A 57,671-nucleotide genomic window follows, 5' to 3' on the forward strand; every position below is an offset into this window, starting at 1 on the left:
GACAGCTCGGAAGGATCCTTCAACCGATCACTTTGGCTTTAACTGATCGGCATTAACATTAAGTGCTCTTTTTTAATTTTTTTGTTTTTCTAGGCTAGCTTCAAAATCGAGGTGTAGCTTTAAATCGAGGTGTAGAGCCAACTCGACAAGAGAGAAAGTGTGTTAGAAAACTTGTTCGTCGTCTGCATCAATCGAGAGATGGATTCTGTCTCTCAATTCATCAACCTGCATGTCCAGATGAATTGCATTGCAACATGCAGGGCAATCGTCGTAAAAATCTTGGCTCCCATTAGATGCATCCAGCGTTATGCTAATTGCATGACCACAATGGGGGCAAGAAACATGTTTCTCTGTGTATTTATGCATGACGAATTATCCTCACTGTACTTGCACTAATCGTAGTAGCTTGTATGGGTCGTAACAAATAGCGATATCCAACGTTGCAACTTATATAAATCGTAGTAGCTAGCTGTGATTGGTATTAAACGGCCTGTATCTTCTGAATACACGCCTCAGTTTGTGCTAAATACTCGCCGCCAAATTGATTGCAGTGGTTGAGAAGATGGTACAAATTATAAATGTCTTTCCGATCAGTATAGCCAACGTCGAGTGGATTGACGCTCTGGTAACCTTCATAAAACTCTTTTGAAAACCCTTCAAACAGTTCAGTTAGCGCTAAATCACATTCATGATCGCCCCAATAACAAGCGGGATCGTAACAGATTGGCCCAAAGGCTGAGTTAGCAACATTACCGTTCCAAAGGTCGCCATGAAGCAAAGAAGGGCGAGGGTTGTGGCCTGCAAGACGCATATTCACGACATCAACAATATCATCGATATCGCCGAATTCGATGCCTTTTTCTTTTAACAATTGCAGTTGGAAGCCAATGCGTTGCTCAGAGAAAAAACGTCCCCATTTCTTATGCCAAGGGTTGGGTTGAAGGGTGCTACCAATATAATTGTCTTGGTCACAACCAAACTCTTTCTGTTCACCCCATTGATGCAATTGGGCAAGTTGAACGCCAAAGTCATAGCTATTATTGCTTGTTTCAAGCGGCTTGGTCGGCAAGTAATTAAGGATAATGAACGAGCATTCTTTGGTTTTACCAATCAGTACCAACTCAGGAACATAAACGGTAGAAGTCTCTCTTAACAAGCGTAAGTTCTCAGCTTCAATTTCAAACTTAGGTAAAAATTCTCGCTGGTTCACTTTTACAAAGTAACGTTCGTTACCATCGCTAATCATATAGCAATCGTTAATGTCGCCACCAGAAACCTTGGTACGTTCAGTTATCTGGAAGTTAAATAGAAGAGTATCTGAAAGTTGTTGAGAAATGGCCTGCCACATAGGAAATCCTCAAAGACTGAAGGTTAGAAATACTGTTTGTTTAATAGCAATAGTTTAGGATAAATCTGAGCAATTTATAGACGCACTCGTCAATGTTCTTGGCTCTTCTTCAACTAATGTAGAATCAATTGGCTGATTTGTGAACTCGAACTGATTCAAGCCCTTTGAAATCAAAACAGAAATTGAGAATGATATAAGGAAATAGTTTGGAACTAATCTCACGGCATGATGATTTTCATACAATAGAATCGCAGAAATAGGTTGAGATTATTTTTCACTATATTTTAGGTGTGTTTGGTGAAGTTAGGGTGTTTTGATTGAAATTTAAGCTTAAATGCTAACTCGGATCACTTTAATACAGTTTTTAGTAATAAAGAGATGACAAACAGACTCATATACATAGTATTAGGTAGGTACATATTAATCTGCTCTTGAGCTTAAACGGAGATTTATTGTGGTTGTAGAAACCGATGGCTATTTGGCTTTGATCGAACACTTATCATTTAACCTAGATGTCTTTACTAATAGTAATGGCGATACAGGTAATGAAAGTGTCGAAGACATCATCACTGACATGATATCAACAAACATCATGGCTATTTTCGAGCAAAACCCTGAGTTACATTCAAGCGTTCGTTTTCAACTATTGAAAGAAGCGGATTCAGTGGTGGCTGATTTAGGTGAAGTGTTAGCTGGTGTATGGTCAAAAAAAGCGACTAACGAACAAATTGTATTCTTAGATGAATACATCGCATTAGTGAAGAATCTGTTTGATACTGCGGTCGCTCAATACGACTAATTAGCTTCTAGTACATTTACTAGGCTAAACAGCGATAGGCGTTTAAATAGTACCTTCAAAGCAACTGTGTTATCAGTTAATCTTTTAATCACTATAAACGCCTAAAATGCCAAAACTTAGAGGCCCAATAAGGGTTATCCAATCTCGATATAATGACACCTTTCGATGTCGAAGCATGTAGGAATTGATTGTTTCCTAAATATACACCGACGTGTCGTACCGTCATCGATGTTTTGAAAAACACCAAGTCACCACTTATTGCCTGTCCATACGCTATTTCCTTTCCCTTTTTAACTTGATCTTTTGTGGTTCTCGGTAAGGCTTGCTGGGTCGCAGTTTGCACTGCGATTTGAACGAAAGCAGAGCAATCTACGCCTCTAAATGAAGTCCCACCGAAATGATATGGCACACCTTTCCACTGTTCATACACACTCATATACGCATTGGTCGTTGATTGCTCTAACTTTGACAGAGGCTTGTGTGCGGTTTGACTAAGCTGAGAAGGGGATGGCGTCGAGCTACAAGCAGCCAATGTTGCTAAAGTTATTGTAACTACAGCCATTTTTCTGAATTTCATATGTAACTCTTCTGACAAAAAACTGAAATATAAACGTCATCAAGGACTTCTAGTATACGAACTAACTTAAGGATATCTTTTTTCGTAGTCAAACTGGATTTCACATGCCCGACACAAATTTATCAATAAAACCTTCACGTTATACATTCTCGCTCATTCAAACCGTCACCGCTGTATTTATTTCCATTCTTTTGCTCGTCATCTTTTTATCTTTGGTCAGTCTCCGAGGCGTCGATCGGGTCGGGGGACATTTTGAAGCACTTTCGGAACAAGCATTACCTCTTGCATTAAACAACGCCGAATTAACACAAAGCGTGTTGGAGCAGGTAAAACTTCTTACTTATAGCACCCAATCAACCGATCTAAATACGCTTAGCACAACAGGCAACTCGATCGACGTGTTAGTTGCCGAAAGTAACCAAACGCTAGAAGAACTCCTCTTCATATCCCAATCTTTTCCTGACGCGATTTCCGTTGAACAAAAACAAAACTTAATCGAGAACATGGCGACCTTACAATTGATGACTAGCCAAGTGTTGTCGTCACAAATCGAAATTCAGAATAAGCAAAACCTCATCGATGGCCAAGTCACTGAGTTTCGCTATGGTGTGAGTTCCATCGGACCTGAAATGAACCGTATCAGTTCTTTCCTTGTTCAGAACAACCCAGAGGCTTCCGATGCGGCTAACCGATTCACAGCGAGTGCTTCTGCAATGGCGAACACCTTCCTAATGTTAATGATGCAATCAGACTTAGAAAAAGCGCAAGACGAATACAGAGAGCTTCGAAATCGAATTGCAGGCATTAACCTCGCGTATGATGACTTTTCTGAATGGCATCCAGACATCGTAGAGTTCGCAAGCTTAACAGCGCCTTATGAGATGGTTAAATCTGGCTTTGCAGATAACGGTGTATTAAGACAAATCCTGCAAAAGCTAGAACTTGTTGAGCAACAAGAAGCCGACCTAGCAAAAGTCATCCATCTGGCCAACACCGTGATAGGGACCTTAAATCAACTATCGAACACCGCTTCCATTTTAATTGATGAAAGCGAGTTTGTGGTCAATCAGACAATTGCGACGATAGACAAAGTACTATTTATTAGTGGATTAGTGATAACGGCCATCATTTCTATTTCATGGTTGGTATTACGTCGCTGGGTGAACAAAGGACTCAGAAACATTACTCAACAAATGAGCTTACTCGCGGAACACGATTTTTCAAAACAGAGTCAATTAGTTGGCCCATTGGAATTGCAAGTTATCGCATCAAAACTTAATTCTGTTGTCGACTCAACCGCTGATTCGGTGCGCTTGGTAACACGAAACTGTGAAACGCTTTATCAAACCGCGGAAGTCAGTCACGATGCCGCAGAGCAAACTAACTCAAGCTTACACGAGCAAAATGAATCACTTCAAAACATGATTACCACCATTACAGAGCTTGAAGCATCTATTGGTGAAATTGCACGTATTTCTAACGCCTCGAATGATGACGCCCAGCTTGCTGAAAGTGAGTCAGTAACAGGGAGTCAAGTTGTTGGACTTAACCAGCAGCGACTGCATGCACTAGAACACTCTCTAAGCATGAATGAATAATCGATGGCCGACTTAGACGGGCGTGTTAAACAGATTCGCGAAATGGTCGACATGATCAGCGGCATTGCTGACAACACTAACTTACTCGCATTGAATGCAGCAATAGAAGCAGCTCGAGCAGGAGATCAAGGCCGAGGCTTTGCAGTGGTCGCCGATGAAGTAAGAAAACTAGCCAGCGATACTTCCCAGCAAACCACTAATATTCGAAATATGATGAATGAATTGGTAGCAGCAGCTGATCGCTCACGGGCGTCTGTAACAGAGTCGAGAAACGAAATGGCGAATGCACTGGAAACCAGTGGAGATGTGAAACAAGCGTTTGAAAAAATCGAGGTAGCGGTTAGCCAGATTAAAGGACGTGTTGAACAAATCATGGTGGCGACTGAGCAACAGGCACGTGCAACGGTGGATGTGACACATTCGATCACTCGTGTTTCTGAACAAGGCGAGAATACTAAGTTACAGCTTGAATCCATGATCGAGAGTTCAGAGCAAGTCGGAGAGATAGCAGGGCACCAACAAGCTATGCTTCATAAATACGTGTTGAAATAAACGAGCGTGCTGAGTTAAGCTTGACAGCATAATAGTTGAAGCACCAAGTACGCTTAAATTCCTATTGATACAGAAACGCCCTTAAGTTTTCACAAGAATCTAAGGGCGTTTTGCTTTGGTATTAAGCTTGGTTTGTTATGGAGACGGGTTTGTTATTAAGATAGGTTTGTTATTAAGATAGGTTTGACCTCAGTTTAAACTTGAGACTCAACTGAATTCGAACCTAGTCTTTCGTTGTCGGGAATCGTGCAAATGGCTGACGTAGCATTAAGTCTAACCGTTGCTCTTTACCATCTTGAATCTCTGGAACGCCAATCTGAACGTTATCATGGCCAAGCTTAGGTTGAGCGCGATAGGTTTTGAACCAAATGTCCCACACCGATAAGAAAAAACCAAAGTTTGAGTGCGTTTCCTTAACAATGACCGAGTGATGAACTCGGTGCATGTCTGGTGTCACAATCACTTTTCTCAATCGCTTATCAATCCACAGTGGCAGACGCGCATTGCTGTGGTTAAACATCGCGCTGGCGTTAAGAACAATTTCAAAGATGACAACAGCGATGACAGGTATACCAAGCGCGATCACTAAACTCACTTTAATCAGCATTGAAATAATCATCTCGATTGGATGAAAACGAGTTCCGGTTGTGACATCAATATCTAGATCTGCATGATGAACTCGGTGTAACTTCCATAGCCATGAAACACGGTGAAACACCAAATGCTGCAGGTAAATAGCGCAATCTAACAGTAAAACACAGATGAGAATGCTGAGTTCTTTAGGAAGTGACAGGGTATTGAATAGACCCCATTGGCTTTCTTGTGCGATAACCGCCGCTTGAAATGCTGCGATTGGAATTAGAGTGGCTAATAGAAAACTGTTTAAAGCAACCAACGCAAAGTTGTTTCCCCAACGAAACCATTTACTCTGAGTCAGCGTTTTACGTGGAAAGCGGTACTCCCAAAGCGCACATGATCCAAAAACGACAATAAAACAAACAAGGCGAAGCAAGGATGGGTCTTGCATGGGAATTCCTTCTATCATTCTAGGGTCACTGTAAGTACAATCGTGCCACTTTTCTAGATCTATCGTTATTGTCCATGAGAATCCACGCTTTTCACCGTTTATATCAACACCGTTTATCCATTGCTACTAAGCCGTTTAATGCGCGCGGGTGTAAAGTAGTGCGATGTGAGTTCTGTAAAATAAAACAAGACAGCTGTATCTGCGAGCATCAACCTAACATTGATACGAACGTCGCGACTATGTTGATCTTGTCAGACAACGAAATCTTAAAACCAAGTAACACCGGTCGTTTAATTGTTGATACGGTAAAAGACAGTTACGCCTACCTTTGGCATCGTACTGAGCCAAATCAAGAGATGTTGGATGTTCTAAAAGACGACAAATACCAACCTGTGATCGTGTTCCCTGAAGACTATACCGACGACAAAACACGCGTGGTTCAAGATCTGCCACAAATGCGTGACCCAAACAAAACACTATTGCTGATCTTTATTGATGGTAGCTGGCGCGAGGCACGTCGAATTTTTCGTCGCTCAGAATATCTGCAAGATTTACCTGTGTTATCGATTGAGCCTGAGTCAGTTTCTCAATACATGATGCGAAAGTCAGACAACGAACAACATCTTTCGACAGCAGAAGTGGCGAGCTTGGTTTTGAAACAGGCTGGTGAAGAGCAGGGTGCCAAGACTTTACAGCTATGGTTTGAGACATTTCGGGAAAGTTACATGTTAAGTAAGACACGTTATAAGTCAGATCCAACCAAACCGAGCCTGAATGCTTTCATAGATCATACTAAAAGTGAGAAGTCACTCTAACCTTTAACCGCTTTGTGCTGACTTGTTGTTCAAACAAACTCAAACACGGGATAAGTTTGTCATCTATCACGGTTTGTAGGGGGAGTGTTATGGATAATGCTCTTTAGTTGTTTATTTACAAAAATTTATTTGCCCGAATTTAGGGAAAAATTGGAGAGATTTCATGTATTACGGCTTCGATGTTGGCGGCACAAAGATTGAGTTTGGTGCATTCAATGAAAAACTTGAGCGAGTAGCGACAGAACGCGTACCAACGCCCACTGAAGATTATCAACTGCTACTTGATACAATTGCTGGTTTGGTAAAGAAGTACGACAACGAATTTTCTTGCGAAGGCAAAATTGGTCTTGGTCTTCCTGGAATGGAAGATGCTGACGACGGCACAATGCTGGTTGTTAACGTACCAGCTTCAACGGGGAAACCACTACGCAAAGACCTAGAAGCGCTTATTGGTCGTAGTGTCAAAATTGAAAATGATGCAAACTGTTTTGCGCTTTCAGAAGCGTGGGATGATGAACTTAAAGACGAACCATCAGTAGCAGGCCTAATTCTAGGTACAGGCTTCGGTGGCGGTTTAGTTTATGAAGGTAAAGTGTTCTCTGGTCGTAACCACGTTGCTGGTGAATTAGGTCATATGCGCCTTCCTCTAGATGCTTGGTTCCACCTTGGCGACAACGCACCGCTACTGGGTTGTGGTTGTGGTAAGAAAGGTTGTTTAGACAGTTACTTATCGGGTCGCGGCTTCGAACTGATTTACGAGCACTACTTCGGTGAGAAGAAGAAAGCGATCGAGATCATTCAAGCATACAACGAAGGCGAATCAAAAGCCGCTGAGCACGTAGATCGCTTTATGGAGCTATTGGCTATCTGTTTTGCAAACCTGTTTACGGGTCTTGACCCACACGTTGTTGCACTGGGTGGCGGACTTTCAAACTTCGAACTTATCTACGAAGAGATGCCAAAGCGTATCCCTAAATACCTACTGTCTGTAGCGAAGTGTCCGAAAATCATCAAAGCGAAACACGGTGATTCAGGCGGTGTTCGTGGCGCTGCATTCCTTAACATTAAGTAATCGTTACTTACCGTTAAGCTAGCTAAGGTTAGATAGTTAAAAAGAACAACTAAAAATGCCGCAATCTCGAAAGAGGTTGCGGCATTTTTTATTGTTCAGTGTTTTCGTTTCTTCAGCTCTTAGCTCTAATTACAAACGAAAAGCTAGAAGCTACATATCAAGAAAAAGAGCCAGAGGGCTTACTTCTTCTTTTTACCAACACCAAGGTTGTCTTTTTGCTTCAATGTAAGCTTAGTAAAACCAAGCTTACGGAAATAGTTGTCTTGGTAGTTACGAACCGCTTTAGTATCAGAAATGAACTCAAGCTGCTGCTCAGTTTTTAGATACTCAGTGATGTCGATACCTTCAGCGGCTGCAACAGCTTCTTGGATCGTGCGGTGTTCTTGTTTCGAAAACAATAACTCTTTGTCTTCATCTTTATAAGTGTACAGAATGGTACGAGCCATAGTGCTCTCCAATATAATTATTACTTTGCGCGCACTCTACATAAAAACAGTACGCCACTCAAGATAATGATAGGAAATTACCACTTATTAGCCTCATGAATGGAATGTGTAATAAGCATTTTGTGGTATACTATTCGTTATTTTTTAATCTGGCTGACTTAAACGGAACTTATGAGCAATACGCTTTACCCAAAGATCATGGGAATTATAACGCGAATCCAGAACTACCCTGGAATCAAAGGATTAAAAGAAGTCGAAGACAGAATAACGAGTCTATGCGAAGCTAATAATCAACCGATCCCGGATTCAATCGCGCTTTTCCTTAAAGGTTTCACAAGCTATCGCCACGATAACCTTTCTGACGCTGCTGAGCATTATAAAGCCTGCCTAAACGTCATTGCTCCTGAAGAAATTCAACTATATGTATTTGTCATCGGGTTACTTGCGTCTACCCACAACATTCGTGGTGATTATCAATCAGCGTATGCTTGTTACTCAGAAACACTAGAAAACTTACACCTAGTTGATGACAATTTTAAGTCACTTATATTCTGTAATCTAAGTGACTTGCACTTAAGCTTAGAAAAATACGAACAAGCGAAGCAATATGCTCGTAAAGCCATTATTTCATCTCAAAATGCGAATCGCCTGTTAGATTGTGCTGTCAGCCATTTAAACCTAGCCTATAGCTGTGCACATACAAATGAGTTTGAGCAAGCGGTTAGCGCCATTATGGAAGCGAAAAGAATAGGCACCTCGCTTTCTAGTCACAGGACGATAGCTCTTTGTCATAGTTACCTAGGGCAAACCATGCTCTTGTGGGGAGGCTTCGATGATAGTGATGTATTAGATGCATTTTATCAGGCAGAAGAGCACTTCAAAAAATCGAGAGATGAGCATAATCGAAAAGAAAATTTGGTTTACTGGTTTCAATTCTTAGAAGGCATTGGAGAGCGAGAACAAGCAAAAGTAGGGTGCGCTTTTCTCGAACAGAATTTTGATCTAAAGAGTAGTTACCGTTCTTATGCTATCTATGCCCAAACTAAGGCGAAGCTCTTTCGAGATGAAGAGGATTGGTCTGGTTTAGCGGCACTTCAAACTCAGCATGTGGATCTTTTAGAAAAACACATGAGAAGTTATGAGCGCGAACAGAGCGAACGTATTCTAGAAGGGGTAGGTACCATTCAGAGTAAGAAGAAAAATGACGTTCTGACTCAAATGCAAAAATATATGGGTGCGCTCACTGATATTGGTCAATTCATAGCAACCGCTGCAGATTTAGAAAGCGTACTGCCTGAGATACTCCATAAGATAAATATGATTCTACCAACATCTGAGTTTGGGATTGCTATGTATGACGATAAATCAGACATACTCGACTACCGCTATTTTGTTGATACTCAAGGATTAATACCGAACCTAAAAGTAGTTTGCCAAGAGAACCAAACCATTGGTACGTATGTGATTCGCAAGCGAGCTACCGTTCATTTTAATAGCGCGACAGATGCGGCTCTAGAACCCTATATCGGTAAAACCACACAAGACGATAATTTCGTTACGTTTCGTGGCGAGCTTGATACTAACTCAATGATTCTAACGCCAATCATTCTTAATGAAAAATTAATCGGCTTTCTGTCAGTTCAGCATCATCTACCAAACCAATATCAGGAACACCACTGTCAGCTTATAGAACATTTAGCTAGCTTTATTGCCGTGTCGCTAGAAAATCAAAAGCAACGACAGCGTTTAGAAAGTGCGAATCAAACACTCGAAATCTTGAGTACTACTGACCCACTAACAGGTCTAGCTAATAGATATCAATTAGATAACATCACGCCAGTCTTAATACATAACGCTTACTACCAAAAACAATCTCTAGCGGTCCTTATGATCGATGTTGACGAGTATAAAGCTTATAACGATTTTCATGGGCATTTAGAGGGCGACGAAGCGCTTCGTATTATCAGTCGCTTACTTAAAAAAACATTCACAACCAAGAATGACTACCTTTTCAGATATGGCGGTGATGAGTTCATGGCGATTTGCTTCGGACAGAGTAGTAGTGATATTGAAAATAAGGTTGTCACTCTGCGAAAGATGTTAAATGAAGTCAAATTAGCAAACCCTAAAGCTCTCTATGCGGAACAATTAACACTCTCTATTGGTGGGGTTAACGTCGACTTAGCCAGTGACAATGTGGATCGAAACTTTAAAATGATTTGTGATATTGCAGACAAACAGCTCTATCAAATCAAAGAAAATGGCCGTAACAACTATAATTTGGTCGATTGCAGATTACTTAAAGTCGAGCTTGTTTAGTTCAACTCTGTATACAACCCCCCATAAAAAGAAAGCCCCTGATATCCAATATCAGGGGCTTCATCTATTTAGAGTATGTATTACTCTGAATTCGCTAGCTTAAAGCTAACAATCTTGTTTATTTACACACGACCTTGCAAAGGAATGATCGTCACCGTTTCACCGGCTTTTACAGTGTCTACCGCTGGTGAAATCTCGATTAGACAGTTTGCTTCGCTCATTGAACGTAGAATACCTGAACCTTGCTTACCGGTTGTTTTTACTTCAAGCACGCCTGATTCGTTCATTGAGAACACGCCACGGCTGAACTCAGTACGACCTTGACGAGAACGTAATTGCTCAGTCGCTATCGCGTTCGCTTTCACTGGTGTCCAGTTAGTTTGACCTTGTAGCTTGCGGATTGCAGGTTCTACAAAGTTAATGAACGACACCATCACGGCTACTGGGTTGCCAGGTAAACCGAAGAAAGGTTTGTCTTCAATTTTGCCGTAAGCAAGAGGGCGACCTGGACGCATGTTGATACGCCAGAAGTTAATCTCACCCAACTTATCTAACGCGAGTTTGATGTAGTCAGCATCACCAACAGACACGCCACCAGAAGTCAGAACTATATCGGTCTCTAACGACGCAGCATGAAGTACATCCATCATCTTTTGTTCGTCATCTTCGATAATGCCGTAATCAACGATGTCGCAACCTAGCTTTTGAAGCATGCCGATGATAGTGAAACGGTTCGAGTCGTAGATAGAGTTTGGCTTTTGCTCAACGCCCGGTGCCTGAACTTCATCACCCGTTGAGAACACACCCACCTTCACTTTACGCAGAACAGGGCAGGTACCGAAACCTAACGACGCCATCATACCCATTTCTGGTGCTTCGATGCGTGTGCCACGTGTAAAGACAGGTTGGCCAATTTCTAAATCTTCACCGGCCATACGGACATTTTGTCCAACGGAGATTTTCGCATCTGGGAAGCTAACTTTATCGCCATCTTGCACGGCTTGCTCACGCATCACAACAACATCAACGCCATCTGGCATTGGTGCACCCGTCATGATCTTAACAGCTTCACCTTGTTGAACGGTTTTGTCGTAGCTGTGACCAGCCATAACTTCAGCAACAATGTTGTAGCTATCCAATTCAAGATCTTCACTACGAATCGCGTAGCCATCCATTGCAGAATTAGTATTCTGTGGGACGTTGATTGGCGAGATCACATCTTCAGCCAACACACGACCGTAGCCTTGCAGTAATTCAACACTCTCTGTGAGATCAAGCGCGTCAATGCTATCAACAATCTTTTGTTGGCCCTGAGTTACGGTTAAACCTGCTGGAGAGAACGAATCACAACACACCGCGGGCGCTGCGTCTTTTGAAGATGAGCATGACGCTGCTTTGCCTTTTGTAGAGGAAAGGTCAAAGGACTGCGCGTAATCGATGATGAAATCACGAATCGCTTCTAAGTCGTTGATCGACATTTGAGGTAAGTCAGATTCAACGTGGCTATCAGCAGCAATAGCAATGATGTTGTCATCGTTTTGGTACAACCAAGGTTTACCCACTTCATCACGGTGAAGCTCGATTTTAGGGAAAGCAATGTTCTTACAGCCTTCAACCAAAATCAGATCAAGTGTGTTGGTATCAAAACGAGTCAACAGGTAATCAAAATCGGCTTCTGCTTCTGGAGTCTCAGTCATCATCACATGACGGTTACGCGAAGCTATCAGCATTTGATTTGCGCCCGCTTTGCGTAAACGGTAGCTGTCTTTGCCCGGCTTATCGACATCAAAATCGTGGTGAGCATGTTTTAGCACACCAACTTTTAAACCCGACTCTGTCAATAAAGGAAGCAGAGCTTCTAATACGGTTGTTTTGCCTGTGCCACTGTAAGCAGCAAACCCCAATAGAGGAAGGTTAGGGCGTTGTTTAGAATCTTTCATTATTGAAGCGTTCCGAATTGGGTGAGTTCTTCTGGCGTGTTGAGATTAACAAAGCAGTTAGGAGAATCGCTAAAATCAACGTATTCCGTGACACACTCTTTGTACAGCAAGATAATTTTACGATCACCACGTTCCAAAAACGCTTCTAACTTTGGTAGAACACGTTTGTGGAATAGGGTGAATACTGGTTGCTTAAATTCGCCATCATGCGCGACAAGAATGTCGCTGTCTTCTTTTACTGCTGCACAAAAACGTTCAACAAGGTCATCACTAATCTGTGGGCTGTCGCAAGGGACAAAGCCGACCCAATCTGTGCTCGCGTTTTTAAGGCCAGCATGAATGCCGCCCAATGGGCCTGGATAGTCAGGGAAAGAATCGGAAACAACCGGTGCAAATGCTTGGTAACTGTCTAAGTTACGGTTGGCATTGATGGTAATGCTGACATCTTGTTGTGACAGCTTGTTAATAACGTATTGAATGAGCGGAGAACCGTTGAGCTCAACGAGTCCTTTATCTTTTCCGCCCATGCGGCTGGCTTGTCCGCCAGCCAAAATAACCCAACTAGTTTGCGTTGGAAGCAGCATAAATATTCTCTTGTGCTTTGTTCTTTTTAATAACTTGCAGAAGCGGTGATTCAGTCAAAGTGTTGTCCTTGATCCACCACTGCTTCTTACATAAATCGGTTAACGCGTTAGTTTGGTGGCTAGTGATGACCAAACTCGCGCCTCTCTGAAGAAGATCTTCGGCCATAATCACCAATCTTTCAATAGATTCTTTGTCTAAAGAAGCACTTGGTTCATCCATAAGCAAGATTGAAGGCTTAAGAATCCAAGCACGGGCCATTGCCACGCGTTGGCGCTCACCACCAGACAACACAGAAATGTGCTCATCTGCCAAGGTTTCTAAACCTACCATTCTTAATGCATTAATTATTTGAGCTCGCTTATCTTTTTGACTCTCTTTATTAAAGCGAATGCCATAAGCGACATTTTGGTACACCGAGCCATCAAAAAGGTAAGGAGTTTGGTGGAGATAGATGATGTCTTTAAATTTTAACCGAGGAAACAGGCTATGTTGCCAGCTTTGTGTCGGAGACTGAATACGGCCAGAGCTCGGCTTGATCAATCCTGATAAGATTTTAAGTAGGGTCGTTTTGCCAACGCCATTGTCCCCTTTGAGATAAATGGCATCGTTGGGGCCGATCGACAATTCGGGGATGTGGAACAAAACACGCTCTTTGTAGCGCATTGAAATTTGCTGCGTTGTTATTTTTATACTCATGACAGCGTTCCTAAGTTCTTAAATAGCCTTTTCCTCTCACACTGGAAAGGAAAAAGTTAAGGGCTAATGCCAATGCTAATAACACCATACCGAGGGCGACGCCTTGAGCGAATGCGCCTTTGTGGCTTTCCATGGCGATAGCTGTTGGGATGTTTCTTGTCATCCCCATAATGTTGCCACCCACCATCATTGAACAACCTACTTCTGTGACGATACGAGAGAAGGCAGCAATGGTTGCAGCCAATAGAGGGAAACGAGTTTCCCAAATCAAGGTACACGCGACTCGTGTTGTTGATACGCCAAGAGTGCGCGCTGTTTCTACTGCTCGGCGGTCACTGGCCTGCAGAGCGCCATGCATCATCGCAACTAGGATAGGGAAACAGATCAGCATCTGACCTAGAATCATCGCCTTTTGCGTGAACAGTAATTGCCAGTCACCTAAAGGACCAGAACGAGAGAGCATCATGTACATCAACAAGCCAATTACCACGGTCGGTATCGCTTGTAAGGTGTTGATCACCGAAAGCAGCGCCCATTTACCGGGGAATTCGGTGTAAGCCAGTAAGAAAGCCATAAGGATTGCAGGAACAATCACTAATGAGATGGCGGACAAAGATACACTGAAGGATACCGCGACGATTTGCCACAATTCGTGGTCAAAACTCACCAGTAGATTCATTGCATCAATCGTTGTTTGCCATAAGGTCATGAAGTATCTCGTTTGAATCGATAATAGGCTTTTATCGGTAGTGTCTGATGTTAATCATAGCTGACACAAACTATTTGAGCCTGTATTGGTCAGCTATTGTTTCTAAGCGTGAATGCCTTTAAAGCAAGACGGTTTTTAAACGTGATTATTTAGGTGGTCTCGTTGACTGTTTAGTTAAGCGTAGCGCTAGTTGGTTAGGGTTAAACCTTCAACGCTACGCTTTACTCACAACCCACGACTCATTTCTTACAACAAGCTATTCTGCGCTTGCAACCAACTATTCTGCGTTTGCAACAAACAGTTGTTTGCCGTGCAGTTTAAAGTCGTTGATCAGTTTCTGGCCTTTAGGGTTAACCAACCAATCACTGAATACTTTCGCTGCTTGGTAATTGATGCTTGGGTAGCGTTCTGGGTTAACAAGAATCACTTGGTAAGGGTTAAATAGGTTCTTGTCGCCTTGGAACAACACTTTAAGGTCAAGTTTGTTTTGGTAAGCTAACCAAGTACCGCGGTCTGTCATGGTGTAGCCTTGCATTTCAGACGCCATGTTCAGAGTTGGGCCCATTCCTTGACCAACGCTGCGATAGCCGCCAAAGTTCGGCTCCATCTTAGTTTGCGCCCAAATACCCATCTCTTTCTTATGAGTACCAGAGTCGTCCCCACGAGAAACAAACGTCACGTTGTTGTTCGCGATTGCTTTGAACACATCAGCTACTGCTTTTTGAGATTCAATCTTCGCAGGGTCGCTTTGTGGGCCAACGATAACAAAATCGTTGTACATCAGCTTACGAGGTAAAACGCCGTAACCTTTTTCAACGAAGTTCGCTTCAGCTTTTGGTGCGTGAGTCATTACCAAATCAACATCACCGTTTTCACCCATGCGAAGTGATTTACCCGTACCCGCAGCGAGAACATCAACCTTAATACCAGAATCCTTTTCGAACTCAGGCAATAAGTAGTCCAGTAAGCCTGAGTGGTAGGTACTTGTGGTTGTCGCCAATTTGATATGAGTGGTGTCTTCCGCGCTGCTAGCCGTGTAACTGACGATAGATAGAGCTGCAATAGTTAGGGGAATTGCTTTCATTATTATTATGTCCATTCTGTTATAAATGAATGACATGCCTCTATTTTTAAAGGGCTCAAAGAAGGGCATGTGCATAAGACGCTAATTGTTGTAATTAGGAATCTACACCTAATAAGCAATCTTAATGCCAATAAATAGTGCATCAAATTTCATTAAATTGCTGTTATATCGAACAAAACTGCGTCATTTAGGCTAACAAAATGCATTAAAATATGAGCTAGGACAAAATGTCGCACATTGTCCCTGTCGCACAAAAGGTTAATTGGTACACTCTGTCCCAACTTTCCCCATCGGCTAATCATTATGTCTTTACCTAGTTCACCTGCATCGAACCTCAACCCAAACACATTGACTCAATATCAAGCGTTTTCCGTCTTGGTCGTGGACGATGAAGTCGGGATGCAGGCTATTCTAAAGAAGGCCCTAGGTAAGTTCTTTGGCAAGGTATCGAGTGCAGGGTCTGTTGAAGAAGCTGAAATACTGCGTTCGAGCGAACATTTTGATCTCATTGTTCTTGATATCAACCTGCCAGGACGCTCTGGCATTGAGTGGGAAGAGGCTTTTAACGACAACGACAAACGTGCCGATGTTATTTTCATGACTGGCTATGCTGATCTAGAGATGACCATATCTGCGCTTAAGCTTGGCGCTTCAGACTTCATTCTTAAACCTTTCAACTTAGAACAAATGATACAAGCTGTACTACGTTGTATGGATAAGCGCCTTGACCAAAGAATGCAATACGCATTGAAGCGTGATGTTAGCCGTCATATCAAGACCGAGTTAATCGGTAACTCAGATAAAACCAAACAGCTTAAATTGCTGATCAGTCAATTTGCACCCTCTCGAGCATCCGTTCTTATAGAAGGTGAGTCAGGTACAGGTAAAGAGCTAGTTGCACGTGGTGTACATGAAGCCAGTAAACGTACAGGGCCATTTGTGCCAATCAACTGTGGCGCAATCGCCCCAGAACTTCTTGAAAGTGAACTATTCGGGCATACCTCTGGCGCATTTACCGGCGCGAAGAAAAACCGTGAAGGTCTATTCAGAGTCGCAAGTGGTGGCACCTTGTTCCTCGACGAAATTGGTGAAATGCCACTACCAATGCAAGCAGCGCTGTTGCGTGTGTTAGAGCAACGCACTATTCGTCCAGTCGGTAGCGAGAAAGAAATTGCCGTTGACGTACGAGTAGTGGCGGCGACTAACCGAAACCTTCAACAAGAGGTCGAAAAAGGGCACTTCCGTCGCGATCTATTCTACCGACTCAATGTCCTTAAAATTGATGTTGTGCCATTGAGAGAACGTCCATCAGATTTAATTGAGCTTGTTCCGTATTTCACTCGTCTTTTAGCAAGTGAACTTAGTGTACCGGTCCCAAACTGGGCGCATGAAGACATTTTGGCGATGAATGAATACGAATGGCCAGGAAATATTCGCGAACTCAAGAACCTAGTCGAAAGATGCATTCTTTTAGACAAGCCACCAGCGCACTATTGGCGCGAAATTAATGGCGATCCTGCGCCCACCAGCATTTCAGTGACAGTGTCACATGGAGCGGAAATACCAAACTTGAATAACGTAGACGCTGCAGAAGGTTACCCCAACACTTGGACACTCAAAGAAGTAGAAAAATCTCATATCGAGCAACTGGTGAGTTTTCATGATGGTAATAAATCCGCAGCTGCAAGAGACCTCGGCGTTGCACGGAAAACGCTAGAGCGTAAATATAAAGATTGGAACACAGAAGGCTCTGAATATGCCGATTAGACGTCATTGGTGGTCAAAGTGGACGTTCCGGTTCAAAACCATGGTGCGTTATCGTCTGTTATTTTTGACGTCAGCGCCGATCATCTTAACTTTATGTGCTCTTGTTGCGATCACTTTGTATTGGTCTGTCCATTATACGTGGCAGGGGGCTTTGATCGATGTTGACGAGCGTTTGGACGTTGCCGACAACAGTATCCATCTAATTCAAAATCAACAGGCCTATAACGTTCAAGCATTCGCTGAGTCTTATAACTTTCGAATCAAACTTACGAGTGATATTTCAAAGGAAGAGCTCACTCGCTGGGTTTCTGAAAACAAATCTCGCTATGAGCTCGACTTTTTGCGTTGGAGAAGTGTTGAGAGCATGGGGAAAAAGCATGAATACCTCGACCTGACACGCAAAGAATCGTTCTTTAGTGTATTGAGCCAAAATGAACTCAACGATTTAGACCAAAACCTTGCAAGGCAAGCCGAAGTCCCAATGCTCAATAATCAAAACGTTGAAACTCGGGGTTTAGTTAGCCGAACTGTTGTGTCAATTAGAGACAAGAATGATCACGTTATTGGTTTTCTTGATGGCGGGATCCTACTTAACAACAGCACACAGTTAGTTGATCAGATCAGCAATTTGATCTATCCACAACGTGATGGTTTTAATCGCCGCATAGGTACCGTCACTGTGTTCCTTGATGACCTACGTGTCAGCACTAATGTACCGTTGAGCAGTGAAGACAGTGCAGGGCGCGCAATTGGTACTCGCGTTTCTCATGAGGTTCATTCAAAAGTATTGAATCAAGGGCAAAAGTGGTTAGACCGAGCATATGTTTACGACGCTTGGTACATCACCGCTTACCAACCAATCCACGACCAGTTTGATAACGTTATTGGCATGCTTTATACCGGCTATCTAATCTGGCCACTCGTAGAGACGTATCTGACTAACCTTGGTGAAATCAGCATCACCATCATATTACTGCTGTTAGCTTCAGGTTTGATCGTACACCGTGGTGCTCGCGATCTTTTCAACCCAATTGAACGCATCCATAAAGTCGTAAAGCTCGTCCAAATGGGGCAAGACAAGCGAATCGGTACGTTGGGTTTGGATGATCAACACGAACTTACGTTGCTTGCGAAACAGTTCGACAAAATGTTAGATCTGCTCCACGAGCGTAATCAAGAGATTCAACAAGCTGCGTCTGAACTCGAATGTAAGGTTCATTCTCGTACCGCCAGTTTGAAAGAGAAAACGGAAGAACTCGAACTGCACATCCAGCTTCTTAACCAAGCTAGAGATAAGCTGGTGGTCAACGAAAAATTAGCCGCGTTAGGTGAGTTAACCGCAGGTATTGCCCATGAAATCAATAATCCGACAGCGGTAATTCTAGGCAATGTTGAACTAATGAAGTTTGAACTCGGCGATGAAGTGGCTCGTGTAGACGAAGAAGTCCACGCGATCATGGAGCAGATCGACCGAATCCGAAACATCACACGAAGCTTACTTCAATACAGCCGACACGGTGGTGTACAAGACGAAATTACTTGGCAACATATCAATCCAATTGTCGATGAAAGTATTACGCTCGTAAAAACAGGCGCAAAAAAGAAAGGCATTGTGTATGTCTCGCAATTGAATGCTAAAACCTCAGTCGAAGTGAACCGAAACCAATTGCTGCAAATTCTAGTGAACCTGCAAATGAACGCGATTCACGCGATGGACGGACAGGGCACATTGACTATCTCGAGTGAAGATTGGGTTGAAAATGGAGTATCTCATGGTGCGATCGTTCATGTTGAAGATGAGGGCTGTGGTATTAAGGAAGAACAACTGAAACGTATATTCTCTCCTTTCTATACCACCAAAAGAGACGGTACAGGCTTAGGTTTGTCCGTTTCTCAAAGTATTTTGAGCCAAACGGGCGGCGAAATACGAGTTGAATCCGAAGTAGGTAAAGGAAGTCGCTTTAGTATCTATCTTCAGCAAAAAGCCACACCGCAGTTGTTGGTGTCTAACCTTTAATCAAAGTTTGAACCACAAAGACATAAAAAACACCTCCGCACTTAAGATAAGTTCGGAGGTGTTTTTATTTATGGCTAATCATTTGAAATGAATACAAGCCATTTCAAACGATTACGAGCGCCCAAAACATGAAAAGCGTTAAGCCTAATGCGCTGCCACTGAAATCTTCGGTGGGTTGATGTTGTGCTTCTTAAACTCTTTCATCACACGCAAGGTTATGTCGGTTTCAAACAACTTCTCATACGCGGTATCCACCACATAAGCCTTACACGTCAACTGTATCGCTAGGTAGTTGTCGGTAATCGTCTGTTTAACCAGAACCGTTACAGGCTTTGGCAAGTGTATGTAACGACTTGAAGACGCGGCTTCTTGAATCAGGTCGCGGGCTAGGGTGATGTCTTCATTCATACCGACGTAAAACGGAATCACCACTTGCATGTCCAATGCGCCATAGTTACCACTGGTGGTCACTTCATTTAAGAACTTGTTGTTCGGAATAGTAATGATGTCATCGTTCAGGGTTCTCATTCGTACCGAACGTAAACCAATGGTGATGATGTCGCCGTAGTTGCCTTCAAACGTGACGCGGTCACCAACCTGAAACGGTCTGTCAATCATCACAGTGATGCCGGCGATAAACGATGCTGCCAAGTCTTTAAGCGCAAAGCCGACCGACACGGCGAGCGTACCACCAATCAAAGCTAAGATTTGGTCGTTGATTCTAAAGCTCATCATGAACACGATAAGACCGGTGCTCACGTAGATAAAGAACTGAGTAAACGATTGCAGCTTTTGTAGCAGCATTCGATATTGCACGAACTGACTACCAAAACTGGTCACTAACGAATTGATGAACTTAAGCAACAACCACATTGCGGCAATAACGATCATGGAGAAGAACACGCCGCTCCATCGCACCAAGCTCGCTATCTTAGAGATGTTTTCTACGTTAGCTAACTCTTCCGTCGCAAAGGTCGGGAAACTGACAGCACTTGCCAAGCCAACAAATAGTAGGATAAATAACTTCTTCATTTTACTTCACCAGTAGATGTTGACGATCAAGAACGTTAGTAATGTGGCGGAACCAGTGCTCGGAAATTCGAGCCTTTTCTTCATGCCAACCAATATAACCACGGCTTTCAAAGTAACGCAGAATCCCCGTTATCTCTGCCGTGCTCAGCTGTGTACATTCAGACAACACTTCTGGAGAAGCGATTTCCAGTTGTACAATAGAACGAAGTACAGCCAACATAGGTTTCGGCATATTCTCTAGTTCTTGCGCTTCAGGGACATGGAATAAACGTACTACCGCTTGATCTGTTTCTTTATTTCGGTTCAAAGAGAGTCGGAAGAAACGCAGCGCAACGGTAGGGTTGCCATCAGAGTAGTGCCACAAAATTCGGTAGAAACCTTGGCGTGCACGTTCTTCTTCACTCATATCATCTTGGTCCCATTGCTTAGGAACCACTAAGCCATCAAAAGACAACGGCTTCTCAAGCTCCGCATTGATACGGCTATTTAGAAGTTCACCCACTTGTTTCTCTGTCCAACGCGGAAGGAAGCACACCAAATCAAACAGCAGACGCTCACCACGAGCTCTATCCACAAATCGCCAACTTGATTTGGCGATCGATATCACGACACGGTGGTTCTTTTTAGAACGACGCAGAAGGTTGGTCAAACGAATCAAATCAGACAGGCCACCGACCATTGGTTTCACCAGTCGTTGAGCGTTATCTATCGCGATAAGGTAAGTGGTATTGCTCTTACGAAGGTGCGCTAATATTTGAATTTCAGTTGCTTCTTCTTCTAAGCCGATGCTCACGGCTAAATGCGCTAAGAGCTCTTGGTAACCCGCGTAAGGGCAGCTTACATATACGGGCTCAGCGTTAGATACTTTGTGCAGCAAGGTATAAAGCAGCGTTGTCGCGCCCACACCACGCTCACCTGAAACAATACAGATAGCCGGGCTGTCTGACATCAAGTAGCGAGACAGTTGCTTAACCTCGTCACCGGCATAGTCAATTAACGTGCTGTCTATATTACCCGGCAGAATGTATTCATACGTTTGATCGCCTTTGATTCGAACCAAGTTTTGCTGATTCTTATCAAGATCTGACTGCTTAGCCACTTCGATTCTAAACAGATACGCCAAAGCTTGGCTAAACAGCGTGTAATTAGATAGCAAGGCCATTATGCGGTGTTGGAAGTTGTAAACGCTCAGCCACACGATACCAATGGCTGTCGCCAATATATTAAGTAACAACGTATCCTTACGGTTTACTGCCCAATTCACCCAAACCGGACGATCAGAGATGTGTTGAAGTGTATCGAAGACCTTCGCTCTCCATAATCGGAGTACTGAAACCGTAACCAATACAAACCAGAAAAACAGAGCACTATATATCCAACTATAAATCGTGCCTTTGCCTAGCGTAATACTTGATATTTGCAGAATCACACCCGCCACGATGAAGCTCCACACGTAACGGCGGATAGTCGATAGGCGCAGCGCGATCACTTCTTGATTGGATGTACGACCCAAACGGTAGGCAAATTCCAAAATAAAGCTGATGGCAATCGAACCACCTAGAATCCACCACGTGAAGATCTCCAGGAAAATCAAATGTTGCAGACTAGGGATACTAGAAAGCACTCTCAATGACAATGTGATGGCAATTAGCCAAGCAATCGCACTTTCAGCGCGGCTGATGTACCAAATGACACGAACCAGAAAAGGAGGGTTCGTCTTCGCTTCAAGAAAGTTAATTCGAAACAACTCAATTAAGCGAGTGCTGTTAGCAAGCCACCACACTAAACCGAAATAGATGAACAACACTTTTAACGACGCACCAATCACAGGCACGGGCGAAATAAAGATATCGTTAACTAACGCCTTGAAGCTTCGGATTTGGAAGTATGCAAGATACTCAATATTGAGCTTAGTTAATTCCCATTCTTGCTTAAACTGGGTAACACCATAAGGGCCAAAACCGGTTAAGCGCTCTTTGTTCGCAGAGTTCGTCTGTTCTAGAAGATGTTGTTTACTGACGTTTAAGCTATTCAAAGTGACGTAACTGGTTTGAACCTCAAACCATTGATCGACGTCGTTGTTATCTCTATAAGCTTTTATCTGTTGCTCGAAGATTTTGATTTCCTGCTTTTGAACTCGCAGAACTTCAGCTAACAAGATATTGACTTGGCGTCGGTCCGACGACTCCATAAAGAGGGGATCGGGTAACGAATCAATTCGAGCATCGAGGTCAACAGCAGAATCGGATACCTGCGGCTGAGATTGTAAGTCATATTCCAAGTTGGCATGACTAGGCCATGAGAGAATGGCTAAAGTGAGGAGTAAGAAGCGCGATAGTGAACGCATAAAAGTCTCTTAGAATTATGAGGTTAGGATTACTATAGTTAGATAATCTTACTTTGTGAAATCCAACCCCGTATCGGGGGCGAGTACTTTATTCCTGTTTCGATCGATTTTGTCATGAAATTGTCAGGGATTAGGCTAGTCTTGGCTATGTCTGTGCCTGCTTTGATCGGGTTGGTTTTACTGTAACTAATCAGCATACGATATATTCAATGGTCGGCATGATTTGGGACGTTATATCTCTCCCATTTTAGGGCGCCGTTTGATATTTTGTTTTCCCTGAAAATCAGCGGCTTTTCGTCGATAAATAGAAAATCAAAAGTGTGAGTCAGCTCAAACTATGATTTGGTTGGGTTATCACTCACTTAATAGCGGGTAATTGCAATCAAGACTTGCAGTTAAAGCCCCGAACAAGTAACGTTGCGGCGTTTTTCACATTAAAAAGGTAACGGCATTGATCTCCACAGCAAATATCACCCAACAATTCGGCGCTAAGCCACTTTTCGAAAATATTTCAGTTAAGTTCGGCGAAGGCAACCGCTACGGTTTAATCGGCGCGAATGGCTGTGGTAAATCGACGTTCATGAAGATCCTATCTGGTGAACTTGAGCCAAGTGCTGGTAACGTAAGCTACGATCCAAACGAGCGCGTAGCTAAACTAAACCAAGACCAATTTGCTTACGAAGAATTCACGGTAATCGACACGGTTATCATGGGTCACAAAGAGCTTTGGGCTATTAAGCAAGAGCGTGACCGCATTTACTCTTTGCCTGAAATGAGCGAAGAAGACGGCATGAAGGTAGCTGATCTTGAAGTTCAGTTCGCTGAAATGGACGGTTACATGGCAGAAGCGAAAGCGGGTGAGCTTCTTCTTGCGGTAGGTATTGAAGAATCTATGCACTTCGGTCTAATGAGCGAAGTAGCACCAGGTTGGAAACTTCGTGTTCTATTGTCTCAAGTACTGTTTGCAGACCCGCATATCATGCTTCTTGACGAACCAACGAACAACCTGGACATGGACACCATCAAGTGGTTGGAAGATACGCTAAACCAACGTAACTGCACAATGATCATCATTTCGCACGACCGTCACTTCCTAAACTCTGTTTGTACACACATGGCTGACCTTGATTACGGCGAACTTCGTCTATTCCCAGGTAACTATGATGAGTACATGACAGCTGCGACTCAAGCTCGTGAGCGTCTACTGTCTGACAACGCGAAGAAGAAAGCACAAATTGCTGAACTTCAAACGTTCGTATCTCGTTTCTCTGCTAACGCATCTAAAGCGAAGCAAGCAACGTCTCGTGCTAAGCAGATCGATAAGATTCAACTAGACGAAGTTAAAGCATCTAGCCGTCAAAACCCATTCATCCGTTTTGAACAGTCTAAAGAGCTATTCCGTAACGCACTTGTGGTTGAAAACCTATCTCAAGGTTTTGAAGAAGACCTATACAACAAGTTCGACGGTATTTTCGAAGTAGGTGAGCGTGTTGCTATCATCGGTGAGAACGGTGTGGGTAAAACAACGCTACTTAACACACTAGCTGGCGCTCTTGAGCCACGCACTGGTGAGTACAAGTGGTCTGAAAACTCAAACATCGGTTACTACGCTCAAGATCACGCACACGATTTCGAAACAGACATGAACTTGTTTGATTGGATGAGCCAATGGCGCCAAGAAGGCGAAGACGAGCAGGTTGTTCGTGGTTTCCTAGGTCGTATGTTGTTTGGTCAAGACGACATTAAGAAATCTGTAAAGGTTATCTCTGGTGGTGAACAAGGTCGTATGCTTCTTGGTAAGATCATGATGCACAAGCCAAACATCCTGCTTATGGATGAACCAACGAACCACATGGATATGGAATCTATCGAAGCGCTTAACTTGGCTCTTGAGAACTACAAAGGCACATTGTTCTTCGTATCTCACGACCGTGTGTTCGTAGACTCGCTTGCAACTCGTATCCTTGAAATCAAAGATGGCAAGATCAACGATTTCCGCGGTACTTACGCTGAGTTCTTGAAAGCACGCGGCTAAGCTTTAAGTTAGCCTTAGTTTTCAACTCAATGCGTTGGAAATTCAGGCATAAGCTATAAACCGAAAATTAAAAACGCCGTCATACTGAAAAGCATGACGGCGTTTTTGTATCTTGTATCTAGCTAAGTTTCTATGTATCTATCCTTGAAGGGTCACTAACTCTTTACATCAGAACTTTACAATTAGAAGCGGTTAGTGAATCTCCAATCGAACCTACACTTTTTTCCGACTGCTGATTATTCACCTTTCACATCAAATTCAATCTTCTCTGCGCCAGTGAACACTTGGAAACGCAGGCCTTTAGCGCGAGCAATGGTCGTGATACCAAATTGCTGAGCCAAGTCTAAACCCATTTGCGTTACGCCTGAACGTGATAACAGAACAGGAATACCCATCTGCGCCACTTTGATGACCATTTCAGAAGTCAGGCGGCCAGTAGTGTAAAAAATCTTATCTTCACCAGACTCTTTGTTAAGCCACATCTCACCAGCCAACGTATCTACCGCATTGTGACGGCCAACATCTTCAACAAACGATAGAACCTTGTCGTCTTTGCAAACAGCGCAACCATGTACCGCGCCAGCTTTCTTGTACGTGTCGTTGTAATGAGTCAGTGCTTCTAAAGCCGTGTAAATTTCAGATTGCTTAATTTTGGTCTGAGGCACTTGGTAATCTTCCAACTGCTTCATCACGTTACCAAACATGGTGCCCTGACCACAGCCAGAGGTCACCGTCTTCTTCTTAAGCGCTTGCTCAAGCTGGCTCGTGTCTTCATTGGTAATGACCGCTGCAGAGCTGGTTTCCCAATCGATGATGATAGATTCAACTGCTTCAGGGTCAGAAAGGAAGCTTTGGTTCTTCAAATAACCCAAGACTAAAGATTCAGGACGCGAGCCGAGCGTCATCAGGGTTACGATCTCTTTCCAGTTCAACATGACGGTAAGAGGGCGTTCACAAGCGATCTGTTTGGTTAACTTCTCACCATATTCATCAAACACTTCAACTTCGATTGTTTGAAGTGGGTTTTCACTAGTTTTTATTATGTTTGGTTTTACCACAGTCACGTCCTACTTAATGAGATAGCGATTTAAAGAGATAAGAAGTTAACAAGAGGGTCTAACGCCGATCTTGTTCATCGTAAAGCAAATCTTATTCCAAAATAACGGGTATTCAGGAAAACATGAAGCATTTGATTAAAATAGCGCAAAATATGGGAGTTCACCGAGTGGAGTTGTCTGAAATAACCAGTATCGACTAACGTTAAGTGACAACTTGATGACGAACATTGTAGATGCGCTATTGAAGTTAACCTGTATTGGCGTGTTTATTGCTTTATAGCGCTTATAGGATTGAGCTAAGTACAAAATGTCCTAAGCACATTCAGGCCAAAGAAAATCAATTGGGTGAAGTATGTCTGAGATAAAAGAATTCAAAGAACAATACGAAAAAACAGAAGCAGCTTGGCCAATAGGTGTCCAAAGAATAGAGAAAGAGATCAAAACAGGTATCTGGGTAACCACTCAATGGGAATTGAAGGGGTTTGAATTGTCACCAGAAGATGACGCCCCAGACGTTTGTTTACTTCAATTACATAAAGATGAACGTACAGACTATCGATTCAACCTAAGCTCTCAGCAACCTAAGCTTTTCTTAGTAATGGATAATGTCGATTCTGATGTTAAGCCCGTCATTCAGTTACTTACTGCCTCACAAACCGTTGCAGGGCAATACATGGACGGTGACAACCAAGTACTTTCCTACGACATTCCATTACCAGTACAAGCTTGGATGGAAGCGTTCATCGGTCGTCATGGCGAGTTATTAGAAACAAGACGTAAGAAACGCAAAGGCGCGGGAAGATCAAGTGGCAACTAACTTCTTTAGCCGTTGGTCTCAACGAAAGCTTGATAGACCCACTGACGAACCTTTGGAAGTAGAGCAAACACTGGAAGCACCAGAACTCACTTCTTCTGATTCTTCATCTTCTGAGATTTCGCCTGCTGAGCTTTCGTCTGAAATGGAAGCAGCAGCGCCTCAGTCTTTAGAGAGTGAAGCTTCAGAAACCAATGAAGACGTTCATGTTGCTGACGTTCAAGATCCCGCACCAGAAGCCACTGAAGATTTGTCTGTTGCCCAATTATTGGTATCAGAAGCCTCTGAAAGCGTAAAAAAAGCGGCATTGCGTAAACTATTCCTCTCAGAAGAGTTCAACGTTCGTGATGGTTTAGATGATTACGACGACGATTACAGCAATTTGAAGTCTCTGTCTGAAGGAGTTGCAGAAACTCTTCGCGATTGGGTAAAAGACAAGACAGAAGAAGACACAGTAAACGAACCTGAACAAGCCGCTGATAATGAAGAAGAAACTTTGATTGATGAGGTTGATGGCTCTATTAATGAAGCTGAAGAGACCGAGTCAGAATTCAGTGAAAGTGACGAAATTGCGGGGGAAGAAAAGGAGCTGTATAAAAACACAGTGTCAGATAATGACGCTACAATGTCAGACGAAGCTGACCTGACAGAGATGGGACAAAATATACCACACAAATAATAGGTACATTTTGACTAAACACTCAATGAACCGCTTGCGACAAAATGTCCCAAGCGGTTTTTTTATACGCACAATAAACGCTAAAAACCATTAAGTCACTGATATATAACACTTATTAAATTGGCATGGCATTTGCTAGATAACGTTCATTATCAACTTTTTTGTAGATAGACGAGTTCAGGGTCTAACGAATGGCACACTAGCTAAAGAGTTAGTTGTTAACGGATTACTCAGCAAGTTCTCTATCGCTTACTACAATGAAGGTTGAACAGATTATCCATGTCCATAGATGGAACTGAGCAATGCTTAAACAATTATTAGAACAAGCAACTTCAAATAACGCTAAAGCAAGACTGTATGCATTTGAAAATACAGTAGAGTTAACAAATCTGATTCCACCTACTGTTAGCTACGAAAGCGGCGGTAATACACTTGTTATTGGTCCAACTGCGATCATAGAAAGTGCTGCGGCGCAATTACCTCAATTAACGAGCTTAACCTTATTGTCAACAGACGGCGAAAAGGGCACAAACCCAGAACTGTACTTCGCAAATTCGGTTCAAGTATCCGGTTTCCTTGGCACGTTTGAAGTCGTGATTGAGAGTAAAGGCACATCAAGCAACTTGGCAAAAGTGGCTATTAATCACGATTGTTTCGATGTGGTTTTAGACCTATGTCTGAACAGCTGCATGACAGAAGAAGTACCTGTTCCAGGTTATTACCCAGTAGGGCGAGGCTATCCAAAACTGGCGGAAGCACTGGAAGAGATTCCAACGCTAATGGGCACGTTCGATAAGCCTAAGTTCTTCCGTTTAGACACCGACCTTTGTGCGCACAGTTCACGTGGCGTTAAAGGCTGTGAGCGTTGTGTTGATGCTTGTCCTGCTGGCGCACTATCAAGTGAAGGCTCAGACAAGACAGGTCACAAGATCGAGATTAACCCTTACCTATGTCAGGGCGTTGGGACTTGTGCAACAAGCTGTCCTACAGAAGCGATTACCTATGCGCTTCCAAATCCTGACGATACGCAAAAGTTCATTGAACGTACGCTAGCTAACTATGAACATGCAGGCGGTCTGGACCCAATCGTACTTATCTGTAGCTCACGTCATGAAACTTACAACGTGATGGCTCTTAAAGCGCTACCAGATAACGTGATTCCAATCGTTGTTGAAGAATTGCCTTCTATTGGTATCGATACGTGGTTTGCAGCTTTGGTTAATGGCGCGACTCAGGTTCTGTTTGCGGCTTCTCGCTTTATGCCAGAAACCATCATTCGTGTTCTGAATAACGAAGTCGGGATCGCTCAAGAGCTTCTTGACCAAATCGGTATTCCAAAAGAAACCATTGATATCCTTTATCTAGAATCGCTTCGCGAAGGTCCTCCGACATTGTGTGTGGATTCGTTTGACCTTGCACTTGGCGATCTTCAAGGCAATAAGCGTCAACGTTTGTTCACAGCACTTGATGCGATGTCTTCATCTCGTATTCCAGTTGAGAACATTGTTGAGCTTCCTTCGAATGCACCATACGGCACGGTTTCATGTGAAAGCAAAGATTGTACTTTGTGTATGAGTTGTGTGGCGGTGTGTCCAACACGTGCTCTGCATACCGACGGTGCGTCTCCATCGCTTAAGTTTGTAGAACAAGACTGTATTCAATGTGGTCTGTGTGAAAAGGCATGTCCTGAGAACGTACTTACTCTGACTCCTCGTATGAATTGGGTGAAAGAAGAACGTCAGAAGGCGGTTGTAATTCATGAAGAGAAAGCAGCGGAATGTTTACGTTGTCATAAGCCATTCGCACCACAGTCTATGATTGACATGCTACAGAACAAGTTACGCGGTCACTCTCATTTCTCGGATGAGACAGCAATTAATCGTATTGCGATGTGTGAAGACTGCCGTGTGGTAGACATGTTCGATTCAATGGCTCAAGACCCATTGAAACAATTGAAATACTAGGAGTTCGCCTTGGATACTCATTTAGATCAAGAACAGACACTAAGAACTGAAATCTATCTGGTTCTTTCTGCATTGTTTCGTAGCGCACCTTCTGAAGAGGTGATCGACTTTCTCAAGACGCTAGACATTGAAGCATCAGAAAGCGCGATGCAGAAGGCTTGGATTGCGATTCAACAAGCAGCAACCGAATCAAACCGCGAAGCATTAGAAGACGAATATCAAGACTTGTTCATTGGCATTGGTCGTGGGGAGATTGTTCCATTTGGGTCTTGGCATAGAACAGGATCGATGATGGAGAAACCATTAGCTGAGATCCGTCACGATCTTGAATTGCTTGGCATTGAGCGTGATGAGCAGGTTAAAGAGCCTGAAGATCATATCGCGGCTCTTTGTGAAGTAATGGCAATGCTAACCGATGAAGAAGACGCGTTACAACAAGCCGTTTTCAATAAACATATCGGTCCTTGGTTTAACTCATTTACACGTCAGCTTGAAGCAGCAGAGAGTGCCAACTTCTACAAATCTGCAGCTCAGCTATGTGAAGCATTCTTAACGTTGGAGCAGGTTCGTTTCAGCGTGAATACAAAAAGCAGTAAACACAAATTAAAGATTGATGTGAAAAACGTCACTGATTACGAGTAATCGAGCAGTACGCGATTATATCGATAGAGGGGCATGAAGCCTCCAAAAAGATCTACCGCAAGGTAAGGAAGCAATGATGAAAGATAATAAAGAAATAGATACAAGCCGTAGAGACTTACTCAAAGGTTTAACGACTGCAGCCGTTGCTGGTGCCGTTGTCGCTGGTACAACCAAAGTGGCAACCGCTTCAGAAACGGTTGAAATACCTGAAAAAGACGTGAAGAAGACGGGCTATCGTGAAACGCAACATATTCGCGATTACTACGACACACTTTAGGAGATAACGGATGAAACTTGTCAAACGCTCCGATAGTGTGAGCAAAGAAACTAATCAGCTAGGTGTGTCTCGTCGCGCCTTCATGAAAAACACTTCACTTGCTGCTGGTGGCGCGGTTGTAGGCGCAAGTCTATTCGCACCGGGCATGATGAAGAAAGCACAGGCTAAATCAGTCGACCCAGAAGCGAAAACAGAAGTAAAACGTACTATCTGTTCTCACTGCTCCGTAGGTTGTGGTATCTACGCTGAAGTTCAAAATGGTGTATGGACGGGTCAAGAGCCTGCTTTCGATCACCCATTTAACGCTGGTGGACACTGTGCGAAAGGTGCAGCACTACGTGAGCACGGCCACGGTGAACGTCGTCTTAAGTACCCAATGAAATTGGAAGGCGGTAAGTGGAAGAAGCTTTCCTGGGAACAAGCGATTGAAGAAATCGGCAACAAGGCGCTAGAACTGCGTAAGGAATCTGGCCCTGATTCGGTTTACTTCCTCGGCAGTGCAAAACACAGTAACGAGCAAGCTTACGCATTCCGTAAGATGGCGTCTTTGTGGGGAACAAACAACGTTGACCACCAAGCTCGTATTTGTCACTCAACCACAGTAGCCGGTGTTGCGAACACTTGGGGTTACGGTGCGATGACAAACTCGTTCAATGACATGCACAACTGTAAATCAATGCTATTCATTGGTTCGAACCCTGCAGAAGCTCACCCGGTTGCGATGCAACATATCCTGATCGCGAAAGAGAAGAACAACTGTAAGATCGTTGTGGCAGATCCTCGTCGTACGCGTACGGCTGCGAAATCTGATCACTATGTTTCTCTACGCCCGGGGTCAGACGTTGCGTTTATCTGGGGTGTGCTATGGCATGTCTTTGCTAATAAGTGGGAAGACAAAGAATTCATCCGCCAACGTGTATTTGGCATGGACGAGATCCGTGAAGAAGTCGCGAAGTGGAGCCCAGCAGAAGTTGAACGCGTAACAGGCGTAAGCGAAGAAGACGTTTACCACACAGCAAAACTGCTTTCTGAGAACCGTCCAGGTTGTATCGTTTGGTGTATGGGTGGTACTCAACACACGACGGGTAACAACAACACACGAGCTTACTGTGTACTTGAGCTTGCGCTAGGTAACATCGGTAAATCAGGCGGCGGTGCAAACATCTTCCGTGGTCACGATAATGTACAAGGCGCAACTGACCTTGGCGTACTGTCTGACACACTTCCAGGTTACTACGGCTTGTCTGAAGGTTCTTGGCGCCACTGGTCTAAAGTTTGGGACATCGATTTTGACTGGGTGAAAGGACGTTTCGACGACAACGCATACGGCGGTCAAAAACCAATGAACAGTGCAGGTATTCCTGTATCTCGTTGGGTTGATGGCGTACTTGAAGACAAAGACAAGATCCGTCAGCGCGAAAACATCCGTGCCATGTTCTACTGGGGTCACGCGGTGAACTCTCAGACTCGTGGTCCAGAGATGAAGAAGGCGATGCAGAAGCTGGATATGATGGTTATCGTTGACCCATATCCAACAGTTGCAGCAGTGATGAACGATCGCACAGATGGCGTTTACTTGCTTCCAGCAACCACTCAATTTGAAACCTACGGCAGCGTAACGGCATCAAACCGTTCTCTACAGTGGCGCGACAAGGTTGTTGATCCTCTGTTCGAATCTAAGCCTGATCACGAAATCATGTACCTTCTTTCTAAGAAGCTTGGTTTCTCTGATCAACTGTTCAAAAACATCCGTGTTGAGAACAACCAACCGTTGATTGAAGACATCACTCGTGAATTCAACAAAGGTATGTGGACGATCGGCTATACAGGTCAAAGCCCAGAACGTTTGAAAGAACACCAGCAAAACTGGCACACGTTCCACAAAACAACGCTTGCTGCAGAAGGCGGCCCAGCGAATGGCGAGACTTACGGTCTTCCTTGGCCATGCTGGGGCAACCCAGAGATGAAACACCCAGGTACGCATATCCTTTACGATACGTCTAAACCGGTTGCTGAGGGCGGCGGTAACTTCCGTACTCGTTTCGGTGTCGAATTTGAAGGTCAAAGTCTATTAGCTGAAGACAGCTACTCAAAAGGCAGCGAAATCAAAGACGGTTACCCAGAATTCAGTGACAAACTGCTGAAACAACTGGGTTGGTGGGACGATCTAACCGCAGAAGAGAAAGCTTCAGCGGAAGGTAAGAACTGGAAGACTGACGTTTCTGGTGGTATCCAGCGTGTGGCTATCAAACACGGTTGTATCCCGTTTGGTAATGCGAAAGCGCGTGCGATTGTTTGGACATTCCCAGACCGCGTACCACTGCACCGTGAACCACTTTACACGCCACGTCGTGATCTTGTTGCAGACTACCCAACATGGGATGACAAGGAAGCAATCTTCCGTGTTCCTACGTTGTACAAATCAATTCAAGACCAAGACAAGTCTGCTGAATACCCAATCATTCTGACTTCTGGTCGTCTGGTTGAGTACGAAGGTGGTGGTGAAGAAACACGTTCAAACCCATGGCTAGCGGAACTACAACAAGAGATGTTTGTTGAAGTGAACCCGAAAGACGCAAACGACATTGGCTTCAAAGATGGCGATGATGTTTGGGTTGAAGGTGCTGAGAAAGGCCGCATCAAGGTGAAAGCGATGGTTACTCGTCGTGTTAAACCGGGTTTAGCGTTCTTGCCGTTCCACTTCGGTGGTAAGTTTGAAGGTGAAGACTTACGTTCTAAATACCCAGAAGGCTCTGATCCTTACGTTATTGGCGAAGCTGCCAATACAGCAACCACATATGGTTACGACCCTGTCACGTTGATGCAGGAAACGAAAGTAACCCTTTGTAATATTCGTAAAGCGTAAGGAGTCTTAAAATGGCTAGAATGAAATTTCTTTGTGACACCAAACGTTGTATCGAATGTAACGGTTGTGTCACTGCATGTAAGAACGAAAATGATGATGCTCTGGAGTGGGGTATTCAACGCCGCCGCGTTGTGACACTGAACGATGGTGAACCGGGTGAAAACTCTATCTCAGTCGCATGTATGCACTGTACTGATGCCCCTTGTATGGCAGTTTGCCCAGCAGACTGTTTTGAACATACAGAAGACGGCATCGTACTTCACAATAAAGATCTATGTATCGGTTGTGGTTACTGCTTGTTTGCTTGTCCGTTTGGCGCACCTCAATTCCCTAAACAGGAAGCCTTTGGTGAGCGCGGTAAAATGGACAAGTGTACCTTCTGTGCTGGCGGCCCTGAAACAGAACCTGGTTCTGTGGAAGAGCGTCAGAAGTACGGTGCGAACCGTATTGCTGAAGGCAAGCTACCAATGTGTGCTTCGCTTTGTTCAACAAAAGCGCTGCTTGCAGGTGATGCTGAGCAAGTCTCTGATATCTTCCGTCAGCGTGTTGTAGAACGCGGAGCGAAAGGTGCTGGTTGGACAGACGGCAACGACCTTTCTTACGATGCGATGAAGAGCTAGTTAGGAGAGACATATGCTTACAATGTTTAAGCGTCTCTTCCTTGTTGTGCTGCCGATGTTGGCAGCACTAACAATGCTGTCTCCTTTGAGTCATGCATCTGAGACGAACTCATCACAAACTCAATCGAGCTCTGCTGAAAGAGAAATCACACAACTTGCTGGCGCTGATTTTTGGCGACAAGTAAGAAACGGTAAGGAAGGTTACACCACATCTCAATCAGCTGAGCATGGTGTGTTGATCAGTACTCCGGGTCAAACGTGGTACATATTGAAAGAGAAGTGGATGTCACCAGCCGGTGCCGTCGCTATCTTTGGCAGTATTGCTTTCGTGACTTTGATGTACGTTGTGATTGGCCCGCTAATGCTAAGCGCACCAAGAACCGGCCGTAAGATCAAACGTTGGTCTCGACTGGATCGTGCATTGCACTGGAGCATGGCGTTTACCTTCTTAACACTGGCGTTCAGTGGTTTGATGTTGGTTTACGGTAAACACTTTTTGAAGCCGTACATTCCAACTGACCTTTGGGGCTTTATCGTTCTATTGGCGAAGCAATACCACAACTACATCGGCCCGATTTTCTATGTGCTATTGATGGCTGTTCTTATCAAGTGGTGGCGAAAATCGATCTTCAAAATGGTCGATATTCAGTGGTTCATCAAACTAGGCGGTATGGTAGGGAAACACAAAGGTTCTCATCCATCGGCAGAGTTTTCGAACGCGGGTGAAAAAGCGCTATTTTGGCTGCTTATCATTATGGGTAGTGTCGCAGCGATCAGTGGCTTGGTGTTAGATTTCCCAATCTTTGGCCAAACACGACGTGATATGGAGCTTTCGAACTTAGTTCACATGCTTGCTGCTCTGATCCTTATCTGTGGTTTTGTGTTCCACATCTATATTGGCTTGTTCGGTATGGAAGGCGCACTAGAAGGTATGGTAACAGGCGAAGTCGATGAAACCTGGGCTAAAGAACACCATGACCTTTGGTACAAAGAAGTGATGGAACAAGAGAAAAACGGCGTTGAACAAAGCGCTAACGTAGCAACAGAGAAAATGGAAGGGGTGAATAAGAATGAACAAACCTCATAAGGGTATTTGGGTTGCTTACATCCTAAGCTGCTTTACACCATTTACTTGTCTTCTCTCTGGTGTGATTGCCATTATCTACGCGGGCTATCGTTTAGATAAAGGCGAAGACGGCGAAGTAGTGGATACCCATTACTACGGCTTGATTCGCTCGTTCTTCTTGAACCTGACGTTTTTTGTTGTGCTTATCGTTACGGTTGCGACCTCTAACGGCGTGTTGATCGGTGTGAACGATTACTGGTATCAAAACCATATTATCGATGACATCGCTTACTACATTCCATATGTGGGCATGTTATTTGGTGGTGTGGCGATTGTGGTGTGGTTTATTCGTATGTATCAAGGCATGCAGCGTTTAAGTCAAAACCTACCGCAAAACCCGACAACAGGTCCAAACCTTTAAGCGTTTATATGTAAGCCGTTCGGGTTACCAAACTCGATAATAGCTCCTTTACGATGAGTTAACTGTAATCAGCGAAAGACCTTAAAAGCCCTGTGATTCATTTCACTGGGCTTTTTGTCGTTTGGGCGCTAGGTAACTGATCTAATGCCTTATATTGACCGCATCAATATGGTGCAACTCCCTCAATTGGTGCAATCAGTTATCGAATATTTCCTCTCTCTGAGAACCAATAAAGTGCACTTTAGAAATTAACCATTAAAAATCATAAACTTAAAAACCAACCCTGTTGCACGTTTTTTGCGTAACCAAGTTGGAACACATCTTGCGTTTACTGTTGAGTCTTTAATTAATTACGACATCAATTCGCACGATTCTAGTGCAATTGAGACAAAGCTAAGGGAGAGAGCTTTAATGAGTCAAACGGTTAACCAAGTTCATAGCGCTGTACAGAGCTTGACGCAGAGTTCGGATACTCTGTTTTTATTATTAGGCGCGATCATGGTCTTCTTAATGCATGCTGGTTTTGCATTTTTGGAAGTCGGTACAGTTAGAAAGAAGAACCAAGTTAATGCGTTGGTCAAGATCCTCTCGGACTTTGGAGTCTCCGCCATTGCTTACTTCTTTATCGGTTACTGGGTCGCTTACGGCGCGCACTTTTTTGCCGACGCAGAAACGCTATCGCAAGGGAATGGATACGAGCTGGTTAAGTTTTTCTTCCTAATGACCTTTGCCGCAGCGATTCCAGCGATCGTTTCTGGTGGTATCGCAGAGCGCGCACGTTTCTATCCAATACTCATCGCAACACTGTTCACCGTAGGCTTTGTTTACCCATTCTTTGAAGGCATCATCTGGAACGGTAATTTTGGTTTCCAAGATTGGCTTGAGGCGCAATTCGGTTATGGCTTCCATGACTTCGCGGGCTCTGTTGTAGTTCATGGTGTTGGCGGCTGGATTGCATTGGTCGCGGTTTACTTCCTTGGCATGCGCAAAGGCCGTGTCCGCGCCGGCAAACACACTAACTTCGCACCATCAAACATCCCATTCTTAGCACTAGGTTCTTGGATCTTATGTGTGGGTTGGTTTGGCTTCAACGTGATGTCAGCTCAAGCTATCAATGGTATCAGCGGTCTCGTGGCAATGAACTCACTCATGGCAATGGTTGGCGGTATTCTTGCGGCTCTAATTGCAGGTAAAAATGACCCAGGCTTCATCCACAATGGTCCTTTAGCTGGTCTCGTCGCTATTTGCGCAGGCTCAGATTTAATGCACCCACTCGGCGCACTGGTAACAGGCGGCGTAGCTGGCGCATTGTTCGTTTACTTGTTTACTTACATGCAAAACAAAACACAGATAGATGATGTACTGGGTGTGTGGCCTCTGCACGGTGTATGTGGTGCATGGGGTGGTATTGCAGCGGGTATCTTCGGTCAACAAGCATTCTGGGGGCTAGGGGGCGTAAGCTTTACTGCTCAGATGGTTGGTACACTAGCGGGCATTACGGTAGCTTTAATCGGTGCATTGGTTGTCTACGGTGTGTTGAGCAAAGTAACTGGCCTAAGGTTAAGTGAAGAAGATGAGTTTAATGGCGCGGATCTTTCAATCCATAAGATCTCGTCTATCAACGAAGACTAACGTCGTTCGTTTTGATGGGGTAAAGCTACATCTAGTAGACATCAGTTAACAAATCTAAGCGGCTTCGGTCGCTTTTTTATTTCTGTGAAAAGCAAAACAGAGAGTTTGAGTAAGAACGGCAACAACTATCAAGCGAGTTATGTCACAAATAGCCAATGAATTCAGTTGGCTAAGACTATGGTCTAATCCCTAAAACTATAGTTGGAATTTGAACAGTGCTAAGCTGTTACCAAGTGACATATTGAAAAGGACGTTATATGCATTTCCCATATCGAAATATCGTAATTCTTACTGGCGCCGGTATCTCTGCAGAGTCGGGGATACAAACATTCCGAGCACAAGACGGATTATGGGAAAACCATAAAATCGAGGATGTTGCGACACCTGAAGGTTTTGCAAAAGATCCTGACCTTGTACAAGCGTTTTACAACAAGCGTCGTCATGGATTACAGAGTGAAAGTATCTTTCCAAATTCAGCCCACAAGGCGCTAGGAGAGCTTGAAGATAAGCTCGACGGCAAAGTAACCATCATCACTCAGAACATCGACAACCTGCACGAGAGAGGCGGTAGCAACAACATTATCCACATGCACGGTGAGCTTCTTAAGGCACGTTGTAGCGAGTCAAACCAAGTTATAGAGCACAAAGACGACATTCATACTGGTGAATTGTGCCATTGTTGCCAGATACCAGCTCAAATGCGTCCTCATATTGTGTGGTTTGGCGAAATGCCTTTGAGAATGGGTGACATCTATTCTGCACTCGAAGAAGCAGACCTGTTTATCTCTATCGGGACATCAGGCGTGGTTTATCCTGCTGCAGGGTTTGTACATGATGCTAAAATGCATGGAGCACATACGATCGAGATAAACCTCGAACCCAGTGCGGTTGAAAGTGAATTTGAAGAGAAACGTTACGGTAAGGCGAGTATCGAGGTACCTAAGCTAGTCGGTGAGCTATTGCTGTCAGAGAAGGGGTCTCTAACGGCCTGACCATTGTGCCAATAAATTGATTGACCCGCTTAAGGTTGGAACTTGAGAGCTCGTTATCAGCAACATTTATCATTTATCAGTGGCAAACTGACATTTATTCAGATGAGGCTCTAGTCATCAGTTTGCCTTGTTGTCTCTATATTCAGGTAATTTGTTTCTAGATTAGGACAAGACGTGCACCAAGAGTTTTGAACAGGTCGTTGAGCTTTTTTTCATTTCGTACATCGCCTTATCGGATTCAACCAATGCCTGTTTAAAATTATCTCGGTTGGTCACTTCGATACCGTAAGAAAAACTGATGTTCTCACCATGCAGTAAGTTATTGACTTGGCTGACAAACTCACCAGCACGACCGAGTTGAGCCGTTGCAACAAACTCATCACCACCCACTCTAAACACCATTTCATCTTCCAAAGCAGTTTGCCTCAGAGCCTGAGAGAAACGAACAATCATTAAATCTCCAACTTTGTGGCCTTTAAGGTCGTTTGTCTCTTTTAGTCCATCTAAGTCGAAGTAAATGAGCTCAAACTCTGCAAGTTTGATCGCGTCAAACTTCTTTCGATTATACAAACCAGTAAGCTCGTCGCGTTTACCTTGGTCTTTGATCTTGCCAGTTAATTCAGTAATACCGTAAGCAATCAATAAAAATGCTATTTGTAGCAACCCGTCTTCCAAGAAGGTATCTATTAGTTCATTTTGGTCAGCCCACTCATCAAGATGTTTAAGCTCGGTTGATACGTCATAAAACAGGTTAAAAATGAGTAATAGAGCGCCGTAGCGAAGAGCTTTGTGGGGACGAATGGCGTGACGCGCAACATAATAGATGTACATAGTGATCACGAGGGTATTTGTTTCGAAAAACAAATCATAATTTGAATCAATATGAATAAATGAACTCAGGCCAAGCATCAACAGTGACGCTAACAGCATAAAAGTCACAACTAACAGGATAGGGTTTGCTTGCATATGTAATCGCACTTCGTATTGTTTGCTTAATCCTATATACATTTTGAATAAAAATAAAGCGGCTTACGCCGCTTTATTTAACTTACTAGCAACAATTAAACTTTTGCTAACAAATTAGTTGTCTACTTTAAGTTTTTGAAAGTACTCGTCATAAATAACGCTCGCTTCGCCAACTTCGTCTTGCCAAACACCATTATCCATCACTGATTGTGGCGGGAAAACGTTCTTATCTTCAGAAAATTCTTTCGGAAGAAGAGGGTAAGCTGTTTTAACTGGTGTTGGGTAACCGATCTCTAGAGCAATTTTCGCTGCGTTTTCAGGGCGAAGAAGGAAGTCGATCATCTTATGTGCCGCTTCAGTGTTCTTAGCACCTGCTGGAATCGCTAGGCTATCCATCCAGAAGATAGCGCCTTTCTCTGGCCAGATGATGTCAATCGTTGCGCCTTCTTGGCGTGCCATGTAAGCAGAGCCATTCCAAAGCATACCAAGTGACACTTCACCCGCTAGGTAAGGGTTCGCAGGGAAATCTGAGTTAAATACCAATACGTTTGGCATCAGCTTACGAAGTTCTTCGTACGCTTCTTTGATTTCTTCAGGGTTAGTCGTGTTTGGAGAGTAACCCAGTTTAGATAGTGCGATATGGAAAACCTCACGAGAGTCATCCATCATCATCAATTGACCTTCCCACTGTGTATCCCACAGATCGCCCCAGTTTTTAACTGAAGACTTGTCTAGCATATCTGAGTTGATACCAATACCCGTTGCGCCCCAGATGTATGGGATCGAGTAGTTGTTGTTTGGGTCAAATGGCTTATCTAAGTAATTTGGATCCAAATCTGCAAAGTGGCTTAGCTTAGTTTTATCAAGCTCTTGAAGCATGCCTTCTTTACGCATCTTAGAAACGAAGTAAGTAGAAGGAACGACCAAGTCGTAACCCGTACCTTGAGTTTTTAACTTAGCGTACATGCTTTCGTTAGACTCATAAGTTGAGTAATAGACTTTAATGCCAGTCTCTTCGGTGAAGTCTTCTAGTACTTCATTTGGAATATATTCAGACCAGTTGTAAAAATACAGTTCTTGGTCAGCTGCGAAAGAGGATGTAGAAAGTAAAGTAGCAGCACACAATGCGCCGGTATACAGTGTTTTTTTCATTACTGTTCCGTTCATTTGTTTGATTTGGAGCTGGGTATTGAACCCAAAGTAAATGGATTTCTAAAAATCGCGCTAAATTATAGCAGTGATATAACAAAATAGGCAGCCTAAGCTGCCTATTGATTGATATTCTTATTTTTAACTTGTTGATTACCTAACTAGGCTTGTTAAGTAAACCCATTACTTATTAGCCTTTGTTGACCGGAGCAATTAGATAACAGACTCGCTTACTGACCGGCTTTAAGCTTCATGAAGTAATCTTCGTACTTCACTGTCTTATCGCCAACCGCAGCTTGCCATTCCACACGATCAAGGTCTTCTTGAGATGGGAACAGCGCAGGGCTGTCTTTGAACTTCTCGTTAGACGCTTTAACAGCCGTTAGGTAGCCTGTGTCACGAGAGATTTGCTCTGCGATTTCTGGGCGAAGTAGGAAGTCGATCATCTTATGAGCTGCATCTACGTTTACCGCACCAGAGCTAATCGCAAAGTTATCAACCCAACCGATACCGCCTTCTTTAGGGAAAACCAGTTTGATTGGTAGACCTTCGTTTTGCGCAGCAGCAGCAGAACCATTCCAAAGCATACCAAGACCCACTTCACCAGACATGTATGGCGCACCAGGGTTATCTGAGTTAAAGACTAGAACGTTCGGCATTAGCTTTTGTAGTTCAGCGTAAGCTTCGTCGATCTCTCTCTCGTTGGTTGTGTTACCAGAGTAACCTAACTTACGCAGTGCGATGTGGAACACTTCACGCGTGTCGTCCATCATCATCAGTTGGCCTTCAAGCTCTGGCTTCCATAGATCAGCCCAGCTTTGGAAGTCTTCCGGATCGTATATTTCAGTGTTAACAGCAAGACCTGTAATCGCAACTACGTGTGGAATAGAGTAGTCGTTGCTTGGGTCGTACGGCTTATCTAGGTAGTTAGTATCTAGGTTCTTGAAGTTGTACAGCTTAGTTTTGTCGATTTTTTGTAGCATACCTTCGTCACGCATCTTAGAAACGAAGTAAGTCGACGGCACAACTAGGTCGTAGCCTTTGTTATGTGTTTTTAGCTTTGCGTACAAGGTTTCATTCGACTCGTAAGTTGAGTAGATAACCTTGATTCCAGTTTCATCAGTGAACTGTTCTAGAATCTCACTATTGATGTAAGGTCCCCAGTTCATGAATACCAATTCTTTGTTATCTTTTGCAAATGATGATGCAGATAACATTGAAAGCGCACATGCACTACCAGCTAATAGAGTAGCCCATTTTTTCATTGACGTTAGCTCCAAACTAAACGTTGCCTAAAGGCAGTAGATAGAAAAACAGAATGGCAATTTACCATTCTGTTTATGAATAACACTTTTGTTAAACTTGAATCTTATCAAGTCCGTCTCAGTAAAGAGTAGGAGACTTACTTGATTTTCTCTCTCGCTAACAACTGAGAAATAATCACCAGTATTAACGACACCACTAACATCACTGTTGCTAGGGCGTTGACCTCTGGAGATATACCGACTTTAACCATCGAGTAAATCTTCAGTGGCAAGATTTCGTAAGTTGGACCTGTTACGAAAGAGCTGATGATCACATCGTCCAAAGACAGAGTGAAGCTCAATAACCACCCCGCAGCAACCGCTGGCTTAGCAAGAGGTAGGATGATCTGTTTTAGAATCGTCCACTCACTTGCACCTAAGTCTTTTGCTGCTTCTAGCATCTTCACATCAAAGCCATTCAAGCGACTGTAGACCGTGACCACAACGAACGGTAAACAGAAAGTAATGTGCGCTGCAAGTAGGGTAAAGAACCCAAGTTGCACACCCATAACCAAGAATAGCGCAAGAAGCGAAATCGCCATTACGATATCTGGTGACATCATCACGATGAACAACATGCCATTGACGATGCCTTTACCTTTAAATTGGTAACGGAATAGGGCAACGGCTGTCAGGCTTCCGACAATCGTTGCGGCAGTCGCTGAGAACACCGCTACGTTGATCGAATGCCACGCAGCCTGCATTAGGCTGTCGTTGTTAATCAGTGCGTCATACCACTTGGTGGTAAAACCACCCCATTTCATGCCGAATTTATTGGCATTAAATGAGTTTGCAATCAATACGATAATAGGTAGGTATAGAAAAGCGTATACCAGCGCCATAAAGCTGAACTTAACTGTGCGACCCATTAGTCTAGCTCCACTTTCTTATTCAATAACTTGCCTGCACGGTAGTAGGCATAAAGCATCACAGCCATTGCCACGGTCAGTGCAATACTCGTCGCAGCGCCAAACGGCCAGTCCCGAGCATTAAGTACTTGGCTCTTAATCACGTTACCAATCAGCAGGTTCTTTGCTCCGCCTAATAGGTCAGAGATGTAGAACATACCTAATGCAGGTAATAACACCAATAAACAACCGCCGACAATACCTGGCATAGTCAGTGGTAACACGACTTTCAATAGCGTTTGCAGTTTGTTCGCACCTAAATCTTTAGCCGCTTCTAAATAAGTGTCGTCTAGCTTTTCGATTGCTGAGTACAACGGCAAAATCATGAACGGGAGTAGGATATACACTAAACCGATCATTACTGCCGTTTCTGAATACATAATACGAAGTGGCTTATCGATAATGTCTAACGCCAACAAGCCTTTGTTCAACACACCTTGAGTACCCAGAACCACTTTTAATCCGTAAGTACGAATCAGTGAGTTAGTCCAAAATGGCACAATCACTAAAAACAACATGATTGGACGCCACTTCGCTGGCATTTTTGCCACGATATAGGCGAACGGGTAACCAATAATTAAACAAAGCAGGGTAGCAACGATTGCCATATAGAAAGAGTGCATCAGCACTTTAAAATACAGCGGATCAGCCAAACGCACATAGTTATCGAGAGTAAAAGTCATCTCAATCAAGTTAGCTTCATCACGAGTTAAGAAACTAGTACCGATGATCATGATGTTTGGAATCATCACGAACAGCACTAACCAACCTGTGATTAAAGCAACAATTGCGTTTTGTAAATTAAACTTCTTGCTCATCTTCTAATACCACTTCCCAGCTCTCAACCCAAGTTACTGCAACTTTTTGGCCCAGTGAGTGATCAACATCAGGGTCATCTTCGTTGAAGAATTCACTAACCATGACACGCATACCCGACTCAAGTTCTACGACTGAATCTAATGTCATGCCTTTATAGGTTCGCTCGACAATGTGACCAACAATACCGCGTTGCTCAGATTCTTTGATTTCTTCGATACGAAGATCTTCAGGGCGAAGCAATACTTGCAGTTTTTGACCCGGTGTTACGTCTTTATCGTGATAGATAATGGACTCTTCACCTTCGATTGTCGCAACAATGCGCTTTTCATCTTGACGAGATTTAGCTGTCGCTTCGAATACGTTAATTTCACCAATGAAACGCGCTACAAATAGGTTCTTAGGCTCTTCGTAGATCTCTCTTGGTGTTCCGTCTTGTTCAATCACGCCATCACGCATAACAATAATGCGGTCGGACATAGAGAGTGCTTCTTCTTGGTCATGCGTTACAAAAATGAACGTGATACCAAGTTGGCGTTGCAGTTGTTTCAGCTCGATTTGCATCTGTTTACGTAGTTTGTAATCCAGAGCAGATAAAGATTCATCCAACAAGAGAACTTTAGGCTTATTAACGACAGCACGAGCGATTGCGATACGTTGCTGTTGGCCGCCAGATAGCTGGTGTGGCTTTCGTTGTGCCATTTGCTCTAAGCGCACCATTTTCAAAGCATCCATTACACGAGGTTCAATCTCGCTGCTTGGAACTTTCTGCATGCGTAAGCCAAATGCCACATTATCGAAAACGGTCATATGCGGGAATAGGGCATAGCTTTGGAAAACAGTGTTTACATGCCTTTGTTCAGCAGGAACTTGGGTTACGTTCTGTCCAGCTAATAGTATTTCACCACTATCCGCCGTTTCAAAACCCGCAATCATTCTTAGCACGGTTGTTTTACCACAACCTGATGGGCCTAAAATCGTGAGAAACTCACCATGATTTACGTTTAAATCCAGATTGCCGATGACTTCCTTACCATCGAAACTTTTACTGATGCCAGTTAGCTGTACTACTGGCTTCCCTACTGATTTTTTAGCGTTCAACGTCTGTTTTTCTCCACCTTGGTTCTATTTGAGACCTGTTGCTATACACCTCTAAGGCGCGCATCATAATCACCAAAAACGTGAATTCAAAGCATTTTTTATCTTTCGAAGACAAAAAAATTCGCAGGTAAAAGTAAACATCCTTTACCATACTGTTATTTGTTGGGTTCACACCCTAACAAGTGTCTAATTATTAACCATTAAGACGTAAAAGCAAGCCTTGTTACAGATTCATATTTTAGTTTGCATCCGACATATGGGTATAATGAAGGTAATTTTTTATCAATAAGTTAGGTGCCTTCGTTTAGTTGGCGCACCTAGGTATCAATATGAACAACGACATCGAAAAAGATTTTAATTTGGGCGGTAGTATCGACCGTGCACTTTCCGGCGATTATGAGCTCAAAGCAACGGCTGTATTCCAAGAGGCTTGGAAACATACGATAAGTCACTTTCTTTCGTTTTCCCCTGCGATTGTTGCGCTGATGTTCGTACAATTGGCTATCTTTTATATCGCACTAAAGCTGCAACTTGGTGACCCAGCAGTGATCTTAGATGCGGTAATCGACCCTGAGGCCTTTACACCCCAGATCGTTGAATCGATTTTCATTGCGAATTTTAGCTATGAAGTCGTCAGTGCACCCATCTATGCCGGCATCTGTTTAATGGCAATGAGCCATGCTGCAGGTCTTCAAACTAAAGTGCGCCACATAGGCAAAGGTTTACAGTTTACGATCCCCGTTATTCTAGTGACTTTGTTCAGCCTAATGCTTCAAGGCATCGCTGGTATGATTCTGCCATTTCTGTCTATCTACTTCTCACTTGCGTTCAGCAACTCAATTCTGCTGATTTGTGATAAAAAAGTTCCACCGATGCAATCGCTATTACTTTCTCTAAGAGCAGTAAATAAGAAGATCTTCGTTGTCGCGTCTATATACCTAATGGTTATGCTGATGTTCATCGTTGCTGCGATGATGTACGGCATTGGCTTGATCTTCGTTCTTCCATTCTTCTTCCACGTGAAAGGTATCGTTTACCGTGAGATGTTTGGCATAAAGCTGAAGATAATTGCATCAGACCGCCCAATGAGCGATGACGATAGCGATAGCGATAGCGATGGCGGTAACAATAACGGCAACAACAGTAGCCATGGTAACAAGAACAAAAACCCGCAGGTCTTCGATGCGTAATAACGACAAAGGCAGCGCGAGTAAATCTCTTGCGCTCAAAGTAACAACACTAGCAATCGTGGGTTCTATTTCACTGATTGGCCCTTACCTTTACCAAGAAGAAGAACGGCGACGTACGACAGAACAAAGCTCTAATTCAGCAGACCAATTTGATGACTTAACTGTTGCTTCAAGCGCACCAAATTTTGCTGCTATTAAGGATGTAAACGAGAAAAAAGACGCGTTTTTCTCGTTCCTACGCCCAAGCATCAAGATTGAAAACAAACGTATCACCAAAGAGCGTGCGTTTTTAACCAAGATCTCTGAATCAGGTATTACGAATATTGATTCAGAAGACATGTCGTATGCGAAAAGGCTAGGGAAGTTATACAGCTTGCCAGTGCAATCTTCAGGATTAGATCAAGCTTGGCTTACGGAAATGCTTAGTCGCGTAAACGTACTGCCAGAGGCGCTTGTATTAACACAGGCTGCCAATGAATCGGCTTGGGGGACATCACGTTTCGCCACCAAAGCAAACAACTATTTCGGACATTGGTGTTACAGCAAAGGTTGTGGCCTTGTTCCGCTACAACGTAACGAAGGCAGCTCGCATGAAGTAGCAACATTTTCTTCAAGCCAAGAATCCGTACACCGTTACTTCATGAACCTTAATCGTAACCGTGCCTATGCAGATTTAAGAGCCATTCGTGCGCAACTGGCAGCAAATGGTAATGATCTGTTAACCAAAGAAACGGCGACCGAATTGACCAATGGCTTGTTAAAATATTCTGAGCGAGGTTCAGACTATGTGACTGATTTACAAGCTATGATCCGTCACAACAAGGTATACTGGGAAAAGTAACTCATTTGGATATCCGTTTGATTGACTTCTTTAGTCAATTTGACACCAAGCAATATCGCAAAAGAGCAGCTCATTGGCTGCTCTTTCTATTTATAAACGCTCAACTTCAACAAGATTATAATAATGAAAAAGACAGCTGTCGCTTTATTAGCCACTTTAAGTTTTGGGGTTTCTCTTCCAGCTTCGGCGCAAGAATACATGTTCACGTATTCTAAACTCTATACTCAGCTGAAAAACAACACCAAAGAAGGGCACGATGATGTCAAAGTTGCGGTGTTCTTTGTTGACCAACAAGCACAGAAAACCTGTCACATCAGCAAAGCTTGGATGGAGAAAGAAGAGCACTACGAAGAGCTAAAAGTATCTCCTGCGAATGAGCTGCTTCTACCTGTAGATCAAAACCTGCGCTCAGCAAATCCTCTTATCTTTGTACAAACCCAAGAGCAAGAGTGTGCATATTCGCTCGTTGTAATGACTCAAGAGCCTTTAGCTGGCGATGTTGAAGTTGCACAGCTAGAAAGCCTGTTACCACAGATGCAGGCAATGCTAGAAGACGTCAGCGGCATGTTCTCTAGCTGGTTCACACCTGATATCCAAGGGTTAACGTTGGAGTTCAATGACAAGCTTGAAGGCAACATTGCTCTATCTAACGGTAAACAGATCCCAATTAAAGAAGGCCGTGTTAAATTCACCTTAGAAGAGCTCAATGGAAGTGACAGCATCACTTTACCAGAGCCAACGGTTCGCGTATTACCGTACATTCCCGCGCAATAAGTCTAGCTAAAAGCACTCCCTACGCTTTGAGGAAGTAGTTCTTAAGCAGCCTGGTCTTTTAGAGAAGGCTGCTTTTCTTTGTCTACTATACAAACCTCGAATTTGTTAAGACGCGTTTATCTAACCGTTTAGAGAGCTTAAAGCTCAAAAGAAGCGGAATCTTTCCAATACTCAGCTTGTTAATCCTGCCGTTACTATTTCAACATCAAATAAAAATCCGTATAATCCACGCCCTAAAACAGTCCCACTAGCAATCTACAGTCGGTAATACGACGGTGTGAGAGTCGCAATGAACCAAAACGAAAATAAAAAAGAAACACTTGAATTCAACAAGCTTCAGAAACGTCTGAGACGAAATGTTGGAAATGCCATCGTTGACTACAACATGATCGAAGAGAATGACGTAGTAATGGCATGCATTAGTGGCGGTAAAGATTCATTTGCGATGCTAGATATTTTGCTACGTTTACGTGAAGCTGCACCTATCAAATTCGATGTTGTTGCCGTAAACCTAGACCAAAAACAACCTGGCTTTCCTGAGCATATTCTTCCTGAGTACTTCGAAACTCTGAACATTCCTTACTACATCGTAGATAAAGATACGTACTCCGTAGTTAAAGAGAAAGTGCCAGAGGGTAAAACAACCTGTGGTCTATGTTCTCGTCTTCGTCGTGGTACTTTGTACTCGTTTGCAGAGAAAATTGGGGCGACTAAGATTGCTCTTGGCCACCACCTAGACGATATTGTTGAGACGATGTTCCTGAACATGTTCCACGGTGCACGCTTGAAAGCAATGCCGCCAAAATTGCGTTCTGATGATGGCCGTAACGTTGTTATTCGTCCACTGACTTATTGTCGTGAAACGGACTTAATCCAATACGCAGAGCACCTAGATTTCCCAATCATTCCTTGTAACCTGTGTGGCTCTCAAGAGAACCTACAGCGTCAGAACATTAAAGCGATGTTGATTGATTGGGATAAGCAAACGCCAGGTCGTGTTGAGAAGATTTTCAAGTCAATTCAGAACGTAAGTCCAAGCCAACTGGCTGACCGAGAATTGTTTGATTTCGTAAACCTTCCACTAGACCGTAGTGAAGATCGCAAGGCCTACGAATTCGAAGAAGCTGAAATTTCCTCTTCAAATATTGATGAGTCAATGTTCATCGACGTGACTAACGTATAACGAGATATTCACGATTCTGTATTTGGAATGGCGGAAGCTCTAGATAATAAAAAACGCCTCAAGCAGTGCTTGAGGCGTTTTTTATGATTTTAAATCAGCTATAGGGTATTAACCTATAGATAAATTAGGATCAAGTGGACTGACGTAACCCGACGGTTTAAGAGCCAGTACATCGCAGTTAATCTTGTCGATTACATGTTCCGCAGTATTACCAATAAACACGGCAGACAATCCAGTACGGCCGGTTGTACCAAGAATCACCATAGCAGCGTTGTTTTCAGACGCGACACGAGGAATAACATCTTCTGGCAAGCCTTGCTCAACAACAGTTTGCTCTTCACTCATACCGTGCTTCTGGCGCAACGCTTTCATCGCTGTTAAGTGATGGCCACGAACCGCGTCAGTATAAGAGGTTGGGTCAAACTCTGGCAGCTCGATTGTGATATTAGCAGGTGTCACCGGGTAGGCGTTTACCAATAGCGGCTCAGCATCTAAACGACCTGTGATTTCAAGTAATCTGTCGACTATCGTATCATTGAGCTCTAAGTGAGCTTCTGTTTCAGAGCCAACATGAACGGAAGCGTAGATCTTCGCGTGTTCTGGCCAGAAATCATTTTTAACCAACAACACTGGGCTAGGGCATTTTCTTAATAGGTGCCAGTCGGTTGGAGTAAAGATGACTGATTCTAAGGTATCGTGCTTACGTGTGCCTTTGATCAAAATGTCATGCTCACCACTGTAAACCTCAGCAATGATCGCTTCATACGGGCGATTATGCCAAACCACTTGAACGTTAAATTCAATGGAATCATCAAGGTAAGGAGCCGCCACTTTATTCATCCAAATTTCACGTTGATGAATTACACCTTTACGCATTGCGTCTCTTTCATCGACAGAGAGCATAGATGTCATATCATACGAGAAATCGTAGATCGATAAAAAGAAAGTGATGTGGCTTGTTGATGTGCTTTTCTTGGCAAGTTGGATAGCACGAACTAGAGCAGGTTGCTCATCGTGATTAATGTCTGCGACAACTAAAATTTTGTTATAGATACTCATAACTAAGCCTACTTTTCAGACCGAACATATAAATAATGTAGCGTAGTTATGGAGAGAATAAGAGAAATATAAGAGGTTTTAAGAGAGAAACATGATGTAGCTCATTATTGAACTACATCATTGATATCTAGACTATTCTTTTGAAACGCCAGCAAGTTCCATCAACGCATCGTGATCTTCGATAGTGATATATTTGCCTTTAACGCTCAAGATGTCTGCTTTTTGGAAGCGACCTAAAAGACGGCTAATTGTTTCAACAGTCAAACCAAGGTAGTTACCAATATCGCCACGAGTCATCGTTAGGCGAAACTCACGTGGGCTGAAGCCACGTTGAGAGAAACGAGTAGAAAGGTTGTAAAGGAATGCAGCAAGACGCTCTTCCGCGTTCTTCTTAGAAAGAAGCAGAATCATTTCTTGGTCACCTTTAATCTCATTACTCATCAGACGCATAATTTGCTGACGCAATTTAGGCATTTTTCCTGATAGGTCGTCTAGAATTTCGTATGGAATTTCACATACCATAGAAGTTTCTAACGCTTGTGCGAAACTAGGGTGCATGTCACCAGTAATCGCATCGAAGCCAACAAGATCGCCCGCTAGATGGAATGCAGTAATTTGCTCATCACCTTGCTCGGTAATCGTGTAGCTCTTGATCGTTCCAGAGCGAATAGCGTATAGAGATTTAAGCTCGTCACCGGCTTTAAATAACTCTTGGCCTTTTTGAATAGGCTTTTTTCTCTCAATGATCTGATCAAGTTGATCGAGTTCAGATTCATTCAAAGTAAACGGAATACAGAGCTGGCTAATACTACAATCCTGGCAATGGATCGCACAGCCACCAGACTGAACACGTTTCGTCACAGGCTTTTCAGAAATCATAACAATCTTTCACTATTTGATATACGTCAATATTTTAGCATTCCTTAATCCTAAAGGGTAGTAAAAAAACCGGATTAAAGACGCCGCTATACGGTATAAATAATAAGCTGTAGCGCCATATAACCGGTATAGAAGCCGTAAATGAGGATTAAAATTGCACCAAACTGACGAAATAAGTCAGCTTGTTGCAGTTTTTTGAGGAAATTTGCCCCCATTCCAACCGTGAGCATCGCAGGGAGGGTTCCTAAACCGAAAGCAAGCATGATACCCGCTCCGTTATACCAACTTCCTGATACGGCCGCCCATGTAAGCATAGAATAAACAAGGCCACATGGTAACCACCCCCAAATGAAACCAAATGGTAGAGCGTGACTAGGATGCTTCAATGGTAGAAATGATTTACCGACAGGAGAGATATAGCGCCATAGTTTTTGTCCGACTTTTTCAAAAAACAACAAGCCGAACCACCATTTGCCAATATACAAACCTAAGACGATCATAAAGCCAGCAGCAAATAATCGCAGCCAACCTAGCAGAGCGTTAAAATCGCTTAGCTGACCTATAGAAGAAATTGCACCGCCAATCACACCGCCAATCACGGCATAGCTTAGCAAGCGTCCTAGGTTATAAAGCAGGGGAATGACAGGGGAAGGTTTACTGTTTCCAATTGAAAGAAGCGACGCAATGCCACCACACATTCCCATGCAGTGACCTGCGCCGATCAACCCAACAACAAAGGCTCCGATCCAATCAGGCGTCATCGTTCTTTTTGTCTAAGTTAGTTTGGCTTTCTACGTTAGCTTTCTCGTTCTTAACAGGTTTACTATCAGAATGGTGAAGAGCATTAGTGTCTTCATCAAACAGAATGTTGTGGCCTTGACGCTCAAGGTCTTCAAACTGCTCACTCTTAACTGCCCACAGAAATATACCGACAGCGATGCACACAAGTACGATCGCAATTGGAATAAGTATGTATAAACTTTCCATTATTTACCTTGCTCTTTTAAAAGCCTTAACGAGTTAGACACAACAATAATAGAGCTAGCAGACATGCCAACAACGGCAATGTATGGAGCAACCAAACCCGCTACGGCCAATGGAAGAATAAGTAAGTTATACCCCAACGACCACGCTAAGTTTTCACGGATTATCTTACGCGTTTTAAGCGCTAATGTTCGTGATTTAAGTAATCTATCGAGTTTGTCACCCAATAACACCATATCCGCTGAGGCTTTCGCCACGTCGGTACCGCCGCCCATAGCAACCGAAAGGTGTGCACCTGCAAGAATAGGCGCATCGTTAATACCGTCACCAACCATCATGGTGATGTCACTAGCGTCTCTAGAGTTTAAATAAGCCAGTTTATCTTCCGGCTTCGCGTTAGCAACAATGTCAGTAATGCCGATCTCTTCAGCAACAGGTTTCGCGTTAATCAAAGAATCGCCAGTCAGCAGCGTGGTTTTGATTCCCGCTTCTTTGAATTGCTTAATGAACTCAATACTTTCTTTACGAATCGGGTCTTCATAAGTGAATGTTGCGGTATGTCGACCAGACATCGACAAGTAAATACCATTGCTTTCCGATGTTTGTGCATCACCAAGAATGAATTCACTGCTGCCGATAGCGACTTCTTGTCCATTCCACTCACCAGTGATACCAGAGCCAATTACGTTATTGACAGACTCTACTTCGATATCATCAGAAAGATGAGTCTTGAACGCTTTCGCGATAGGGTGGTTAGCATGTTGCTCTAGGCTCGCCGCTACTTTCAAACAGGTGTCTTTATCAAGTTCTGCGAAGGTTTCAACTTGGCTGATACGAATATCACCCTCGGTCAACGTGCCTGTTTTATCTATGATCAAGTGATTCACTTTGCACAAAGTTTCAAACACATGGCCTTTGCGCAGCAAGATACCGAAATTACCCATACGAGAAGTTGAGCAGGTGATGGCTGTCGGTGTTGCAAGCGATAGAGCACAAGGACATGTCGCAACAAGTACCGAGAGCATAATCCAGAAAGCATCTTCTGGACGTGTTTGGTGCCAGTAAAACCAAGTGCCGAACGAGATAACCAGAATCACAGCAACAAAGTATCGAGCAACCACATCGGCAATCTCAGCGATGCGAGGCTTAGACAGCTGCGCTTCATCCTGAAGGCGAACGATATTGGAAATCACGGAATCAGCTTTAGACGTCATCACTTCCAATTCAAACGATTCATCACCATTCAATGTACCAGCAAATACGGTATCGCCTTCATTCTTAACCACATGAATCGATTCGCCAGTCAGCATCGATTCATCAATATGAACTCTACCAGACAGTACTTTACCATCCGCAGGGATATGCTCACCGGGTAGAACCCGAATCTGGTCGCCGACTTTCAATGTTTTAACTGGAACTTGTTCACCGTCTAATGTTGTCGCCATAGCTGGAACTAGCTTAAGCAGGTTACCACTAGCTGCTGCCGCTTTACGACGCGCGCGCATCTCAAGGAAACGACCAAGCAACAAGAAGAAGGTGAACATCGAGATAGATTCAAAGAACACTTCGCCTTGCTCTGTCACCGTTGCCACTAAACTCGCAACATAGGCAAACAATAGAGCGATCGACACAGGAACATCCATGCCCAAGGTTCGGCCTTTAATACTACGCCAAGCGTTAATATAGAACGGTAATGCTGAGTAGAGCAGTACAGGCGTTGCGAAGATCAAGCTCACCCAACGAAAGTAGCTTTTGAATTCCGGCTCAAGGCTGCCAAAAACTTCGAGATAAAGCGCCACCGCTAGCATCATAACTTGCATAGTCGCTAAACCCGCGACACCAAGACGATAAAGGTAGTTTTTCATCGAACGATGATAAGCGGCTTCTTGTTGGTCAGCCTCGAATGGTGCAGCTTTGTAGCCCAACCTATGAATCGCGGATAGCAACTCGCTTAGTTTAGCCTGAGTGTTGTCCCAACTAAGCAAAGCGCGGTTGGTCGTGGTATTAACACGAATACTCACAACGCCAAGCTTTGAAGAAACTTGCTTCTCAATAAGCCAAGCACAAGCCGCACAAGAGACACCATCTAGTGACAATGTCACCTCAGAGACGTTTTCGGAGTTACGGACGAACTCCAATTGAACATCTTCATTGTCATAGTGACTGAGAGCCAGAAGTTGCTCTGGCACCAGATCGGCTTTTTCAGCCGGAGCAGTACGGTATTGGTAATAAGAGACCAAACCGCTATCTATGATTGTCTGGGCTACGGTTTCGCAACCCGGACAACACATCGGACGAACCGATCCTAAAATTTCTACTTTAAAATCCGTTTCCGCTGGTACATCTTCACCGCAGTGATAACAGGATTCACACATAAGCTTTAATTCGTTAGTTGAGTAGGAGTATCAATAGGGAAGTTCATGCGACCTTGCACTAACCATTCAGAATCATGCGGAGAAAGCTCAATAAACCATGGTCCTTGCATTTCGTGATCCAAAGTCATGGTGTAGTTGCCTTTCGCATCCGCTGTCAGTAGTTGAGTAAAATCGCGGTCAGGCAGTGTTCTGTGAACAAACATTGCGTTAATCGCAGGGAAGTGATCGAGTTTACCTTTCTCAAGAGTAATGATAACTGAGTTACCTTTCTCGTTAACTGAAGCTGAAAGGCCGAGTTCCTTTGCAATATTTACTTTTGAAATGTCGACATTAATGCCTTTTCCTTTTTTATAGTAATCCTCAGTCACTAGGTCTACAGAGTTCTGTGTGAACACAATAACCGTCATGATGGTCCAAATAACTACTGTCGCTGGCAACGCGATTAAGAACCACGGCCAAAACTGTTTATACCAAGGCTTTACCATAAAAAAGATCTCAAAAAAGAATAAAAAGAAGGGGTTATAAAATAAAGGAAAGACAGCCTCTTAGAAAGAGGCTGTTATTGAAATGTTACTTATTATCCGAGTTGCTTAAGCTCCACACGTATGATGAAATCAGTTGTACTTTATCCTCGCCTAGAATGTCTTTCCAAGCAGGCATCACGCCAGAGCGTCCGTACATTACTGTTTCCGTCACAGCAGCGCGAGAGTCGCCAAACAACCAGTCGCGGTCGGTCAGGTCAGGTGCACCTACAGCAGGGTTACCCTTACCATCTGTACCGTGACATGCAGCACATACAACAAAGCGTGCTTTACCAGCTTCAGCTTCACGAGCATTCACACTACGTCCAGAAAGGCTAAGCGTGTAGCTAACCACTTCTTTAACGCCTTGCTCACCAAGTGCATCTTTCCAGCCAGGCATTTGGCCAACACGACCATGCATGATTGTTGTCACGATAGCTTGTGGTTCACCACCATATAGCCATGCGTCATCAGTTAGGTTAGGAAAACCTTTTTGACCACGAGCATCAGAGCCGTGACACTGAGAACAGTTTTGCAAGAATAAACGTTGGCCCACTTTAATTGCGTCAGCATCTGATGCAATGTCAGGGACAGAACGTAAACCATTTTCGTCGTGAGCTAGCTTTTTGAATGCTTCACCAAAATAGGTGTTGGCGTCATCAAGCTCTTTCGCGTACTCGTCTAACTGCTTGTTCGCTTGAGCCGCAGCAATCGAAGAGCGAGACTCTTCAATACTACGAACTTCTTGGTTTGAACTTGTCCACCCTAGTAGACCTTTAAAATTGCCAAGGCCAGGGTAAAGAGCAAGGTAAACCGCTGCAAACACAATCGTACTGATGAAAAGGTATGTCCACCATTTTGGTAGTGGGTTATTAAGCTCACGAATACCATCGTATTCATGGCCCATATCATGACCTTCTTCTACGCCAGTTCGATCTTTAAAACACCAACGAAGCAAGACAGCACAACCAATTAGGGTACCAATCGTAATCGCACTAACCCAGATACTCCAGAATGTACTCATTACTTTGTCACTCCTTGATTTTTAGAACTTGTTGCCGGCTCGTCGTCTGCAAACACTAGGTTCGCATCTTCGTCGAAACGTGATTTACGATTCTTGCCGTATGCCCACCAAACGATGCCGATGAAGCAAGCAAAAACAGTAACAGTCCAAACACTTTGAAATGTAATAATGTCCATAATTATTCCTTATTTCATTGCGTGGCCAAGCGATTGAAGGTAAGCGATGATTGCATCCATCTCTGTTTTTCCTTCAACATCTTGTTTAGCGTTAGCAATTTGTTCGTCTGTGTAAGGAACACCAAATTGATTACGGAAGAGTTCAAGCTTCTGTTGAGTCAATTTGCCATCAAGTACATTCTCAGCAAGCCATGGGAAACCAGGCATGTTTGATTCAGGAACAAGTTCACGAGGGTCGATAAGATGAACACGGTGCCACTCATCAGAGTAACGATCACCAACACGCGCTAGATCTGGACCAGTACGCTTAGAACCCCATAGGAATGGGTGCTCCCAAACGCTTTCGCCCGCTACAGAGTAGTGACCGTAACGTTCAGTTTCAGAGCGGAAAGGACGAATCATTTGGCTGTGACATACGTTACAACCTTCGCGGATATAAATATCACGACCTTCCATTTCCAGAGCAGAGTAAACGCGTAGGTTTTCTACAGGTTCAGTCGTCTGCTTTTGGAAAATAAGAGGGGTAATTTCTACTAAAGCACCAAAACTGATAGCAATAACGATCAAGATCGCCAGTAGGCCAACGTTCTTCTCTACCAACTCATGGCGATTATTTGAATTTGAGCTCATTCTAAATCTCCTTAAGCCGGTTGAGGGATAGCTTTAAGGCTATCTTTAGGTGCAGAAACAGTTTTGTACGTGTTGTATGCCATTAAGAACATACCAGATAGGAAGATGAAGCCCCCTAAGAAACGTACAAAGTAGAACGGGTAAGATGCTTCTACAGATTCAACGAAGCTGTAAGTTAATGTACCGTCAGAGTTAACTGCACGCCACATCAGACCTTGCATCACACCAGAAATCCACATTGCAACAATGTAGAAAACCGTACCAATCGTTGCTAACCAGAAGTGAACATTGATTAGAGATACAGAGTACATACGCTCTTGACCAAATAGTTTAGGAACTAAGTGGTAAACCGAACCGATAGAAACCATCGCAACCCAACCTAGCGCACCAGAGTGAACGTGACCGATAGTCCAGTCCGTGTAGTGAGATAGTGCGTTAACCGTTTTGATTGCCATCATAGGGCCTTCGAAAGTCGACATGCCGTAGAATGATAGAGAAACGATTAGGAAACGTAGGATAGGGTCGTAGCGTAGCTTATGCCACGCACCAGATAGAGTCATAATACCGTTGATCATGCCACCCCAAGATGGAGCAAACAGAACCAAAGACATAACCATACCTAGAGACTGAGTCCAGTCTGGAAGTGCTGTGTAGTGTAGGTGGTGAGGACCAGCCCAAATATACAGAGACACAAGAGCCCAGAAGTGAACAATCGACAAACGGTAAGAGTAAACAGGGCGACCAGCTTGTTTAGGAACGAAGTAATACATCATACCTAGGAAACCAGCTGTCAATAGGAAGCCTACCGCATTGTGTCCGTACCACCATTGCACCATTGCATCGATCGCTCCGGAATAAATCGAGTACGATTTAAACGCAGATACAGGAACAGCCAGGCTGTTAACGATGTGCAACACGGCAACCGTGATGATGAAGGCTCCGAAGAACCAGTTAGCTACATAAATGTGCGATGTCTTACGCTTAATCATGGTTCCGAAGAACACGACCGCATAAGCTACCCACACAAGAGTAATAGCAATATCGATTGGCCATTCAAGTTCTGCGTATTCTTTACCAGAGGTTAAACCTAACGGTAAAGTAATTGCAGCGGACAGGATAATCGCTTGCCAACCCCAAAAGGTAAAGGCTACGAGAGGGCCACCAAAGAGACGCGTCTGACAGGTACGTTGCACAACATAATATGATGTTGCAAACAGCGCACTTGTACCGAACGCAAAAATAACCGCATTAGTATGCAGGGGACGTAAACGACTGTACGTCAGCCACGGCGTATCAAAGTTTAGCTGTGGCCAAACTAATTGAGCGGCAATCAAAACACCAACGCCCATACCGACAATACCCCACAAAATTGTAACGAGGGTAAATTGACGGACGACCGTATAGTTGTAGTTTTGTTCAAGCTGCTTTTCTTGGCTCATTTGCATGCTTCCAATTTCTTATTTACTACACTTTACTTCCAACACGACTCACGTCGTAATGCCACCCAAATTAGAAAAGGAAATTCAGCCTATTCAGAGCTTTATTTCCACTTGCTGATTTTAAAAAAAAGTGGCATTTTCAACGCGACACTATACTTGAATTAACAAATCAATGACAGAGTAGTAACCTTACGCTTGGTCTGGAATTGGATTTTTATTTAAAAACTTTGAACTTTGTAACAAGGAGTAAAGATTATAATGGCGGCACAAAAGCTAACAAAAGGCAGGCTTGTTCAAATTATCGTCATGTTGGTTATTTTAATAGCTGCATTTACTTGGAGAACAGTGACATACGACAATGACGAAACAGTAAACTGTATAATTTCTAAACCTTGCCAAATTACTATTGATAAACATAATGTTTTAATTTCGGGTGATAACCTAGGGTATTCGATCGAAACATCTAAAACTGGTAAATTTATCATTAACTATAATGAGAGCGGAACTCTAGAAGAAAAAGGGGCATCAATTTGGCTGTTACGAACGAACGCTCAGA

At 43.6% G+C, this 57,671-nt stretch carries 52 protein-coding genes and 1 pseudogene (1 of these 53 running past the window's edge); 24 read left to right on the top strand and 29 right to left on the bottom strand.

The window, feature by feature from the left end:
* Positions 1-162: 162 nt before the first annotated feature.
* Both AB6D80_RS07315 and AB6D80_RS07320 read right to left on the bottom strand, forming a co-directional pair.
* The gene (locus AB6D80_RS07315) at positions 163-366 is read right to left on the bottom strand and encodes a CPXCG motif-containing cysteine-rich protein (RefSeq protein WP_012603956.1); all 204 of its coding nucleotides are present in this window, start codon (positions 364-366) and stop codon (positions 163-165) included.
* A gap of 115 nt (positions 367-481) precedes the next feature.
* Positions 482-1,348 carry a fructosamine kinase family protein gene (locus tag AB6D80_RS07320; protein WP_012603955.1) on the bottom strand — a complete coding sequence of 289 codons (867 nt, stop codon included), beginning with the start codon at positions 1,346-1,348 and terminating at the stop codon, positions 482-484.
* 454 nt (positions 1,349-1,802) lie between these two features.
* Here AB6D80_RS07320 and AB6D80_RS07325 point away from each other — a divergent pair, with 454 nt between their 5' ends.
* Positions 1,803-2,147 (top strand): DUF3802 family protein, encoded by a 345-nt coding sequence (locus AB6D80_RS07325; protein ID WP_009846752.1) that lies wholly within the window; start codon positions 1,803-1,805, stop codon positions 2,145-2,147.
* 91 nt (positions 2,148-2,238) lie between these two features.
* Here AB6D80_RS07325 and AB6D80_RS07330 read toward each other — a convergent pair whose 3' ends face one another.
* Positions 2,239-2,724 (bottom strand): C40 family peptidase, encoded by a 486-nt coding sequence (locus tag AB6D80_RS07330; RefSeq protein WP_017097841.1) that lies wholly within the window; start codon positions 2,722-2,724, stop codon positions 2,239-2,241.
* Between the two features lie 104 nt (positions 2,725-2,828).
* Here AB6D80_RS07330 and AB6D80_RS07335 point away from each other — a divergent pair.
* Positions 2,829-4,874, top strand: a pseudogene (locus tag AB6D80_RS07335) (methyl-accepting chemotaxis protein).
* A 223-nt stretch (positions 4,875-5,097) separates the two neighbouring features.
* Here the strand turns inward: AB6D80_RS07335 and AB6D80_RS07340 are convergent.
* Positions 5,098-5,901 (bottom strand): sterol desaturase family protein, encoded by an 804-nt coding sequence (locus AB6D80_RS07340; protein ID WP_069591774.1) that lies wholly within the window; start codon positions 5,899-5,901, stop codon positions 5,098-5,100.
* A 68-nt stretch (positions 5,902-5,969) separates the two neighbouring features.
* Here AB6D80_RS07340 and AB6D80_RS07345 point away from each other — a divergent pair, with 68 nt between their 5' ends.
* Together AB6D80_RS07345 and nagK are read left to right on the top strand one after the other, a co-directional pair.
* Complete coding sequence (locus AB6D80_RS07345) at positions 5,970-6,716, top strand: tRNA-uridine aminocarboxypropyltransferase (RefSeq protein WP_017100056.1); 747 nt, start codon at positions 5,970-5,972, stop codon at positions 6,714-6,716.
* A 163-nt stretch (positions 6,717-6,879) separates the two neighbouring features.
* The gene (nagK, locus tag AB6D80_RS07350; RefSeq protein ID WP_012603950.1) at positions 6,880-7,788 is read left to right on the top strand and encodes an N-acetylglucosamine kinase; all 909 of its coding nucleotides are present in this window, start codon (positions 6,880-6,882) and stop codon (positions 7,786-7,788) included.
* A gap of 179 nt (positions 7,789-7,967) precedes the next feature.
* On the opposite strand, the gene AB6D80_RS07355 is transcribed toward nagK, so the two are convergent.
* The gene (locus AB6D80_RS07355) at positions 7,968-8,234 is read right to left on the bottom strand and encodes a DUF2960 family protein (protein ID WP_004733780.1); all 267 of its coding nucleotides are present in this window, start codon (positions 8,232-8,234) and stop codon (positions 7,968-7,970) included.
* A gap of 171 nt (positions 8,235-8,405) precedes the next feature.
* On the opposite strand from AB6D80_RS07355, the gene AB6D80_RS07360 reads away from it, so the two are divergent.
* A complete protein-coding gene (locus AB6D80_RS07360) occupies positions 8,406-10,553 on the top strand; it encodes a GGDEF domain-containing protein (protein ID WP_065680390.1) in 2,148 nt (715 codons plus the stop codon).
* Positions 10,554-10,675: 122 nt separating this feature from the next.
* Here the strand turns inward: AB6D80_RS07360 and AB6D80_RS07365 are convergent, their stop codons facing one another.
* The 5 genes from AB6D80_RS07365 to AB6D80_RS07385 all read right to left on the bottom strand — a co-directional run bounded on the left by AB6D80_RS07365 (position 10,676) and on the right by AB6D80_RS07385 (position 15,567).
* Positions 10,676-12,493: a bifunctional molybdopterin-guanine dinucleotide biosynthesis adaptor protein MobB/molybdopterin molybdotransferase MoeA gene (locus tag AB6D80_RS07365; protein ID WP_372188139.1), complete on the bottom strand. Its 1,818-nt coding sequence runs from the start codon at positions 12,491-12,493 to the stop codon at positions 10,676-10,678.
* Entirely contained in the window at positions 12,493-13,077 is a 585-nt protein-coding gene (gene mobA, locus AB6D80_RS07370) for a molybdenum cofactor guanylyltransferase MobA (protein ID WP_009846744.1), read from the bottom strand. Before mobA ends, AB6D80_RS07365 begins: the two co-directional genes overlap by 1 nt.
* A complete protein-coding gene (locus tag AB6D80_RS07375) occupies positions 13,055-13,774 on the bottom strand; it encodes an energy-coupling factor ABC transporter ATP-binding protein (RefSeq protein ID WP_009846743.1) in 720 nt (239 codons plus the stop codon). The genes mobA and AB6D80_RS07375 overlap by 23 nt, the downstream gene beginning before the upstream one ends.
* 10 nt (positions 13,775-13,784) lie before the next feature.
* Positions 13,785-14,483, bottom strand: coding sequence for an ABC transporter permease (locus tag AB6D80_RS07380; protein ID WP_009846742.1), 699 nt, complete (start codon positions 14,481-14,483; stop codon positions 13,785-13,787).
* 277 nt (positions 14,484-14,760) lie between these two features.
* Positions 14,761-15,567: a substrate-binding domain-containing protein gene (locus AB6D80_RS07385; RefSeq protein WP_009846741.1), complete on the bottom strand. Its 807-nt coding sequence runs from the start codon at positions 15,565-15,567 to the stop codon at positions 14,761-14,763.
* Positions 15,568-15,870: 303 nt separating this feature from the next.
* On the opposite strand from AB6D80_RS07385, the gene AB6D80_RS07390 reads away from it, so the two are divergent.
* The gene (locus tag AB6D80_RS07390) at positions 15,871-17,334 is read left to right on the top strand and encodes a sigma-54 dependent transcriptional regulator (protein WP_009846740.1); all 1,464 of its coding nucleotides are present in this window, start codon (positions 15,871-15,873) and stop codon (positions 17,332-17,334) included.
* Positions 17,324-19,351 carry a cache domain-containing protein gene (locus AB6D80_RS07395; protein ID WP_102250115.1) on the top strand — a complete coding sequence of 676 codons (2,028 nt, stop codon included), beginning with the start codon at positions 17,324-17,326 and terminating at the stop codon, positions 19,349-19,351. Before AB6D80_RS07390 ends, AB6D80_RS07395 begins: the two co-directional genes overlap by 11 nt.
* A 144-nt stretch (positions 19,352-19,495) precedes the next feature.
* Here the strand turns inward: AB6D80_RS07395 and AB6D80_RS07400 are convergent, their stop codons facing one another.
* Both AB6D80_RS07400 and AB6D80_RS07405 read right to left on the bottom strand, forming a co-directional pair.
* Positions 19,496-20,383 (bottom strand): mechanosensitive ion channel family protein, encoded by an 888-nt coding sequence (locus AB6D80_RS07400; RefSeq protein WP_009846738.1) that lies wholly within the window; start codon positions 20,381-20,383, stop codon positions 19,496-19,498.
* Between the two features lies 1 nt (position 20,384).
* Positions 20,385-22,730 carry an ATP-binding protein gene (locus AB6D80_RS07405; protein ID WP_372188141.1) on the bottom strand — a complete coding sequence of 782 codons (2,346 nt, stop codon included), beginning with the start codon at positions 22,728-22,730 and terminating at the stop codon, positions 20,385-20,387.
* 451 nt (positions 22,731-23,181) lie between these two features.
* Between AB6D80_RS07405 and AB6D80_RS07410 the strand changes: the two genes are divergently transcribed.
* Positions 23,182-24,765, top strand: a complete 1,584-nt coding sequence (locus AB6D80_RS07410) for an ABC-F family ATPase (protein ID WP_009846736.1) — start codon at positions 23,182-23,184, stop codon at positions 24,763-24,765.
* A gap of 236 nt (positions 24,766-25,001) precedes the next feature.
* Here the strand turns inward: AB6D80_RS07410 and fdhD are convergent, their stop codons facing one another.
* The gene (fdhD, locus tag AB6D80_RS07415; RefSeq protein ID WP_009846735.1) at positions 25,002-25,823 is read right to left on the bottom strand and encodes a formate dehydrogenase accessory sulfurtransferase FdhD; all 822 of its coding nucleotides are present in this window, start codon (positions 25,821-25,823) and stop codon (positions 25,002-25,004) included.
* A 352-nt stretch (positions 25,824-26,175) separates the two neighbouring features.
* On the opposite strand from fdhD, the gene AB6D80_RS07420 reads away from it, so the two are divergent.
* The 11 genes from AB6D80_RS07420 to cobB all read left to right on the top strand — a co-directional run bounded on the left by AB6D80_RS07420 (position 26,176) and on the right by cobB (position 37,796).
* Positions 26,176-26,640 (top strand): DUF3305 domain-containing protein, encoded by a 465-nt coding sequence (locus AB6D80_RS07420; RefSeq protein WP_372188142.1) that lies wholly within the window; start codon positions 26,176-26,178, stop codon positions 26,638-26,640.
* Positions 26,630-27,316: a DUF3306 domain-containing protein gene (locus tag AB6D80_RS07425; RefSeq protein WP_372188144.1), complete on the top strand. Its 687-nt coding sequence runs from the start codon at positions 26,630-26,632 to the stop codon at positions 27,314-27,316. The genes AB6D80_RS07420 and AB6D80_RS07425 overlap by 11 nt, the downstream gene beginning before the upstream one ends.
* A 302-nt stretch (positions 27,317-27,618) precedes the next feature.
* Positions 27,619-29,280, top strand: a complete 1,662-nt coding sequence (locus AB6D80_RS07430) for a 4Fe-4S dicluster domain-containing protein (protein WP_372188145.1) — start codon at positions 27,619-27,621, stop codon at positions 29,278-29,280.
* Positions 29,281-29,289: 9 nt separating this feature from the next.
* A complete protein-coding gene (locus AB6D80_RS07435) occupies positions 29,290-29,922 on the top strand; it encodes a molecular chaperone (protein WP_010440860.1) in 633 nt (210 codons plus the stop codon).
* 76 nt (positions 29,923-29,998) lie between these two features.
* Positions 29,999-30,199, top strand: coding sequence for a twin-arginine translocation signal domain-containing protein (locus AB6D80_RS07440; protein WP_016768068.1), 201 nt, complete (start codon positions 29,999-30,001; stop codon positions 30,197-30,199).
* Positions 30,200-30,209: 10 nt separating this feature from the next.
* Entirely contained in the window at positions 30,210-33,065 is a 2,856-nt protein-coding gene (locus tag AB6D80_RS07445; RefSeq protein WP_009846730.1) for a formate dehydrogenase subunit alpha, read from the top strand.
* An 11-nt stretch (positions 33,066-33,076) separates the two neighbouring features.
* Positions 33,077-33,685, top strand: a complete 609-nt coding sequence (gene fdh3B, locus AB6D80_RS07450; protein ID WP_010440854.1) for a formate dehydrogenase FDH3 subunit beta — start codon at positions 33,077-33,079, stop codon at positions 33,683-33,685.
* A 13-nt stretch (positions 33,686-33,698) separates the two neighbouring features.
* On the top strand, positions 33,699-34,772 hold the full coding sequence (locus AB6D80_RS07455) for a formate dehydrogenase subunit gamma (RefSeq protein WP_372188146.1): 1,074 nt from the start codon (positions 33,699-33,701) through the stop codon (positions 34,770-34,772).
* Positions 34,756-35,172, top strand: coding sequence for a hypothetical protein (locus AB6D80_RS07460; protein WP_010440849.1), 417 nt, complete (start codon positions 34,756-34,758; stop codon positions 35,170-35,172). Before AB6D80_RS07455 ends, AB6D80_RS07460 begins: the two co-directional genes overlap by 17 nt.
* A gap of 411 nt (positions 35,173-35,583) precedes the next feature.
* Positions 35,584-36,804 (top strand): ammonium transporter, encoded by a 1,221-nt coding sequence (locus AB6D80_RS07465; RefSeq protein ID WP_102257387.1) that lies wholly within the window; start codon positions 35,584-35,586, stop codon positions 36,802-36,804.
* 257 nt (positions 36,805-37,061) lie between these two features.
* A complete protein-coding gene (cobB, locus tag AB6D80_RS07470; RefSeq protein WP_371707889.1) occupies positions 37,062-37,796 on the top strand; it encodes a Sir2 family NAD+-dependent deacetylase in 735 nt (244 codons plus the stop codon).
* 162 nt (positions 37,797-37,958) lie between these two features.
* On the opposite strand, the gene AB6D80_RS07475 is transcribed toward cobB, so the two are convergent.
* The 6 genes from AB6D80_RS07475 to potA form a co-directional block, all read right to left on the bottom strand.
* On the bottom strand, positions 37,959-38,774 hold the full coding sequence (locus AB6D80_RS07475; RefSeq protein WP_372188148.1) for a GGDEF domain-containing protein: 816 nt from the start codon (positions 38,772-38,774) through the stop codon (positions 37,959-37,961).
* 102 nt (positions 38,775-38,876) lie between these two features.
* Complete coding sequence (locus tag AB6D80_RS07480) at positions 38,877-39,914, bottom strand: extracellular solute-binding protein (protein ID WP_304569336.1); 1,038 nt, start codon at positions 39,912-39,914, stop codon at positions 38,877-38,879.
* Between the two features lie 227 nt (positions 39,915-40,141).
* A complete protein-coding gene (locus tag AB6D80_RS07485) occupies positions 40,142-41,176 on the bottom strand; it encodes an extracellular solute-binding protein (protein ID WP_371707891.1) in 1,035 nt (344 codons plus the stop codon).
* Between the two features lie 137 nt (positions 41,177-41,313).
* Positions 41,314-42,084 (bottom strand): spermidine/putrescine ABC transporter permease PotC, encoded by a 771-nt coding sequence (gene potC / locus AB6D80_RS07490; protein WP_004733706.1) that lies wholly within the window; start codon positions 42,082-42,084, stop codon positions 41,314-41,316.
* Positions 42,084-42,941 carry a spermidine/putrescine ABC transporter permease PotB gene (gene potB / locus AB6D80_RS07495; protein WP_012603924.1) on the bottom strand — a complete coding sequence of 286 codons (858 nt, stop codon included), beginning with the start codon at positions 42,939-42,941 and terminating at the stop codon, positions 42,084-42,086. The genes potC and potB overlap by 1 nt, the downstream gene beginning before the upstream one ends.
* The gene (gene potA, locus AB6D80_RS07500; protein WP_009846720.1) at positions 42,925-44,040 is read right to left on the bottom strand and encodes a spermidine/putrescine ABC transporter ATP-binding protein PotA; all 1,116 of its coding nucleotides are present in this window, start codon (positions 44,038-44,040) and stop codon (positions 42,925-42,927) included. Before potA ends, potB begins: the two co-directional genes overlap by 17 nt.
* Positions 44,041-44,369: 329 nt before the next feature.
* On the opposite strand from potA, the gene AB6D80_RS07505 reads away from it, so the two are divergent.
* From AB6D80_RS07505 to ttcA, 4 genes are all read left to right on the top strand, one after another.
* The gene (locus tag AB6D80_RS07505; protein ID WP_372188150.1) at positions 44,370-45,230 is read left to right on the top strand and encodes a hypothetical protein; all 861 of its coding nucleotides are present in this window, start codon (positions 44,370-44,372) and stop codon (positions 45,228-45,230) included.
* On the top strand, positions 45,223-46,071 hold the full coding sequence (locus AB6D80_RS07510) for a glucosaminidase domain-containing protein (RefSeq protein ID WP_371707893.1): 849 nt from the start codon (positions 45,223-45,225) through the stop codon (positions 46,069-46,071). Before AB6D80_RS07505 ends, AB6D80_RS07510 begins: the two co-directional genes overlap by 8 nt.
* A 123-nt stretch (positions 46,072-46,194) precedes the next feature.
* Complete coding sequence (locus AB6D80_RS07515; RefSeq protein WP_372188152.1) at positions 46,195-46,845, top strand: DUF2987 domain-containing protein; 651 nt, start codon at positions 46,195-46,197, stop codon at positions 46,843-46,845.
* 289 nt (positions 46,846-47,134) lie between these two features.
* Entirely contained in the window at positions 47,135-48,028 is an 894-nt protein-coding gene (ttcA, locus tag AB6D80_RS07520; protein ID WP_029222956.1) for a tRNA 2-thiocytidine(32) synthetase TtcA, read from the top strand.
* Positions 48,029-48,136: 108 nt separating this feature from the next.
* Here ttcA and uspE read toward each other — a convergent pair whose 3' ends face one another.
* From uspE to ccoN, 10 genes are all read right to left on the bottom strand, one after another.
* Positions 48,137-49,087 carry a universal stress protein UspE gene (uspE, locus tag AB6D80_RS07525; RefSeq protein ID WP_372188154.1) on the bottom strand — a complete coding sequence of 317 codons (951 nt, stop codon included), beginning with the start codon at positions 49,085-49,087 and terminating at the stop codon, positions 48,137-48,139.
* Between the two features lie 132 nt (positions 49,088-49,219).
* A complete protein-coding gene (locus tag AB6D80_RS07530) occupies positions 49,220-49,966 on the bottom strand; it encodes an FNR family transcription factor (protein ID WP_009846714.1) in 747 nt (248 codons plus the stop codon).
* An 86-nt stretch (positions 49,967-50,052) separates the two neighbouring features.
* The gene (locus AB6D80_RS07535) at positions 50,053-50,727 is read right to left on the bottom strand and encodes a sulfite exporter TauE/SafE family protein (RefSeq protein WP_009846713.1); all 675 of its coding nucleotides are present in this window, start codon (positions 50,725-50,727) and stop codon (positions 50,053-50,055) included.
* The gene (gene ccoS, locus AB6D80_RS07540) at positions 50,717-50,953 is read right to left on the bottom strand and encodes a cbb3-type cytochrome oxidase assembly protein CcoS (protein WP_009846712.1); all 237 of its coding nucleotides are present in this window, start codon (positions 50,951-50,953) and stop codon (positions 50,717-50,719) included. Before ccoS ends, AB6D80_RS07535 begins: the two co-directional genes overlap by 11 nt.
* Positions 50,953-53,325, bottom strand: coding sequence for a heavy metal translocating P-type ATPase metal-binding domain-containing protein (locus tag AB6D80_RS07545; RefSeq protein ID WP_017103171.1), 2,373 nt, complete (start codon positions 53,323-53,325; stop codon positions 50,953-50,955). Before AB6D80_RS07545 ends, ccoS begins: the two co-directional genes overlap by 1 nt.
* Positions 53,326-53,330: 5 nt before the next feature.
* Positions 53,331-53,810: a FixH family protein gene (locus AB6D80_RS07550; RefSeq protein WP_009846710.1), complete on the bottom strand. Its 480-nt coding sequence runs from the start codon at positions 53,808-53,810 to the stop codon at positions 53,331-53,333.
* A gap of 85 nt (positions 53,811-53,895) precedes the next feature.
* The gene (ccoP, locus tag AB6D80_RS07555; RefSeq protein WP_009846709.1) at positions 53,896-54,870 is read right to left on the bottom strand and encodes a cytochrome-c oxidase, cbb3-type subunit III; all 975 of its coding nucleotides are present in this window, start codon (positions 54,868-54,870) and stop codon (positions 53,896-53,898) included.
* On the bottom strand, positions 54,870-55,046 hold the full coding sequence (locus AB6D80_RS07560) for a CcoQ/FixQ family Cbb3-type cytochrome c oxidase assembly chaperone (RefSeq protein ID WP_009846708.1): 177 nt from the start codon (positions 55,044-55,046) through the stop codon (positions 54,870-54,872). The genes ccoP and AB6D80_RS07560 overlap by 1 nt, the downstream gene beginning before the upstream one ends.
* A gap of 9 nt (positions 55,047-55,055) precedes the next feature.
* On the bottom strand, positions 55,056-55,676 hold the full coding sequence (gene ccoO, locus AB6D80_RS07565) for a cytochrome-c oxidase, cbb3-type subunit II (protein ID WP_004742292.1): 621 nt from the start codon (positions 55,674-55,676) through the stop codon (positions 55,056-55,058).
* Positions 55,677-55,687: 11 nt separating this feature from the next.
* The gene (gene ccoN / locus AB6D80_RS07570; protein WP_009846707.1) at positions 55,688-57,121 is read right to left on the bottom strand and encodes a cytochrome-c oxidase, cbb3-type subunit I; all 1,434 of its coding nucleotides are present in this window, start codon (positions 57,119-57,121) and stop codon (positions 55,688-55,690) included.
* 252 nt (positions 57,122-57,373) lie between these two features.
* Here ccoN and AB6D80_RS07575 point away from each other — a divergent pair, with 252 nt between their 5' ends.
* Positions 57,374-57,671: the 5' portion of a hypothetical protein gene (locus AB6D80_RS07575; protein WP_009846706.1), read on the top strand. 68 nt of this gene lie beyond the right edge of the window; only the first 298 of its 366 coding nucleotides appear in the window; the start codon lies at positions 57,374-57,376; its stop codon lies beyond the right edge, outside the window.

It is taken from the genome of Vibrio sp. 10N.247.310.17 (genome assembly GCF_041466605.1).
Taxonomy (GTDB): domain Bacteria; phylum Pseudomonadota; class Gammaproteobacteria; order Enterobacterales; family Vibrionaceae; genus Vibrio; species Vibrio tasmaniensis_A.

Coding starts and splice junctions, on each gene's coding strand:
- AB6D80_RS07390 (WP_009846740.1), top strand. CDS start 15,871: ATGTCTTTACCTAGTTCACCTGCATCGAACCTCAACCCAAACACATTG.
- ccoS (WP_009846712.1), bottom strand. CDS start 50,953: ATGGAAAGTTTATACATACTTATTCCAATTGCGATCGTACTTGTGTGC.
- AB6D80_RS07455 (WP_372188146.1), top strand. CDS start 33,699: ATGCTTACAATGTTTAAGCGTCTCTTCCTTGTTGTGCTGCCGATGTTG.
- uspE (WP_372188154.1), bottom strand. CDS start 49,087: ATGAGTATCTATAACAAAATTTTAGTTGTCGCAGACATTAATCACGAT.
- AB6D80_RS07460 (WP_010440849.1), top strand. CDS start 34,756: ATGAACAAACCTCATAAGGGTATTTGGGTTGCTTACATCCTAAGCTGC.
- ccoP (WP_009846709.1), bottom strand. CDS start 54,870: ATGAGTACATTCTGGAGTATCTGGGTTAGTGCGATTACGATTGGTACC.
- AB6D80_RS07485 (WP_371707891.1), bottom strand. CDS start 41,176: ATGAAAAAATGGGCTACTCTATTAGCTGGTAGTGCATGTGCGCTTTCA.
- AB6D80_RS07515 (WP_372188152.1), top strand. CDS start 46,195: ATGAAAAAGACAGCTGTCGCTTTATTAGCCACTTTAAGTTTTGGGGTT.
- mobA (WP_009846744.1), bottom strand. CDS start 13,077: ATGCTGCTTCCAACGCAAACTAGTTGGGTTATTTTGGCTGGCGGACAA.
- AB6D80_RS07440 (WP_016768068.1), top strand. CDS start 29,999: ATGAAAGATAATAAAGAAATAGATACAAGCCGTAGAGACTTACTCAAA.
- AB6D80_RS07420 (WP_372188142.1), top strand. CDS start 26,176: ATGTCTGAGATAAAAGAATTCAAAGAACAATACGAAAAAACAGAAGCA.
- AB6D80_RS07560 (WP_009846708.1), bottom strand. CDS start 55,046: ATGGACATTATTACATTTCAAAGTGTTTGGACTGTTACTGTTTTTGCT.
- AB6D80_RS07315 (WP_012603956.1), bottom strand. CDS start 366: ATGCATAAATACACAGAGAAACATGTTTCTTGCCCCCATTGTGGTCAT.
- AB6D80_RS07535 (WP_009846713.1), bottom strand. CDS start 50,727: ATGACGCCTGATTGGATCGGAGCCTTTGTTGTTGGGTTGATCGGCGCA.
- AB6D80_RS07480 (WP_304569336.1), bottom strand. CDS start 39,914: ATGAAAAAAACACTGTATACCGGCGCATTGTGTGCTGCTACTTTACTT.
- AB6D80_RS07385 (WP_009846741.1), bottom strand. CDS start 15,567: ATGAAAGCAATTCCCCTAACTATTGCAGCTCTATCTATCGTCAGTTAC.
- AB6D80_RS07375 (WP_009846743.1), bottom strand. CDS start 13,774: ATGAGTATAAAAATAACAACGCAGCAAATTTCAATGCGCTACAAAGAG.
- ccoO (WP_004742292.1), bottom strand. CDS start 55,676: ATGAGCTCAAATTCAAATAATCGCCATGAGTTGGTAGAGAAGAACGTT.
- AB6D80_RS07320 (WP_012603955.1), bottom strand. CDS start 1,348: ATGTGGCAGGCCATTTCTCAACAACTTTCAGATACTCTTCTATTTAAC.
- AB6D80_RS07510 (WP_371707893.1), top strand. CDS start 45,223: ATGCGTAATAACGACAAAGGCAGCGCGAGTAAATCTCTTGCGCTCAAA.
- AB6D80_RS07545 (WP_017103171.1), bottom strand. CDS start 53,325: ATGTGTGAATCCTGTTATCACTGCGGTGAAGATGTACCAGCGGAAACG.
- ttcA (WP_029222956.1), top strand. CDS start 47,135: ATGAACCAAAACGAAAATAAAAAAGAAACACTTGAATTCAACAAGCTT.
- potB (WP_012603924.1), bottom strand. CDS start 42,941: ATGAGCAAGAAGTTTAATTTACAAAACGCAATTGTTGCTTTAATCACA.
- AB6D80_RS07445 (WP_009846730.1), top strand. CDS start 30,210: ATGAAACTTGTCAAACGCTCCGATAGTGTGAGCAAAGAAACTAATCAG.
- AB6D80_RS07405 (WP_372188141.1), bottom strand. CDS start 22,730: ATGCGTTCACTATCGCGCTTCTTACTCCTCACTTTAGCCATTCTCTCA.
- cobB (WP_371707889.1), top strand. CDS start 37,062: ATGCATTTCCCATATCGAAATATCGTAATTCTTACTGGCGCCGGTATC.
- AB6D80_RS07380 (WP_009846742.1), bottom strand. CDS start 14,483: ATGACCTTATGGCAAACAACGATTGATGCAATGAATCTACTGGTGAGT.
- AB6D80_RS07355 (WP_004733780.1), bottom strand. CDS start 8,234: ATGGCTCGTACCATTCTGTACACTTATAAAGATGAAGACAAAGAGTTA.
- AB6D80_RS07365 (WP_372188139.1), bottom strand. CDS start 12,493: ATGAAAGATTCTAAACAACGCCCTAACCTTCCTCTATTGGGGTTTGCT.
- ccoN (WP_009846707.1), bottom strand. CDS start 57,121: ATGCAAATGAGCCAAGAAAAGCAGCTTGAACAAAACTACAACTATACG.
- AB6D80_RS07330 (WP_017097841.1), bottom strand. CDS start 2,724: ATGAAATTCAGAAAAATGGCTGTAGTTACAATAACTTTAGCAACATTG.
- fdh3B (WP_010440854.1), top strand. CDS start 33,077: ATGGCTAGAATGAAATTTCTTTGTGACACCAAACGTTGTATCGAATGT.
- potC (WP_004733706.1), bottom strand. CDS start 42,084: ATGGGTCGCACAGTTAAGTTCAGCTTTATGGCGCTGGTATACGCTTTT.
- AB6D80_RS07465 (WP_102257387.1), top strand. CDS start 35,584: ATGAGTCAAACGGTTAACCAAGTTCATAGCGCTGTACAGAGCTTGACG.
- nagK (WP_012603950.1), top strand. CDS start 6,880: ATGTATTACGGCTTCGATGTTGGCGGCACAAAGATTGAGTTTGGTGCA.
- AB6D80_RS07395 (WP_102250115.1), top strand. CDS start 17,324: ATGCCGATTAGACGTCATTGGTGGTCAAAGTGGACGTTCCGGTTCAAA.
- AB6D80_RS07550 (WP_009846710.1), bottom strand. CDS start 53,810: ATGGTAAAGCCTTGGTATAAACAGTTTTGGCCGTGGTTCTTAATCGCG.
- AB6D80_RS07340 (WP_069591774.1), bottom strand. CDS start 5,901: ATGCAAGACCCATCCTTGCTTCGCCTTGTTTGTTTTATTGTCGTTTTT.
- AB6D80_RS07430 (WP_372188145.1), top strand. CDS start 27,619: ATGCTTAAACAATTATTAGAACAAGCAACTTCAAATAACGCTAAAGCA.
- AB6D80_RS07360 (WP_065680390.1), top strand. CDS start 8,406: ATGAGCAATACGCTTTACCCAAAGATCATGGGAATTATAACGCGAATC.
- AB6D80_RS07400 (WP_009846738.1), bottom strand. CDS start 20,383: ATGAAGAAGTTATTTATCCTACTATTTGTTGGCTTGGCAAGTGCTGTC.
- AB6D80_RS07530 (WP_009846714.1), bottom strand. CDS start 49,966: ATGATTTCTGAAAAGCCTGTGACGAAACGTGTTCAGTCTGGTGGCTGT.
- AB6D80_RS07505 (WP_372188150.1), top strand. CDS start 44,370: ATGAACAACGACATCGAAAAAGATTTTAATTTGGGCGGTAGTATCGAC.